This is a genomic window from Salinivibrio sp. IB643 (assembly GCF_001996105.1).
In the GTDB taxonomy this organism is placed as follows: Bacteria; Pseudomonadota; Gammaproteobacteria; order Enterobacterales; family Vibrionaceae; genus Salinivibrio; species Salinivibrio costicola.
Window position 1 is genome coordinate 1 of the sequence record NZ_MUFF01000013.1, and the last position, 57,671, is coordinate 57,671.

Sequence of the window (57,671 nt, forward strand, 5' to 3'; positions counted from 1 at the left end):
ACCCAAGAGGTTTTGGGTTGGACTCGAAATAAGCCAGTTGATTGTGGCGAGAACGAACAGCTTTCTAGATACGTGTTTTGACTGAAAAGTGAAGACACACCCAATTTTGCTTGGCGACCATAGCGCTTTGGACCCACCTGACTCCATGCCGAACTCAGTAGTGAAACGAAGCAGCGCCGATGGTAGTGTGGGGTCTCCCCATGTGAGAGTAGGACATCGCCAGGCTCTMATTACCTAATTAGAGCTTAATATTGAGCTTTAGTTAGCAAATATTTAAGCATCAAAGCAATGATATGTAAGACTTTGATGAGTGAAATACGAAGCCCTGACCTAACGGTCGGGGCTTTTTTGTATCTTTAATCTTTGATGAAAAACCAATAAAGCCCTGGCCTGACAGTCAGGGCTTTTTGTTGTAATGAGTCTTCAATGCAGGCTTTAGCGATGATAATAAAGCGGCTAAAGGTAACCCGTTGCTCTGATCTTACTCACGTGTTTTATATGCGTGATAGACCGCGAAGCGTCGAGTCTTGGCGATCGATTCACACTGTCCGAGACTGTCTTTAATTATCGGCGGATAGCGTAAGAAACTATTGGCCACCACAATGAGCTGGCCACCTTTGGAGAGGTGAGAGGGGACGTTACGTAACAAAGACTCGGTTGGTGAGTAGCGTGTATCCAGTCCATCATGGAAAGGGGGATTACTAATGATAGTATTAAATGTCGCCTCAACACCATCAAGCATATCTGAAGGTAAAACTTGCCCATCTAAGCCGTTGGCGGCAAGTGTGGCTTCGCTTGATGCAATGGCGAGGTAATTAACATCCACAAGCGTCACTTGGCAATCAGGATAAGTAGCAAGGATATAGCTACCTATCACGCCTGCGCCGCAACCTACGTCTAATACGTTTCCTTTGATCGACGGAAGATGACGAAGCAACAACTCGGTACCGTCATCTAAACTTTTTTGGCTAAATACGCCGGGTAACGCACGAATGGTCAGTGACGTCTCGCCGAGGGTTAATGGGTAGTCAGTAAACCACGCTTCCAACGAAAAAGAGCTCGCAGGGGTGTGGCAGGTGCCGTAATACATACTGCAGCGCCGCGCAGCATCGTATTTGCTAATAGACCCGTAGGGAGCGAAGCGTTTTTCAATGCTTTTGATGCCACTACGGTTTTCACCCACTACCATCCAATCAACCTCTTTCCCCAATGCGTGTGTCAACATTGCGAGTAAGTAATCAGCTTCTGCTTTTGCTTTAGGCCAATAAAATAAGACCAGATCGATGGGATGATCGATATCGAGCGTCGCGCCTGCATGAACAGTAATCGACGCTTTTTTCTGGCGTGTGGCGAAACCGTGATGCGTCGTAAAGACAGTGACGCTTGCGGCACGTTGCGATAATTGTTGGACAAAGTCATCTTCGAGCTCTCCTGCCAACAGCAGGTGTTTATTATCAAACAACGGAAGGTGACGCTGAGCAATTTCACTGGGGGCCGTGAGGGTCATGATTGTTCTCTTTGCATTATCGACGGTAATAAAGCGCACCGAAATAACCTGGCGCGTCGGGAGTAGAATTTTCCCACAAAGCACGCACCAGGCCAATCTTTAACGGGTTAGGCGTTGTCTTGGCGATCAAGGAAGTGTGCAAACTCGAGTTCATACATCCGGAATAACACCAATGTTAATGAGAAAATAATCGGACCGTAAATTAACCCCATTAAGCCAAAGAGGTGCAAACCGCCCAACAACGAGAAAAAGATAAGCAGGGTGTTCATGCCAGAGTTTCCCTGCATCAAAAAAGGGCGAAGCAGATTATCAATGGAGCCCACAACTACAACGCTCCATACTAAAAGCGCGAGCGCCCACTGCCAGTCACCGATTACTGCGAGATATAGCACTGTTGGTAACCAGATAAGTGCTGTCCCTATCACAGGAATAAAAGAGGCAAAGGCCATCATTGTGCCCCAAAAAAGGGCCGGTAAGCCTACCGCCCACATCGCTAGGCCGCCTGCAGCACCTTGTGCTAAAGCAGTGAGGAATGAACCGAGAACAGCCGATTTGGCGACTTTCTCCACTTCATCAAGCAGTTGGTCTTCTTGGCTACGTGACAAAGGGATAACATGACGCAGTGTTTGGATAATGTTGTCGTGATCGCGCAGTAAAAAGAACAGCACAAATAACATCAGCATAAAGGTGATAAAAAAGTTCGTGACATCGCCCAGTACCCCAGAGCTGAACTCAAGCATTTGACCGCTAAAAGAGGACATCCACGCGGCCAGTTTTTTAACCATCTCTTGAGGGTCGATGACATCAAACGGTAGCCACTGATTGACAAAGTGTAAGGCTGATTGTATCTGCGGGTTATTGATCAGTTGCCTGGCCCCGCCGTTATCGAGCCATTCATAGCTACGAGTGAAAAAGCTCACACCTTGATCGATGATCGCACCCGCCACGACAGTGAGTGGAATAAAGATGATAAAGGTGATCAGAATGCAAGATAAGACCGATGCAGTATTGGGTCGCTGACCAATCTTTTCTTCGATGCGTTTATGGACGGGGAAGAACAGCAACGACACGATAAAGGCGAGCACAATCGCACCAATATAGGGCTCGATCAAAAGGTAACAGACGTAAACGGCGATAATAAGGGCCGCAATTAAGGTCCAATGCTTGGGCTCGACGCGAAATGACGGAGTCACAGAGATATCCTTTTTAGCTGGTTGAATGATAGGGCTCGCCTTATGTACCGGCGCCTAATTTATAGGCACTTTAACACATCGTTTGTTGCATTAGTCAGCTAAAAAAATGGCCAGCAGATCATTGAGAAATAATTTACCTTTTGGCGTGATTTGCCAATGGGTGTTTGTTTCTGTGATTAAGCCTTGCTCAGAAGCTTCAGAGATAGGCGCGGCCAGATGTGACAGCGATAGTCCTGTGTGACTGACAAAATCAGCTTTGGGGCAGGGCTCGAGCAAGCGAAAACGGTTCATAAAAAACTCAAACGCAAGATCGGTATGTTTTACCCACTGGCTGTCGGTGAGGTAGGCTTTGTCTGGATCGAGGTAGCCACGTGGGTGTTTCACTTTGACGGTACGAAGTAAACGAGGTTGGTCATCCTCTAGCAAGGTCAGTTTGCCATGTGCGCCGCAGCCAATTCCTAAATAATCCCCAAAGCGCCAGTAGTTGAGGTTATGTGCACATTGGTGGCCTGGCAGGCTATAGGCGGAGGTCTCGTACTGAACATATCCCGCATCGGTCAGTCGTTGATGGCCTTGATCAAAAATGTCCCACAAGGTGTCTTCTTCTGGCAGGGCGGGCGGCTTAGAGTAAAACTGAGTATTAGGCTCGATAGTCAGTTGATACCAAGAAATATGCGGAGGCTTCAGTGCAATGGCTTGCTCCAAATCGCTGAGTGCTTCTTGTTCTGATTGATCGGGCAAACCATGCATTAGATCGAGATTAAAACTCGTCAGTCTCGCTTGGTGGGCAAGGTGAGCTGCCCGTTCTGCCTCACCAGGGCCATGAATACGGCCTAGCCGGGTAAGCTTATCGGCAGAAAAGCTTTGTACGCCAATAGATATACGAGTCACGCCCGCTTGGCGATAGCCAATAAATTTATCGGCCTCGACGGTGCCCGGATTGGCCTCCATGGTGACTTCCATATTGTTACTCGGGGTCAGTCGCGCATTGATCCCGGCGAGCAAACGCTCAATCTGGGTGGGCGACATCAGGCTGGGTGTGCCGCCACCGATAAAAATAGAGTGCAGTGGACGCGTGACTATTGAGGGATAAGCGGCCAGGTCGGTGTCGAGATCGTCGAGCAACGCATCGATATAATCGTCTTCTGGGATCGCGCCTTTTTGCGTGTGTGAGTTAAAGTCACAATACGGGCATTTTTGTACACACCACGGGATGTGTACATACAAACTTAATGGGATCATGGGTTATTGCGACGCTTTTAAGGCTTGAAATAGGGCGTTGAGGGCTTGACCGCGATGTGAGCGTTGTTTTTTCTCTGACGCAGGCATTTCGGCAGCGGTGCATTGCTGATCATGGGGCAAAAATACTGGATCGTAGCCAAAGCCGTTGTCACCTTGTGGGGCATGGGCAATTTGACCTTCCCAAACGCCATGACAGACCAATGGCGTCGGATCATTCGCGTGGCGCATGTACACCAATACGCAATGAAAACGTGCTTGGCGTGCATGGTTATCAGTATCATGCATTGCGTCGAGTAGCTTGGCGACATYATCGGCATCATTGGCGTCATCGCCAGCATAGCGAGCTGAATAGACGCCAGGTGCGCCTTTTAGCGCATCCACCTCAAGGCCTGAATCATCGGCGATGGCTGGAAGCCCGGTCAGTTTCGCCGCGTGGCGGGCTTTAATGATGGCATTTTCAATAAAAGTGGTCCCTGTTTCGTCAGCTTCTGTCACCGCAAAATTACTTTGCGGCAGAACCTCAAAACCAAATTCGCCGAGTAGCCCGGCCATTTCTTTTACTTTGCCTGTATTGCCGGTTGCCAGCACAACTTTATTCATGTCGGTTACCTATGTGTTTGTCACCCTGTTAAGGGGTATCGACGTAAAACGTGTAATTGTAGTCGAAGGAGGCACTGCGATTGCCCGCTGCGTTGAGATCAATCTGGAATTGATAGGTTTCCTCATCATCAGCGGCAAAAGTCGCAATGTAATAAATCGCGTCGCCTTCGCGGATCTCGGTAAAATCTAGCTCTCGACTGTTACCCACCAAGTTTTTGACTTGGCCTTGGACCTTGGCGGCAATCGCCGGTTTTCCAAGCTGCATGGTGTCGAGAACCGCGATATTAACCAACCCGCGATAGCCGCTGCGGGTAATATCATATTGCTTGGCGATGTCAGGGGTTAAAAACGTCGTTGATAAGGTGTTGTAGTGCACCTCTAATTCGCCGATTTCTTTAAACTGGCCCGCCCAAGCTGGGGTCATGACTATGCCGTAGAGGCTAATCATCAAAGCAATGAGGTTACGCATAATCTTTCCTTGTTGTGATCGCATGAGCACACCGAAACCAGTACGCACGAGCGCCTCAGCCCGATCCTTGTCAGGGTGAGGCGCATACCCCTTATAGGGCGTACCAAACTGGGCCGACCATATCGCCAATTAACATATTGATAAACTGCAGACCGATAAAGATCACCAAAATACTGAGATCCAGTCCACCGATAGGAGGGAGGATGCGACGCACTGGGGCGCAAACCGGCTCGGTTAATTGATGGAACACTTGCTCTACAGGGTTATTGCCTTGACTTACCCAGCTGAGAATGGCACGTAGGATCAGCACCCAAAACAGCAGTTTACCGGCTGCTTTAAGCAGCGCAATGGCAGAAAACAGGAACATTCCTGAACTCATTGCTAATGGATTGCCGGCGACTAAATCCAGTGCCACAAATTTAGCGACCATCAGCAGATAAGCAAAGAGGACGGTCGCGAGATCTAATCCACCGAGCGCGGGAACCATCCGGCGCAGTGGACCCACAACAGGCTGGGTCGCCTTCACCACAAATTGAGAGAACGGGTTATAAAAATCGGCCCGAGACCATTGTAGCCATATACGGAGTAACACCACCATGATGTAAAGATCAAACGCGGTGTTGATCAGAAAGGTCATTGCATTCATATCGTCGCCTTAGTGATTAAAATTCTTGTTCCATTTGCTCAGCACGGCTCACCGCCGCTTGCATGGCCTGTGCGACTATGTCGCTAATATTGTGCTGCTCGAATACTTGCAACGCTTCTGCGGTGGTTCCTCCTTTTGAAGTCACCTGCTCGCGTAGTTCTCCAAGCGTGGTGTCTGGGTTCGCGGCCACCATTTCTGCCGCTCCCAGTGCGGCTTGTTGTACCAACGTCCTTGCTTGCTGGTCAGTAAAACCTTGGCGAATGGCTTCTTGCTGCATGGCTTCCATAAAGCGGAAAAAATAGGCCGGCGCACTGCCTGCAGCCGCAATCACACCATTGATACTCGCCTCATTATCGACCCAGCAGACTTCACCCACCGCTTTCATCAGCGCGGAGGCATAGTCTTGATCACCCGTCGTCACACCCGGTGATGCGTACAGGCCGCTCATGCCTTTACCCACCAGCGAAGGCGTATTCGGCATCACGCGCACCAGATTAAGTGACGTACCAGCCATTTGATTAAGACGGGCAACATTGATGCCAGCCGCTATTGATATCACCATTTTCGACGACCAATCGACCGCTGGCAAGTCGCTTAATACTTTTGCCATTAATTGGGGTTTTACCGCTAAAACGATCACTTCCGCTTGTTGGCAAGCAAGAAGGTTGTTTGTGGTGGTTTGGATCCCGTATTGCGTTGTCAGCACATCGTTAGGATGCGCGCTGGGTGACGCGGCTGTAATGGCTGAGGCGGGATATCCTGCATCTACGAGTCCGGCAATGATGGATCGAGCCATGTTGCCAGCCCCAATAAAGGTGAGAGGGCGATGTTCCATGTATTCGGTTCCTGTTGTTCTCATCATTCTGTGTAGGTGTCGTTAGCGGTAATCACGTGCACCAAAAACGGCGGTGCCGATTCTTACCATGTTACTGCCACATGCAATGGCAGCTGCCATATCACCGCTCATACCCATCGATAAGGTATCAATAGTCGGCGTGTGTGCGTGGAGCGAATCAAACGCGGTCGCTAAAGGCTCAAACGCGGCACATTGGCGCTGATAATCTGTTTCCGGTTGAGGGATCGACATGAATCCTCGCACGGTGAGGTTGGGTAAAGCCCGCATTGATTCAATCAAATCCATGGCTTCATCCAGTGTTATGCCTGATTTAGACGCCTCACCGCTGGTATTCACTTGTACTAAAACGTTGAGTGGCGGCAAATGCGCGGGACGTTGCTCACTCAGACGTTTAGCAATTTTTAACCGATCGACTGAGTGGACCCAATCAAAGTGGCTGGCGATCAAGCGCGTTTTGTTCGACTGAATTGGACCAATAAAGTGCCACTCAATCTTTGTGTTTGGGGCATGTGTGGCAAAGTGCTCCACTTTTTCAACGCCTTCCTGCACGTAGTTTTCGCCAAATGCGGTTTGACCTGCGGCCACGGCCTCTGCGATCGCCTCGACGGGTTTTGTTTTACTCACCGCAAGCAACTGCACCGAATGATCGGGTCGGCCGCATTTTTGGGTGGCGAGGTCTATTTGTTCCCTGACCTGTTCAATATTCTGCTTAATATTACACATACCTGATTCTACGAGGAAAATGAATGGAAATTACTGAGCTATTGGCCTTTAGTGTAAAGCATCGTGCGTCAGATCTACATCTTTCTGCGGGCGTGCCGCCTATGGTGCGGGTAGATGGCGATGTGCGCAAGCTCAGTCTACCTGCGCTCAATCATCAAGCGGTCGAGCAATTGATTATCGCTGTGATGAATCCCGAACAACGGCAAACGTTTGTAACCGAATGGGAGGTGGATTTTTCGTTTGAGCTGGCCTCGGTTGGCCGGTTTCGGGTGAACGCTTTTCATCAGCAACATGGGTGCGCGGCGGTGTTTCGGGTTATCCCAGAGGCGCTGCCAACCTTAGAAGCGTTAAACGCGCCTTCTGTCTTAACAGAGCTCGCGTCGCTCACTCAGGGGCTGGTACTCGTGACTGGGCCGACGGGATCGGGCAAATCAACGACGTTGGCAGCGATGGTTGATCATATTAATCGTCATCAACAAAAGCATATTCTTACTATTGAAGATCCGATCGAGTTCATTCACTCGCCGCAACAAAGCTTAGTGAATCAGCGGGAAGTGAATCGTGATACGCAATCCTTCCAACAGGCGCTGCGTTCGGCCTTACGGGAGGATCCAGATGTGATTCTGGTCGGCGAGCTACGAGACTTAGAGACGATAAGCTTAGCATTGACGGCCGCAGAAACTGGCCATTTAGTCTTTGCCACGTTACATACCGCGAGTGCGGCGAAAAGCGTTGACCGGATTATCGATGTGTTTCCAGGGAGTGATAAGCCCTTGGTTCGCTCTATGTTGTCTGCCTCTTTGCAGGCGGTAGTATCGCAGCAGCTCGTCAAAAACACTCAGGGCCGACGGGTCGCTGCGTATGAAATTATGAAAGCCACCCCTGCGATTGCTAACCTTATCCGTGAAGACAAAGTGGCGCAGATGACCTCCATGATGCAAACAGGCGTCGCCCAGGGGATGCAAACTATGGAGCAGGCGATAACACGGCTGACCGACCAAGGGGTTATTCCGAGGCGTGAAACGGCTCAGCATATTGGCGCTCAAACCAGCTTTCAATAATCACAACGGCTGATTGGGCGTCAACAGCTCCTTTACCTAAGGCTTTGTAGCCGCCTTGTTCAAAAAGTGCTGCGCGGGCTTCGCGTGTTGATAGGCGCTCATCATGTAACGAGACCGGAAAACCAAAGCGCCCATGTAAGCGATTGGCAAATTTTTTCGCTCTGGGTGTAATGGTATCGAGAGGTTCACCTTGTAAATCTAATGGCAGCCCAACCACTAAATAATCAGGTTGCCATTCTTTTAATAGGGCATCAATGTCATCCCAGTTAGGAATACCATCGCGCGCTTTTAAAGCGCATAAAGGGCGAGCGGTGCCGGTTAACGACTGACCGATGGCAACGCCAATGCTTTTTACCCCGTAATCAAAACCCATCACGGTTTGTGCGTTCATGCGTGTCCTACTTGTGAAGAAAGGTTGGTGGCGTCAATGCCGAGTTGGTCGAGCGCTTTTTGCCAACGTTGGTGAACAGGGGTATCAAAAATTACGCTGGGATCGGCCTCCAGTGTGAGCCAACTATTTTCGGCTAACTCTTGTTCAAGCTGTCCGGCCTCCCAGCCTGCATAACCCAAGGCCACCAAAAATTGCTCTGGCTGTTGCTCGGTCCCGAGAATCGATAAGATATCTTTTGAGGTGGTCACGGCTAATTGATCCGATACGGGCACACTGGTGCTATACGAACAATTGGCCGGATGCAGCACAAATCCTCGATCTTCAGACACCGGCCCGCCAAATAAAACGGATTGGGTCAGACTTTCGGTTGTTTTGGAAAGCGGCACGTCGCGCTCTACCTCTATTTGGTCCAGCATTTTACCCACGGACAGGTTGATAGGGTGATTGATCATTAACCCCATGGCGCCGTCATGATTATGCTCACACACGTAGATAACACCCTGTTGAAAACGGCTATCGGCCATGCTCGGCATTGCGATTAAAAAATGATTTTTCAGATCCATATCGCCGTCTCCTGTTCGTACGCTTACGTTGAGTATGCGCAAAAAATGTGTATTTAGACAATCATAGAGGCGCAATGCGCCTCATTTTTTATTGGCAGCGTTGGGCGATCGCTTCCATCAAGATGTCGCCTACGGAAATATCGTACGCGGCGTCAATTTCACGGATACAGGTCGGACTGGTGACATTGATTTCTGTGAGCTTATCGCCAATCACATCGAGTCCAACGAAGATCAGCCCTTTTTCTTTCAATGTCGGTGCGATTGCACGTGCAATTGCCCAATCCGTCTCCGATAAAGGACGTGCTTCACCACGGCCACCGGCGGCGAGATTACCGCGCGTTTCACCTTCTGCTGGAATGCGGGCCAAACAGTAGGGCACCGGTTCGCCGTCAACAATTAAGATGCGCTTATCACCATTGCTGATGTCAGGGACGAAGGTTTGTGCCATGCAAAAACGTTGGCCATGCTCAGTAAGGGTCTCAATGATCACACCAATATTCGGATCACCTTGTTTGACCCGGAAAATAGAGGCGCCTCCCATGCCATCGAGTGGCTTCAAAATAACATCACCGTGCTGGGCTTGGAATGCACGAATCTCGTCGGCACGTCGTGTCACTAAGGTGGTGGGTGTGTGTTCAGGGAACCAAGCGGTATAGAGTTTCTCGTTACAGTCACGGAGGCTTTGCGGTTTGTTCACAATTAAAACACCGGCTTCTTCTGCGCGCTCTAGCATGTAGGTCGCATAGATATACTCGGTATCAAAGGGGGGATCTTTTCGCATCAAGATCGCATCAAACGCGCGCAGCGGTAGGGTTTGTGTTTGGTGTACTTGATACCAATTGTTAGGATCATCCATGACACTCACTGTTTGGGTGCGAGCACTCGGTTCACCCTGCAGCATCGACATATCATTCATCGAAATAGTATGTATTTCCCAGCCGCGTTGTTGTGCCGCCAACATCATGGCAAACGTGGAGTCTTTTTTTACACTGATGGCCTCAATGGGATCCATCACTACACCTATTTTCATCATGTCTCTCCTGTTTGCCGTTAACCCAGGTCGCCAAAACGGACTTGTAGCGCGGTAATGGCTGTCAGCGCTGCCGTTTCTGTGCGTAAGACCCGAGGGCCCAATAAAATTTCTTCAAAACCGCGATCACGTGTCATCGCTATTTCTTCTTCTGACAATCCGCCTTCTGGCCCAATCAGCAAACGTAGCTTAGAAGGGGCTTGAGGAAGTGTATTGAGGGAATACGGTGCACGAGGATGAAGGTTGAGTTTCAGTCCATCAAATGCCTGTTGGCACCAAGTGTCTAGGTTGATCACGGGATTCACGGTGGGGACGATATTGCGCCCACTTTGTTCGCACGCGCCAATGGCTATTTTTTGCCATTGTTGGCGTTTTTTCTCCAGTCGATCAGCATTGATCTTGACCCCACATCGCGCCGATAAAAGTGGCGTAATGGTATTTACCCCTAACTCAACCGATTTTTGTACGGTAAATTCCATTTTCTCACCACGAGAAATAACCTGTCCCAGTTCAAAATCTAGTGGCGATTCAACACCGACCTCTTCGCGGGCTGAGATGGTTGCGGTGACGTGTTTCTTACTGATTTGCGTCAAGGTCGCTGGAAATTGTGCCCCAGAACCATCAAAAAGCAGAATTGGTTGCTCTGCTTGCATTCTTAATACGCGGCCTAGGTGATTCGCCGCTTCATCGCTTAAGGTCACCGTGCCTTGAGACGGTAAAGGCGCCGGGTGATAAATTCGAGGAATTCGCATGGTGTTCGCTTTCCATTATCAATCAGCCTCCAGTGTAACATGGCTACCGGTGGCAATAGGTGATGTGTTAATCGGGAACGTGTCAATAATATGGGGACGGTGAACGGAAAAGCAAATAGCTAATGTTTTTCGCTGACCGGCGTTAGTATCTGTTGGCACTGTTTGCACCGATAGGTTGCCTGGCCGCGCAGAACTTTATGATGACGGCGTATCGTTAAGGCCACTGGCCCACAACGGCATTGGTACGAGAAGGTTTTCCCTTGCACCGCTGTGATATCAAGCTGGTGGGTCGTGTTTGCTGGAACATGAAACAAGTTAGTCATTAGATCGCGCCATTCCGGACCATGAGGTTTGACACGCCCATGCAGCGCGAACGTGACTAAATGGCAGACTTCATGCGGGATCACCTCATGAAAAAAAGCGTCGGCGTGTTGCTGGAGCAATACCGGATTAAACCGTAATCGCCATTCTGTCGGATGCGCGGTGCCTGCGGCGCGCCCTCGTAACGTAAAGCCTATTGTTGGATAAACCAGTTGGCGATCTAATTGCCGATTGGCATGATCAATACAGGCGTGGACCTGGTCGGTGACCGATTGTATCAAGGTGTTAGATAGAGAAGGCATAGGTGTCGACTCACACTGCGATCAAAAAAGGGAAGCGAATGCTTCCCTTTGTAAAAAGCGAATCAGGCCAGATTAACCAAGCTTGGCAAATTCACGCAATAGGTCTGCTTTGTCGGTTTTCTCCCATGGGAAAATTTCACGACCAAAATGGCCATACGCAGCAGTTTGCTTATAAATAGGTTGCAGTAAGTCGAGCATTTCTTGTAGGCCATACGGACGTAGATCGAAGTGCTCACGAACGGCTTTAATAATCACCTCTGGCGCCACTTTTTCAGTGCCAAAAGTTTCGACCATGATAGACGTTGGCTCGGCCACACCAATGGCGTACGACAATTGAATCTCACAGCGGTCAGCAAGGCCAGCTGCGACGATGTTTTTCGCTACATAACGTGCGGCGTAGGCGGCAGAACGATCCACTTTTGATGGATCTTTGCCTGAGAATGCCCCGCCACCGTGACGGGCTGCGCCACCGTAGGTATCCACGATAATTTTACGGCCGGTTAAACCACAGTCTCCCATTGGGCCACCAATCACAAAGCGACCCGTTGGATTAATAAAGAATTTGGTTTCTTTGGTGAGCCATTCTGCAGGTAGAACCGGTTTGATAATTTCTTCCATGACCGCTTCGCGGAGATCGTCGGTTGAAATGCTGTCGCAATGCTGTGTTGACAGCACCACGGCATCAATGCCCGCAATCTTGCCGTTGTCGTAGGCGAAAGTGACCTGGCTTTTTGCATCAGGACGTAGCCAATCTAAGATGCCATCTTTACGTACTTGCGCTTGGCGCTCAACCAAACGGTGTGAGTAAGTAATAGGGGCAGGCATCAGTACATTGGTTTCATTGGTGGCAAAACCAAACATAATCCCTTGATCGCCCGCACCTTGATCTTTGGGATCAGCGCGGTCAACGCCTTGGTTTATATCAGGCGATTGTTTGCCAATGGTGTTCAATACTGCACAAGAATTAGCATCAAAACCCATATCGGAATGAACGTAACCAATATCGCGTACCGTTTGGCGAGTGAGCTCTTCAATATCAACCCAGGCTGAGGTCGTCACTTCCCCGCCTACCATGACCATTCCGGTCTTCACATAGGTTTCGCAGGCAACGCGCGCTTTGGGATCTTGCTCAAGAATGGCATCCAAGACCGCATCAGAAATCTGATCGGCAATTTTATCAGGATGGCCTTCAGAGACGGACTCTGAGGTAAACAGGTGCTTAGCCATGTGACACTCTCATTGGTTATCAAGAATACCGACGATACGTAGCGAGTTGTCTCGCCGATCATCTCAGATGTTTTAACTTCTAGACGTCTATTTTATTCGCAAATACGATAAACGCAAGTCAGTTAATGCATCAGGGGGCCTCTCTAGGTATAGCAAAGGCGAGCATTTAGGAGAGTTACCAAGCCTTAAGTCATCACAAGGCGAGAGGAGACAAAGCGTATATAGCTCTTGGTTGAGATCACACAATACGTGCGTCTTTTACGTGCTTGAGATACACTGTGTACCATCGTCAAACAAGCACCGATGGACATGGCACTCAGAGTCGCAATTAATGGATTTGGCCGCATAGGGCGCAGCGTATTGCGTGCCCTGTACGAGAGCGGTAAGCACGATCGCATTCAAGTGGTGGCGATTAATGAACTCGCCGAGCCGGAAGCGATGGCGCATCTGCTCCAGTATGACTCGAGCCACGGTCGATTCGGCTGGCCTGTTTCTTACAATCAAGAACATTTGTTTGTCGCCACCGACAGCATTCGCCTTCTTCACTTACCGGAATTACAACTGTTACCTTGGCGTGATCTTGATGTCGATATTGTCTTAGACTGTACGGGCAAATTTGGTACCCGTGAAGACGGCGAAGCACACATTGCCGCTGGCGCTAAAAAAGTCTTGTTTTCACACCCTGCGAGCCAAGATGTCGACCGAACCGTGATATATGGCGTCAATCACGAGGCATTGACGACAGACGATCGTATTGTCTCCAATGGATCTTGTACCACAAACTGCATTGTGCCGGTGATTAAAGCGCTGGATGAGCACTTTGGTATTGAGTCTGGCACCATCACCACCATTCACTCTTCAATGAATGATCAGCAGGTGATCGATGCCTACCATTCCGATCTTCGTCGTACACGCACGGCTAGCCAGTCTATCATTCCTGTCGATACCAAATTGCATGTTGGGATCGGTAGGATTTTTCCGAAATTTTCTGACAAGTTCGAAGCGATTTCTGTGCGTGTGCCGACGATAAACGTGACAGCTATGGATTTAAGTGTCACTGTGCGTACTAAAGTGAAAGTTAATGACGTAAATCAAGCTCTGCAAACCGCATCTCGATGTACATTAGACGGTATACTGGATTATACCGAAGCGCCCTTGGTGTCGATAGACTTCAACCACGACTCACACAGTGCCATTGTCGATGGGTCGCAAACGCGGGTGAGTAATCATCAGCTGATAAAAACGTTGGTTTGGTGCGACAACGAGTGGGGCTTTGCCAACCGAATGTTGGATACCACCTTGGCGATGGCGCAATGAGTGCGCTAACGCAAGGGGGTCGCCCTGATTAAGTCAGTTTCAATTTGCAACCTTATAGAGAGGACCCTATGTCTGTAATTAAGATGACCGACTTAGATCTTGCCGGAAAGCGTGTCTTTATCCGTGCGGATCTGAACGTGCCGGTAAAAGACGGTAAAGTTACCTCTGACGCACGTATTTTGGCGTCATTGCCTACCATCAAACACTGCTTGGAAGCCGGTGCGAAAGTGATGGTGACCTCTCACTTGGGGCGTCCTGAAGAAGGACAACCTGAAGACCAATACTCACTGCAACCTGTCGTGAACTATCTTGACGACGCGCTAGACTGCAACGTTAGTCTGGCTAAAGATTACTTAGACGGTCTTGAACTGAACGCCGGTGAGCTCGTCGTGCTAGAAAACGTTCGCTTTAATAAAGGCGAGAAGAAGAACGACGAAGCACTGTCTAAAAAGTACGCCGCACTGTGCGATATTTTTGTGATGGACGCCTTTGGTACTGCGCACCGCGCGCAAGCATCAACCCATGGTGTGGGCACGCATGCACCGATCGCATGTGCCGGACCATTGCTGGCGAACGAACTCGACGCGCTTGGCAAAGCAATGGATAACCCTGCTCGCCCAATGGTGGCGATTGTGGGTGGATCAAAAGTGTCGACCAAACTGACCGTTTTGAAATCACTGTCTACCGTTGCAGACCAACTGGTTGTCGGTGGTGGTATTGCCAACACCTTTATTGCAGCGGACGGCCACAATGTGGGCAAATCGCTTTATGAAGCAGATTTGGTGGATACGGCGAAATCTTTGATGGAAGAGTGCCATATCCCTGTTGCGACGGACGTTGCGTGTGCCAAAGCGTTTGATGAAAATGCAGAGGCTGAAATCAAGCGTGTTGAAGACGTGCAAGACGATGACATGATCTTCGACTTAGGGCCAGAATCTACCCAAGCACTGGCTGACATCTTGAAAAATGCCAAAACCATTCTTTGGAATGGCCCAGTGGGTGTTTTCGAGTTTAAGAACTTCGAAGCAGGCACTGCAGGGATTTCAAAAGCAATCGCTGAGTCTGAAGGCTTCTCGGTTGCAGGCGGTGGTGATACCTTGGCTGCAATTGATAAATTTGGCATTAAAGCCGATGTGTCTTACATCTCAACCGGCGGCGGCGCCTTCCTTGAGTTTGTTGAAGGCAAACCACTTCCAGCGGTAGAAATGCTGGAAGCGCGTGCGAAAGACGCATAAATCCGACGATAAAACGGGAGTGATGTCTCCCGTTTTTGCTTTCGTTTGACTACAATAGGCCGAGTCGTAAACGATTGCACCGTATTGATAAAGGTGCCGATGCGCATCTTTACTCAGTTCAGCAAAGACAACCCGATTTAATAGGACAAGAGCCATGTCTAAAGTTTTTGATTTTGTAAAACCTGGCGTTATCTCTGGCGATGATGTTCAGAAAGTATTTGAAGTTGCTAAAGAGAACAAGTTCGCGTTGCCAGCGGTTAACGTGGTAAACACTGACTCTATCAACGCAGTGATGGAAGCTGCGGCGAAAGTAAAAGCACCAGTGGTTATCCAATTCTCTAACGGTGGCGCAGGCTTCTTCCCAGGCAAAGGCCTGAAGCTAGACGGTCAAGAAGCGCAAATTAAAGGCGCTGTTGCCGGTGCGAAATACGTTCACGCGATGGCTGAAGTGTATGGTGTGCCTGTGATTATGCATACCGACCACGCAGCGAAAAAACTGCTGCCGTGGATCGACGGTCTGCTTGATGCCGGTGAAGCTTTCTTTAAAGAACACGGCAAGCCACTGTTCTCTTCTCACATGATTGACCTTTCTGAAGAGTCACTGGAAGAGAACATGGAAATCTGTGCCGAATACCTAGCGCGCATGGACAAAATGGGCATGACGCTGGAAATCGAACTGGGTATTACCGGTGGTGAAGAAGACGGCGTAGATAACAGCGATGTTGATACCGCTGACCTTTACACCAAGCCAGAAGAAGTGGCGTACGCATACGAAAAACTGTCTGCTGTAAGCCCTCGCTTCACCATTGCTGCTTCATTCGGTAACGTTCACGGTGTTTATAAGCCAGGTAACGTGGTACTTAAGCCAGAAATCCTACGTGAATCACAAGCTTACTGCTCAGAGAAATTTGGTCTACCGACCAATGGCCTAAACTTCGTCTTCCATGGCGGTTCGGGCTCTTCAGAAGCGCAGATTCAAGAGTCTATTGGCTATGGCGTGATCAAAATGAACATCGATACCGATACCCAATGGGCAACATGGGATGGTATCCGTCAGTATTATCAAGACAACGAAGGTTATCTGCAAAGCCAAATCGGTAACCCGAAAGGTGATGACCAGCCAAACAAAAAATTCTACGATCCACGCGTATGGTTGCGTAAAGGTCAAGAATCAATGGTTGCACGTCTTGAGCAAGCCTTTAAAGATCTTAACGCGGTTGACGTACTGTAAGTTACAGTACTGATAGCACAGAAGACATGAGCCCGCCATATTTGGCGGGCTTTTTTTATATATGGTGATGCCGCGTTCACTGAACGAAAACGCGAAGATAGACAGCAGAGGGTACAAGCCTGTTACTATTAGGTTATGATTTATTCCAATCATAGAAGGAAAAGGGAATGAGTAAAGAGAACACGGTAGTAGAAGGGGCGAAGTGGGCACAAACATGGCTCACCAACAACCAAGACTTATTGATTCAATATGGGGTCAATATTGTCTCAGCATTATTGATTTTAGTGATCGGTAACATGGTGGTAAAAGGGCTCGCCAATTCCATGGCGGGAGTGATGCGCAAGCGTAATATGGACAATGCGGTGGTTGATTTCATCCATGGCTTGGTTCGATACTTGCTTTTTATCATCGTGCTGATTGCGGCACTCAGCCGTGTTGGCGTACAAACCGCTTCTGTGATTGCGATTCTTGGTGCTGCTGGTTTAGCCGTCGGTTTAGCCTTACAAGGATCGTTAGCTAACTTTGCCGCTGGCGTCTTGATTGTGATGTTTCGCCCTTTTAAATCAGGGGATTATGTCGAGCTGGCAGGTGTTGCAGGCTCTGTCGAGTCGATACAAATTTTCTCTACCGTGCTGACCACCCCTGACAACAAAATGGTGGTGGTGCCGAATGGTTCAGTGATCAGCAGCCCTATCACTAACTATTCTAAGCATGCGACACGTCGTATTGATTTAACCATTGGTGTGGCGTACAGCGCGGATTTGAAGAAAACCCAAGCGGTGTTAACCGATATTGTGACGCAGCATCCGCTTATTCTAAACGATCCTGAGCCTAATGTGGCGGTGATGACATTGGCCGACTCATCCGTGAACTTCGTCGTTCGACCTTGGGTGAAAACAGAAGATTACTGGAGTGTGTATTTTGAGCTCCTGCCGACCATCAAAGAAGCGCTGGATGCAAACGGTATTGAAATTCCTTTCCCGCAAATGAGTGTCCATTTCGAACGCGGTGAGAGCCAAGCGTAAGCAGTCTATTGATTTGAGCAGTCTATTGGTTTTCACTGGTATGGGTGCGGTAAGTGTGCCGCATCCATTCCCATGGCTTAACTGGCGAGCAAGCGTGCATAAAGACCGAGCGCCAGTTTACCGGCAACAAAGATCATCATACTGGCCATTAACAGGTCGAGTAATCGACGTATCGATGGCGTCGACAGCCAAGGCGATAAGCGGGCAGCCCCTGCGGATAAGCCATAAAACCATAAACATGACCCCATCAGCGCGCCGATCGTAAAGGCAATTCGCTCATCGAATGCAAACTGGCCGCCAATCGCCCCTAACACCACCACGGTATCAAGGTAAACATGCGGGTTGAGCAAGGTCACCGCAAGCGCACCAATGATCACTGCTCGGCGCCCACGGCTCATGCTCGGTACCGTTGAGTCGTCTTCCTGATGTTGCTGACGCGCACTTTGTATAAACTGCCACGCATACACACTGAGAAACGCGATGCCAGCGATAGTTATCGTATTCAGCAATAAAGGATAGCTCGCTAATAAAGCGCCTCCACCGAAGATACCTGTCGAGATCAAGACAATATCGCAGACAAAGCAAATGGATGCAGTGATCATATGGTGTTCACGGCTGATCCCTTGGTTAATCACATAGGCGTTTTGCGCGCCAATGGGGATAATCATGGTGAGACTTAATCCTAAGCCTTGAAGTGCGACTAAAAAACTGCTCACGGTTTATTCCTTTTATCTCGTGTCATTCCCCTCACTTTAAGCAGAGCGATCCGGAAAGGGAATCGAATTTTCTTCATCATGTAACGGATACGGGAGCAAGAAGAGAAATTGCCGATCACACACAGGTTTGTGCCGAGTAATAAATGGCGTTGATCGGGTTTTAACATAAACTTGACCTAAGCGAGGGAGTTTTTCGCTGATAAAAGAGTCTGACCTGTAACCTCATGATAATTTGAATCCATAAAAGGAGAGATGATGCGTAAGTTTAAAGCAATAATATGGTTCACCGGCGCGTTGGTTATGTCCCCGGCGGTGATGGCCAACATCGATTTTCCTCATTTAGAGATCACAGGTGTTGGGGAAATCACAGCAGCGCCTGATATGGCCAATATTGATGTTGGCGTGGTCACTGAGCGAAAAACCGCCAAAGCAGCAAAAAGTGCATCAGATAAAGCGGTTGCGGCTTTTATCGAACGATTGGCAAAACAAGGCGTGAAACGTGATCAGATAGAGAGCGCCCATATCCAGCTATCTCCACGTTATCAACATACCAAAGACAAAGCGCCTGAACTGATAGGTTATCGTGCCGAGCGCCAAGTGACGGTAACGTTAAACCAGCTAGACAAGTTGAATGCGGTATTAGATGGTGCGCTGGGCGAGGGGATCAATCGTATTCGACAGGTACAGCTAACCAGTAGCGAACAGTCGGCGCTCAAAGACAAAGCTCGCGAGGCTGCCGTTAACGACGCCAAAGTAAAAGCGACAGCACTGGCTGAGAGCCTAAATATGCATTTGGATGGCGTGTGGCAAGTCCGTTACCGCTCAAGTCATCCGCGCCCGGTGATGATGAACGCACAAATGCGGAGTGACAGTGCGGAAGTGGCAGCGACCTATCAGGATGCGACTATGCAGATACGCGATCAAGTCGATATTATTTTTCGTTTAGAAGACTAAGCATGTAATACGTAATGCGCACGGCATTACCGCTATACCCATAAAAAAGGGCGCCCTCTAAGGCGCCCTGTATTTTATCGCTTTAGGATGGATTACGTGGTTGGATTAATCGGCTTTCCATCTGCATCTGTTGCTTGGCTGTCCTGAGTACCATTACGACGCGCTAAGCGCTGCTCCCAGTAGTCAGCATTTTTGATCCCTAGTTTGACGGGATCAAAGGTGTAAGTATCAACCCCTTGGGCTTGCTGCTCTTCATAGTCTTTCAACGCCTTCATCGCCGGTTTGGACATGAAGAAGATGATGATGATACCGACAATGTTGAGCCAAGCCATTAAGCCAACGCCAGCGTCACCAAATGCCCAAGCGAGGTTAGCACTACGAACACAACCATAGAATACCGCGGACATCAGCACCAGTTTCAGTACAAACATCATACCAGGTACTTTAAACGTGCGACGTAGGTAAGCAATGTTGGTTTCCGCAATGTAGTAGTAGGCGAGAATGGTAGTAAAGGCGAAGAAGAAAAGTGCAAACGCGATAAAGGGTTTGCCCAGTCCAGGCATCGCCGCTTCAATGGCAAGCTGAGTAAACTCAGGGCTATTGGCTGCCACCGATGAGGCTAAGTTTTGCACGATAAAGGCGTCACCGGCACCGTGCACATTGTAAGCACCGGTAATGATGATCATAAATGCGGTGGCTGAACAGACCAGCAGCGTATCCACATACACGGAGAACGACTGAACCAAACCTTGCTGAGCTGGGTGCTCAACGTTCGCAGCAGCGGCGGCATGAGGGCCTGTTCCCTGACCGGCTTCGTTAGAGTAAACCCCACGTTTCACCCCCCAACCGATTGCTGCGCCGGCACCGGCCATTGGTGTGAAGGCATCGCCAACAATCATGGCAAACACGGTAGGTACTTCGCTGATGTTGAGCAAAATGATGACGAAGGCGATAATAATGTACGCCAGCGCCATAAATGGCACGACGATCTGGGTAAAGTGGGCGATACGCTTCACACCACCAAAAATAATGAAACCCAGCACGACAGAAATAAAGGCGCCGGTGATGATTTTAGACACCTCGAGTGCGCCAAACATGGCGGTATCAACCATAGCACCTGAGCCAAAGGCGGTTTCAACGGCATTACCAATGGCATTCGACTGTACGCCCGGCAGCATGACGCCACAAGCGAGGAGTGTCGCGAGTGCAAAAAGAATGGCATACCATTTTTGCCCCATCGCTTTTTCAATATAATACGCTGGCCCACCGCGGAACTCGCCGTTGTCTTCTTCTTTATAAATCTGCGCGAGGGTTGACTCGGTGAATGCCGTTGCCGCCCCAAAGAAGGCAACAACCCACATCCAAAAAACAGCGCCTGGACCGCCAAAACCGATCGCTGCTGCCACACCGGCAATATTACCGGTACCGACACGACCAGAAAGGGAAACGGCGAGCGCTTGGAATGAAGAGATCCCTTTTTCCGAACTTTTCCCAGAAAAGAGCAGTCGCCACATCTCGGAGAAATGACGGACTTGCACAAAACGTGTCAATATGGAGTAGAACAGTCCTGCACCTAGACAGGTATAGATCAACACTGGGCTCCATATGATGCTATTTAAGAAATCGACAAACGATTGCATAGTGAGTTCCCTCTACTGTGTTTGCATCATGTTTTATTGTAATCGCCGCTAGCATCTTAAACTGATTTGCAACTCAATTGTTAAAATTTTGTATCATTGTGTTTTGTGATGTGTGAAATTGATCGTTTAGTGTGCAGTGAAATGGACGTGACAGGCGAAAAAAAGGAGACCGAGTAGGGCCTCCTTGAGTAAATCCTTATATTTCAGCCAGTCAGTGTGACGGATGGATGTCTAAATCTATTTGCGTTTTTTGGGCTTTTTAGCTGTGGTTGTTTTTTTATCGCTTTGCTTCTTTTTTTTCTTTTTGTGCTCTGCTTTTTTATGTTTTGGCTTCAAACCATCAATGGTTCGCTCTTTGATATCTTCATCCATATAACGGGTGATCCGATCCATCATGGGCTGATCGTGGGCCTCAACCAGCGAAATAGCAGATCCTTTCTTACCCGCGCGTGCTGTGCGACCAATACGGTGTAAATACACATCGGCAGTCCGCGGAAGATCGTAGTTAATCACGTGGGTGATATCAGGCACATCAATGCCGCGAGCGGCCACATCGGTCGCGAGGAGAATACGCACTTTTCCCTCACTAAAACGGCTGATGGCATTATTGCGTTTGGCTTGTTGCATTTCACCTTGAATCCAGGCGCATTCGAGTTGTTGTGACTGCATATACTCGCGAAGTTCCGCCAAGCGTTCACGTGTTTTTATGAAGACAATCGCGCGCGCCGCTTGATCGTTCACAATGGCTTTGAGTAGCGCGCGTTTATGATTGAGGTCGTCACAACGGTAATACCACTGGGTGATTTTTTTGCGTTCACGGCGAGGAGGGGTGACATCAATTAGCTCTGGCTCGTCCAAAAGACCGTCAGTGAATCCGCTAACGCCGCGACCTTCAAGCGTTGCTGAAAATAGCATGGTCTGACGACGACGTTGGCACTCATCAGATAGGCGATTGACCGTATTGGCAAAGCCCATATCCAACATGCGATCTGCTTCATCGAGAATAAGGCACTCAACGGCGCGACAATCGAAACGCTCTGCCTCGATGTACTCCATTAAGCGACCTGGGGTCGCGACGACAATATCCTGGGTTTTTCCCAATTGCTCGGCGTGCTCTTGATACGAAATCCCGCCCGTAATGGTGAACACCTTTAGACTTGTGTTTTTGGCTAATGCACGCGCTTCATCAGCGACTTGTATTGCCAGTTCACGCGTGGGGGTCAGAATAAGCACGCGGCCTGGTCCTGGCTTTTGCCGTGGGAAATCTAACAAGTGCTGCAGCATTGGCAGCAAAAAAGCCGTGGTTTTTCCCGTTCCGGTTGGTGCCGACGCGAGGATGTCGCGCCCATCCATACCATGGGGGATGACCTCCGATTGGATAAGCGTTGGGCGCTGATAGCCCATATCGTCGAGTGCACTGAGCAGTTCAGGATCCAGCTCTAGTTCGGCAAAGCTTCGCACAGGGTAATTCTCCAAGGATAGTTAAGCGCGGCATTATAGACGCAAATGGTGTAAATAGGCAGCGCGTCATCACCAATACGGGTTGTCCTACACTGCGATGTTTTGCTTACGGCAATTTGAGATAAAACGCGCGCGTCAAGGCGGCAAACGTTTGGGTGTAGTTGCCATGTTGATCACGCACGGTGATCGTATCAGATCTTAGCGTTCCCGTCGTGGGACTTAAAGTGAACAATAATCGTGATGGCGGTTTATTCGAGCTTGGCTTCACGCGGACATAGCGGCGTAAGTAGAGACCACATTCAGCGGCCTGTTCGATCAACGCCTCGGCTTCTTTGAGGGGTAAAATCAGATCAGCACATCCTGTTGGCGTTAAAAGACGAGCCAAGCAGTGAACTAAATCTTCATGGCTAAGCGTTTGCGTGTGTCTGGCGATCGCACGTTGCTTGTTTTTTGATGAAATACCACTGGTAAAATACGGCGGATTACACACAATGTGAGGCCATAGATGCGGGCTGCGATAGGTGTTGATATCGGTCTGTTGTACCTGAATTTGATCCACAAACCGTGACCTTGCCACATTGTCGTATGCACAGTGAAACGCTGACACGTCATAGTCGACGGCTGTCATTGCCAGGTTAGGAAAACGTTGTGCCAACATAAGGGCTAATAATCCGGTGCCAGTCCCTATATCTAAACTGTGTTGTGCCTGATTCGGTTCGGCCCACGCCCCTAACAGCACCCCGTCGGTACTGACTTTCATGCCACAGTTACTGTGTTCAATCGTGAACTGTTTAAATCGAAATTGACTCACAAGATGCTCAGTGTCTCTCTAGTTTGGTCAGCAAGCCGATAGCATTTTTTGCTCTAATGTGATCAGAATGTTGCAAGATATCGTTATTGAAAAATGCCAGAGATAATTATTTAGCCAGTTTATTGAGCTGATTGTTATTGCTAAAGCAGAAGATCACAAGGTTTTTTGCCAATGCCTTTACTGTGACAGGGAACTTGTTCATTATTCTGCATTCCGCCTATCGTCTGAAACAAAATATTATAAATCAGCGTTTCAGATGGGCGAAAGATTATTCATTTGCAAACACCCTCTAAAGCTGTAGGTATTCATCGTGACTAAACGTTTAAAATTAGTAGATATTTTAGCGTTAGGTTTTATGACCTTTGCCTTTTTCTTAGGCGCGGGAAATATAATCTTTCCACCACAAGCTGGCATGTTAGCTGGCGACCATTACATCGCCGCCATGATCGGATTTTTGATCACTGCCGTCGGTCTTCCGCTGATTGGTATTATCGCCGTTGCCATCGCAGGAGGGGGCTGGAAAGGGCTCACTCGTGATTTGCCAACCGGTGTCGCGACCCTGATGGCCGTGTTGATTTTTATAATCATTGGCCCGGCTTTTGCGGCTCCTCGTGCCGGATTGGTCGCTTACGAGATTGGTTTTAAGCCTTTTTTGTCATCGCCTGGACAGCTTGAGCTGGGTGCGTTTTCTGTTGTCTTTTTCGCCACCGCGATGTTTTTCTCTCTTTCGCAAGGAAAACTGATCGACACGATCGGTAAATTCTTGACGCCTTTATTATTTGCGGCATTAGCGATCTTGGCGATCGCGGTGATTGTTAATCCACAAGGTGAGGTGGCCGCCGCGCAAGGAAGTTACGTTGAGAATGCGCTGACGACCGGTTTTCTTGAAGGGTATAACACCATGGATACCTTCGCCGCCTTGATGTTTGGTATGTTGATTGTCGATGTTATCCGCAAAAAAGGTATTGAAGACAACAAAGCGACCTGCATGTATCTGATTTACGCCGGCATTATTGCTGCCGCAGGCTTAGCGTTTGTCTATGTTTCCTTGTTTTATTTAGGTTCAACCGCGAGTGTGGTGGCACAGGGGACACAAAACGGTGGCGAAATCATGGCCGCCTATGTGGATGCGCTGTTTGGTCCGGTTGGACAAATGATCCTTGCCGCCATCATCGGTTTGGCGTGTTTGACCACGGTAATTGGCTTGGTCAGCGCATGTGCAGACTATTTTAGCTCACTGACTTCATGGACATACCGCCGCTGGGTGGTAGTGATAGCAACCGTCTGTGCCGTGGTTGCCAATGTTGGCCTAAAGCAGTTAATCGCCATTTCCGTTCCGGTGTTGTTCGCTTTATACCCCGTCGCGATTGCCCTGATTGGCTTGACCTTTATTCGTCGCTGGTTGCCGAATCCAGCACTGGGTTATCGTTTAGTGATGGGCGTTGCCTTGGTATTTAGCTTACTCGATGCGGTAAAAGTAATGGGAGTCGATATGAGCACCTTCAACTTCTTGCCATTGTTTGATGTCGGTATGGCGTGGTTACTGCCGACGCTAGTCGCCATGGTGGTGGCCAAGTTTGTTGGCGCCCGAGACTCGGCCTTAGCCGAAGCGTAATCGCCTTGCATTAAGATAAAAACCGCGCCAAGTAGCGCGGTTTTTTTATTATGGTAGTGGTAACTCTATCACCGCCTAGGCGATTCAAGCGCTCACGCTTAGCAAGTGTTCAGCGTAGGATTGATTGCGCGCAGTGCGCGCTACAGCATTGCCTGATATTCTACCAGCACTTGCTCGCACCAGGTTTGAATGCGCGCATCACTGAGATCGTATTCGCTGTCTTCATCGAGGGCTAAGCCGACAAACTGTTTGCCATCCTCCGTCACCGCCTTGGATGCATCAAAGCGGTAGCCTGCGGTTGGCCAGTAGCCAATAAACTGCGCGCCACAACCTTGTAACTGCTGATGAAGCATGCCCATGGCATCGAGATACCATTCCGCGTAGCCTTCCTGATCCCCTAAACCGAACAGGGCGATGACTTTATCGTTTAGCTGCAAGCTATCTATATCTTGCCAAACGGCTTCCCAGTCTTCTTGGAGCTCACCGAAATCCCAGGTGGAAATACCTAGCAGTAGTAAGTCATAGTCTGCCATCTTGGCGAGCGGCGTTTCTTTTACATTGTGGAGCTCGACCAGATCGTCACCGATAAAATCACGGATTTTTTCCGCGGCCATTTCGGTGTAGCAGGTGGTAGAGCCATAAAAAAGACCGATTTTCATAGCGCGACTCTGTTGTTTATCATGCGGGCAGTTTACCTGTTGAACGGCAATTTGATCCAGCAAGGGCTAGCGACATTTTGTATAATGTTGGTCGTCCCTACCCCGGCAAACCACGTATTTTCCGATTTATAACCAAGCAGGCTGAACGTGAATAAAAACATTGAATTAATCGAACAGTTCCTGGACGCCATGTGGATGGAACGCGGGTTATCCGAGAATACCTTAAATTCCTATCGTGCCGACTTACTCAAGCTTTGTCACTGGCTCGACCGTCGTGCATTGGTGGCAGTGAGTAAGCAAGATTTACAAGATTATCAGTATTGGTTACACGAACAAGGCTACCAGTCCAGCTCTCGCAGCCGAATGGTTTCGGCATTACGTCGGCTTTTTCAATATGTATACCGTCAGAAGTTGCGTCCCGACGATCCGAGTGCGACGCTGATAAGTCCCAAACAACCTAAACGATTGCCAAAAGATCTAACTGAAGCGCAGATCGACGATTTATTAGAGGCACCGAACACGCGCGATCCGTTAGAGTTGCGAGATAAAGCGATGCTAGAGCTACTCTATGCCACCGGGCTACGTGTAACCGAATTAATTGAACTCACCACTGAAACCGTGAGCCTCCGCCAAGGTGTCGTGCGTGTCTCAGGGAAAGGCGATAAAGAGCGGTTAGTACCGATGGGTGAATCGGCGGTGGATTGGCTCGAACAGTATTTAGCTTACAGTCGTCCCGTCTTATTGGGCCAAACCAGCACCGATGTGTTTTTTCCGAGCAAACGCGCGCGGCAAATGACACGACAAACTTTTTGGCATCGAATTAAATATTATGCTCAACTGGCCGGTATTGAGACCGATGATTTATCTCCACACGTCCTTCGACATGCTTTCGCGACCCACCTGCTTAATCATGGTGCGGATTTGCGGGTGGTACAGATGTTGTTGGGGCACAGTGATCTTTCAACGACGCAAATTTATACCCATGTGGCGACGGAGCGTTTGAAACAGCTTCATCAAGCGCATCATCCTCGAGGTTAATCCGCAAATTGGTAATCACTTCATGATAGAAATAAAAAGACGGACGCCGTCAGTCACGCCAGCATTCAGCGATGCCATTCCTCCGCTCTTACAGCGTTTATATGCGCACCGTGGGCTACAAACAGATAGCGAGCTAAATCGCAGCGCAGCGGGGCTCTATCAATATCAAGCGCTCAAAGGGATCGATGCCGCCGTACACTTGCTTGCCGAGGCTTTGGCGGCACATCGGTCTATTTTAATCGTTGGAGATTTTGATGCTGATGGCGCGACTTCATCGGCGCTATCAGTGAAAGCACTGCGTATGATGGGCGCGACACGCGTAGATTATTTGGTGCCCAATCGCTTTGATGATGGTTATGGCTTGAGCCCAGAGGTGGTTGATCAAGCCGCTGAGCGAGGCGCAGAGCTGATTATGACCGTCGATAACGGCGTATCTTCATTAGCAGGTGTTGCCCATGCCAAAGCCCTCGGTATGCACGTATTGGTAACCGATCATCATTTGCCCGGCGAGCAACTGCCGAATGCGGATGCGATGGTTAACCCGAATTTAGATGACTGCCACTTTCCCTCTAAAGCGTTAGCAGGGGTCGGGGTCGCGTTTTATTTAATGCTTGCCTTACGTGCGCACTTGCGTGACCAAGGTTGGTTTACGCAACAAGGTTTGGCTATCCCTAATCTGGCTGAGCTACTCGATTTAGTCGCACTCGGCACGGTGGCGGATGTGGTGGCGCTTGATAGCAACAACCGCATTCTTGTTCATCAAGGGTTACAGCGGATCCGAGCAGGTCGTTGTCGGCCAGGGATTCAAGCCTTGATCGAGGTCGCCAATCGCAATATGGCAACACTGGTCGCCAGTGATTTTGGTTTTGCGCTAGGGCCCAGAATCAATGCGGCAGGRCGGTTAGATGACATGGCCTTCGGGGTAGAGCTATTACTGTGCGACAACATCCATGCGGCCAGACGGATGGCGTCCGAGCTGGATGCGTTAAATCAAACGCGTAAAGATATCGAACAAGGTATGAAGCAAGAAGCCGTGGCTTGGTGCGAGCGCTTGATTGCCGAACACTCTGAGCAAGATTTACCGGTGGGACTGGCCTTATTTCAGCGCGATTGGCACCAGGGTGTCATTGGCATTCTCGCGTCGCGCTTAAAAGATCAATTTCATCGTCCGGTGATCGCCTTTGCCGACGGTGGCGAGGGGCTGATCAAAGGATCGGCACGCTCGATTCCCGGCTTACACATGCGTGATACGCTAGATAGGATAGATACGCTCAATCCCGGGTTAATTAAAAAGTTTGGCGGCCATGCGATGGCCGCGGGACTGACTATCGACGAAGCACAGTTTGATACGTTCGCCAAGCAGTTTGATGCGCAGGTGCGCGAGCAGGTCAGTGAGGATGATCTAAAAGGGGTACTATTTAGCGACGGTGCGCTGCAAAGCCATGAGCTGGGGATAGAGACTGCCGAGATCATTCAATCTGGCGGACCTTGGGGACAAGGGTTTCCAGAGCCGCAGTTCGATGGCAACTTTCATGTATTACAGCAAAAGCTGGTGGGAGGAAAACACTTAAAATTGATGGTTGAGCCTGAAGGTGGTGGCACCATGATAGATGCGATCGCATTTAACGTGGATGTGCGTCGCTGGCCGGATCCCAGTGTTAAAACGCTTCACCTCGTTTATCGACTGGATATCAATGAGTTTCGTGGTAATCGCAGTGCTCAGCTGATTGTTTCTTACCTTGAACCGGCTTAATTGTGCGGCTTTTTCCATCACGCCCTGTTTATTAGCGCGACAATTCGCTAAAATTCGGCGGTTAAATTTCCGCAAATAATGAAGATGCTTGACCATGTTTGAGATTAATCCAATCAAAAATCGCCTCGCGGATATCGCTGAACGCACCGATGTCCTTCGGGGGTATCTTTGACTACGATGCTAAAAAAGAGCGTCTAGAAGAAGTTAATGCCGAATTAGAACAACCCGACGTATGGAATGAACCACAACGTGCCCAAGCGCTGGGTAAAGAGCGTGCTTCACTGGAGGCAGTGGTTGAAACCATCGATCACTTGACCCAAGGGGGCGAAGAGGTCAACGAGCTGTTGATGCTGGCGGTCGAAGAAGACGATCAAGAAACCTTTGATGAAGTTGAGCCTGAGTTGGCTGACCTTGAAGCAAAGCTCACTAAGCTTGAATTCCGTCGTATGTTCTCTGGCGAGCATGATGCATCCGATAGCTATATTGACTTGCAAGCAGGGTCTGGCGGCACAGAAGCGCAAGATTGGACCAACATGATGCTCCGCATGTACCTCCGTTGGGCGGATGCGAAAGGCTTTAAAACCGAAGTTATCGAAGTATCTGAAGGCGATGTCGCTGGGCTTAAATCGGCGACTGTGCGTATATCGGGCGAATACGCCTACGGATGGTTACGTACGGAGACAGGCGTACATCGCTTAGTGCGTAAGTCGCCGTTTGATTCTGGCGGGCGCCGTCATACCTCATTTGCGTCTGCGTTTGTGTACCCTGAAATTGATGACGACATTGATATCGAGATCAATCCTTCTGATTTACGCATTGATGTTTACCGCGCATCGGGGGCCGGTGGTCAGCACGTTAACACCACAGAATCAGCGGTCCGTATTACCCATGTGCCGACCAATACCGTGGTGCAGTGTCAGAACGATCGCTCGCAACACAAAAACAAAGATCAAGCGATGAAACAGCTAAGAGCCAAGCTGTTTGAACTTGAGCTACAAAAGCAAAATGCGGAAAAACAAGCCAACGAAGATGCAAAGTCGGATATTGGTTGGGGCAGTCAAATTCGCTCCTATGTCTTGGATGATTCGCGCATCAAAGACTTGCGTACCGGTGTTGAAAACCGTAATACCCAGGCCGTTCTTGATGGCGATTTAGATAAATTTATTGAAGCCAGCCTCAAATCTGGCCTGTAATCACGATTTAATGTAAAGGGTTTTTTATGACTGACCAGTTACCAGACGAAAATAAGCTGATTGCCGAGCGTCGCGCCAAACTGAATCACATTCGTGAAAACTGTAAGGCAAACGGCCATCCTAACGACTTTCGTCGTGAGCATCTTGCCGCCGACCTGCAGGCTGAATTTGGCGATAAAGACAAAGCCGAGCTTGAAACACTTGATCACAAAGTTACGATCGCAGGCCGTATTATGGCCAAGCGCGGGCCATTTATGGTGGTACAAGATGTCTCGGGCCGTGTGCAAGCCTATGCCTCGAAAGACGTACAAAAAGCGCTGAAAGCCGAGTATCAAGGCTTAGATATTGGTGACATTATTGGCGTGCATGGTGCGTTGCATAAGTCGGGCAAAGGCGATCTGTATGTCAACATGGAGCGTTACCAGCTACTGACCAAAGCATTGCGTCCGTTGCCAGAAAAATTCCATGGCTTGGCTGATCAAGAGCTGCGTTATCGTCAACGTTATGTCGACTTGATTGTCAACGAAGAGTCACGTCACGCATTCCAAGTGCGTTCAAGTGTGGTGACTGCCATTCGTAACTACATGGTAGAAAAACACTTTATGGAAGTGGAAACACCGATGATGCACGTTATCCCAGGTGGGGCAACAGCACGTCCATTTACCACTCATCATAATGCGTTAGATATCGACATGTATCTACGTGTCGCGCCTGAGCTATACCTCAAGCGTCTCGTTGTCGGTGGTTTCGAGCGTGTGTTTGAAGTGAACCGGAATTTCCGTAACGAAGGTTTATCGCCACGCCATAACCCAGAATTCACCATGATGGAATTCTATATGGCGTACGCGGACTATAACGATCTGATGGATCTCACCGAAGATATGTTATCGCGTGTGGCGCTGGAAGTGATGGGGCAATCTGTAATGCCTTATGGCGAACATGAGATTAATTTTGCTGGGCCTTACCCACGCATTACCATGCTTGATGCCATTAAGCAGTACAACCCTGATCATGCTGAGATTCAAGCGCTGAACGATGAGAATGTGCAAGAGCGAGATCATCTAGCCGCCATTGCCAAATCACTGAATATCAGTGTCGAATCGTTTTGGACGGCTGGCCAGTTACTTGAAGAAATCTTCGGTGAAACGGCGGAGCCACAATTAATTCAGCCGACCTTCATTACCGAATACCCAGCGGATATCTCACCATTGGCTCGTCGCAATGATGACAACCCATTCGTGACTGACCGTTTTGAATTCTTCGTGGGTGGGCGTGAAGTGGCCAATGGCTTCTCGGAGTTGAATGATGCCGAAGATCAAGATGCGCGCTTCAAAGCCCAAGTTGATGCCAAAGATGCAGGTGATGATGAGGCCATGTATTACGATGCCGATTACATTAATGCGCTTGAACATGGCTTGCCGCCAACGGCAGGGCAGGGGATTGGCATTGATCGTCTGGTGATGCTCTTTACCAATACACATACCATTCGCGATGTGATTTTGTTCCCAGCGATGCGCCCTCAACAAGGTAGCTAAAACTGGAAAGACCACCATGGAAGCGGCTCATAGAGCCGCTTTTTTTGTGCCTTATACCCGATATTTAGGCCAAAAACTCAACATTTTATCGGGTTTATTCGTATATTTGACTAAAATAATGCTTATGGTGTTCAGCTGATGTCTCTTTATTGAGACAGATTTAAAATCGACCATCTTTATAATAAGGCTTTGTTTGGCAAGTAGTATGACAGACTGGATGTAAGGCAGGTGTTATGGGATTTGATGCAGGGAGTGGCAAAACCTTAAGCTCACTCGTGGTGGTCGGTGGCGCTTATGAGCCTTGGCTGGCAACCCTTGAGCAAGCTGGCTGGCATTGTCATCGCTGCTATGATTTGCGTGCTGCGCAGTCATTGTTACAAGATATCGGCCCTTGTATTGGTATTGTCGATCTCAGCCGTAACGATTTTAGCCTCAATGGTGTCGCTTCGCTAGTTAACCGTAACAAGCAGGTGCGTTGGCTAGCCTTGGTGAGAGAAAATCAGCTTACTAATGAAGCGATCTGCCAGTTTATTGTCAGTTTCTGTATTGACTACTTCACTTCGCCTGTTCCTAATTCGCAACTGATGAGTACCATTGGTCACCAACTCGGTATGCTGCGTCTTGAGCGCCATGTCTGGCCACAACTCGGTGACCACAGTGATATGGGACTAGAGGGAACGAGCCCGGCGATGAAAAAGTTGCGTGATCAAGTACGTCGTGTCGCGCCAACTGATGTGTCTGTGTTAATCGCCGGCGAGAGCGGTACTGGTAAAGAGCTAGTGGCACAAGCGATTCATCATGCCTCTACTCGTGCGAAAGCGCCGTTTGAGTCGGTGAAATGCTCGGCGTTAGCCGATGCGTCGATGCAGCATGCGTTGCTGGGCGATGAAAAGATACCAGGGAAAATCCGCCAGTGTCATAAAAGCACCTTGTTTTTTGATGAAATTGGCGACTTACCCCTGCACTTACAAGGGCACTTACTGCATTTGCTGCAAGAAGGCACCTTGGATATCACCCATGACCAATATAATCGTGATCTCGATGTGCGCGTGATTGCCTCCACCCATATGGATTTAGAAAAGCGTGTCGCCGAAGGATTATTTCGCGAAGACTTGTATTATCGATTGAATGTGCTGCGCATTAATATGCCAGCGCTCAAAGATCGCCAGTCCGATGTGCCTGAGTTAGCAGAGTATTTTTTGCTTAAGTTTGCACGCCAATATAATACGCAAGCACAAACCTTTTCTGATGAAGCCAAGCGCATACTGAGCAGTTACTCGTGGCCGGGCAATGTGCGCGAGCTTATCAACCAGGTGAAGCGTGCGGTATTGCTGGCCGATCATCTGGTGATTGATGCGGAGCACTTAGATTTGCCTCATCAGGGAGATTATAAACAAAGCTTACGTAAAATCCGTGAAGAGTCGGAACGCGATGCGTTAATTGCTGTGCTAGAGGAAAATAAGGGACAAGTATCGGCCGCGGCTAAAGAGCTCGGTGTTTCACGTGCGACCATGTATCGGCTTTTAAATAAACACAATTTGATCCCCGCGCCACGCACGTTTCGTCAATAAACCTTTTGACGTATTTCTATGAAGGTTGATGTACTCAGCCTTGTTTTGAGTGGGGAGCTGGGATCGGATACAAATAGTCATACAGCCAGTTATAAACAAACGCATAAATCAGATAAAAAATGACGAGCCCAATATCCATGCTCAGAGCTTGCCAAAAGCTCATCGACAGCCACCACATGATAAAGGGGATAGTGGCGACCAGAAGCCCAGCCTCAAAAAGCACAGCATGCAACAGACGCAAGGGGAGGGTTTTGATCACCGAGCCCCGCCGCGCTAACATCGCTTTATCAAAGCCAATGTTGTAGACATAATTCCAGAAGGTGGCGAGAACTGAAAAAATCGCCCCCATCACGCCAAGGTGACCGATCCCAGCCCCAAGTATCCAATTGAGCCCCAAGACCACCAAGATCAAGCCCGTTAGTTCAAAACCGATAGCATGGCGCCATCTATCTGCTTTTGTTCGCATCAGATTTCCGGTTGCGGTTGGATAATACGGCCAGATTACATGGAATGGACGGCAACCCCAAGGGGTTGCCGTTTGCGATCTAAGGGCAGGGGTTAGGGTAGCGGTTAGCGATCTCATCAATACCGGCAAGCACATCATCACTCAGTGTCAGATCCAAGCTGTCGAGATTGCTCTCTAGCTGTTTGAGTGTGGTGGCGCCAATAATGTTAGAGGCGACAAAGGGACGCGTATTCACAAACGCCAGCGCCATTTGCGCCGGATCAAGACCATGACGCTGAGCCAGATCGACGTATTCTTGTGTGGCCTTTTGCCCTGATTCAGTAAAATAACGGGCGAAGCGTTGATGCAGTGTACAGCGTGCGCCTTTTGGACGTGCACCTTGCAAATATTTACCGCTCAGTGCGCCAAAGGCAAGCGGTGAGTAAGCCAATAACTCCACCCCTTCTTGGTGGCTGATCTCAGAGAGCCCCACCTCAAACGTCCGGTTAAGCAGGTTATACGGATTCTGAATAGAGACAATACGTGTGAGGCTGTGCTTCTCTGCCAGATGCAAATAGCGCATCACGCCCCAAGGGGTTTCATTAGAAACGCCGATATAACGGATTTTTCCCGCTTGTACTAGCTCGTTCAGTGCATCCAAGGTATCCAAAATCGTCACCCCAGAATGCTCGTCTTGATAAGGATAATTGAGCTTACCAAAACAGTTATTATGCCGTTGCGGCCAATGGACTTGATACAAATCGATATAGTCGGTTTTCAGTCGCGTCAGACTATCTTCAACGGCTTGATGCACATGACGTCGGTTGAGCGACATGTTGTCACGGATGTAAGGAACATTGCGCGGCCCAGCCACTTTAGTGGCGAGGATCACACGATCGCGCTTTCCCGACTTTTCCAGCCAGTTACCGATATATTGCTCGGTTAAACCTTGTGTAGGTTGGCTTGGGGGGACGGGGTACATCTCTGCGGTGTCGATAAAATTAACACCGCGCTCAAAAGCAAGATCGAGCTGAGCATGCGCGTCGGCTTCACTATTTTGCTCACCAAATGTCATTGTGCCAAGACACACTTTACTCACGTCTAGCGAGGAATGGGGCAAACGGTGGTATTGCATCCTGTCTCCTTGTCTGCAATCGACCTATGGCAGTCCATAGTAGAGAATTTTGCCTTTAATCGAAAGCGATTTAACCGCACCGCTCGGCTTGACAGGTGTGCAAACTTTAACCATTACTTGTATGGGTGACGCCATGAATTGCCGGGCGATGGGGTGTATTGGGTCAGGTAGCAACAGGCGCCAAAGAAAGCGACAAGAGGAAAGTCAAATGAACTATGCACAACTCAAGGCGTGGATGCGCGCGGATCCCCAGTCATGTCCGCAATGCTACATCATGGCTCATGCGGGAGGCGCCAAGTATTCGGTAGAAGTCGAAATCAAGAAGCAGCTCGAGCCGTTACGTTCCGCTCAAACCGGCGAAGTGATGCAGTTTGATCATGTGGGACAAGTGGGGGATAAGCTCAAGGCGCTTGGCATTGAACAGGGCGTGTTACGCTTAATGGATCCCTATGATGAGTTCGCGACCGGTGGGGAGCCTGGGTGTCGCGAAGACATGCCGATTCGATTTTAAGGCGCTATTATTGCGGATCGAGGAAGTAACGGCTCAGGATCTGGTGGGTAAATTGTGTCCGTAAATAAAACCCACGTGGTAGCGTTCGGATTGGCTCGCCATGAGATCCAAAGGCGTCGGTGAGTACGCTGCCATTAGCAGCCTTGGGCCGCAATTGTAGGTATTGGCCTTGACGTGCCGTGATTTCAGTCACGCGTCCCAATGCCACCCAATCCATTAATTCTTCCCAGTCGGCGCGTAAGCATGCGTCTTCTTCTGAGCTAGGAGACCACAGCAGGGGGGTCCCTATCCGTCGCTTCGCCACGGGAATATCACGCTCGCCTTCCACGGGGACCCATAACACGCGTGATAGTTTTTGTCTTACATGGCTGGTTTCCCAACGTACCCCCGCAATCCCAGTGAGTGGCGCGACACAGACAAAGGTTGTTTCTAGAGGCTTACCGTTTTGGTTGACGGGAATGGTTTTTAGCTCAATCCCTAAATGCGCGAAGTCTTGTTCAGGCTTACTCCCCGCATTGGCACCTAAACAGGTCTCGAGTAACATACCGATCCAGCCTTTTTCCCGAGAGAGTGTTTCCGGACAGCTTATCCTTAGTGACTGGCTCACTTCACCCAGCGTCAGACCTGCAAGCTCTAGTGCTCGGTCCATCAGTATCTGTTCAGACTCAGGAGGATGTATCACAGTGGCTCGATCCTGTTTATGGGCATAACGGTCGTACATTATCGAGGACTGTCATCAGTGCTGCAACTGGATCCTTGGGGAGAGAATGTCATGACTGTCCTTTAGTTATCCACATGGCCATCATTTTATGCGCGTAAAATGAGGCGCATGATCATATATACAGTAATAAAAATCAGATTAAAATGGACAAAAGAGCTGAACTGTCGATTTTTTGAGCTGTTGATGTGGATAATGCACTAGCTGGTGGATCTTTGAGCGATCTGTGCGTATTTAATGATCGTCAGATCTTGCCAAGGATCCCATCTTAGCAGTTTACGTTTAAATTTTTGAATTTAATGATTTATTTTATTTTTATGACAATATTTATTTCCGTTAGATGATCGATGCCTGATGCTTTAATGCACTTTTTCTAGGCTTCTTCACAAATCTATCCACAGAAAGCGTGAATAAATGTGCGCAAACTCTCATTGCTATGTTTATAACTTCCTGTTAGAGGGTGAGTTATCCTCAGATGGCGACGAGAGCGCAAAAAAGAAGGTCAATCCACAATGTTTGTTTACCCTCAGCCGCTTTTTGTGAAAAAATCAGGTTCAGTAGAGATTTATCATTGAGGTTGTCCAGTGATTGATGGCGATGGCTATCGTCCCAATGTGGGGATAGTAATTTGTAACGGCCACGGTCAAGTACTCTGGGCTCGTCGATATGGTCAGCATTCATGGCAGTTTCCACAAGGTGGTATTGATGAAGGAGAAAGTCCTGAGCAAGCCATGTATCGTGAATTGTATGAAGAAGTTGGACTGACCAAAAAAGATGTGCGCATCTTGGGGACTAGTCGACATTGGTTACGTTATAAATTACCGAAACGCTTGGTGCGGTGGGATTCTAAACCCGTATGTATTGGGCAAAAGCAAAAATGGTTTTTGCTTAAGCTTGAGTGTGATGAGTCACACGTGAACGTTTTGCGTGGCGGGACACCTGAATTTGATGGCTGGCGTTGGGTCAGTTATTGGTACCCTGTGCGTCAAGTCGTGGCATTTAAGCGTGAAGTCTATCGGCGTGCAATGAAAGAGTTTGCGCCGCTTGCGATGCCTTTTAAAGAACGCAAACCTCGACGTAAAAATAAGCGAGGGTAAAGGAGAAACTCGGTGCTCACGCAGTTAAGGAATATTGTGCAAAGCGTTGCAATGTCAGCCGATCTCGATCAGGCGCTGCATACGTTGGTGCAACAAACCTGCTTGGCAATGCGTACCGAGTGCTGCTCTGTCTATCTCGCCAACTTTGAGCAACAAAGCTTTGATCTGATGGCAACGCAGGGGCTCGATCCGTCGGCGCAAGTGTCGATGTCGTTTGGTGACGGGTTGGTTGGCGTGGTCGGTCAACGGGCTGAGCCTTTAAACCTCGCTTATGCACGACGACATCCTGCTTTTAGACCTTTTCCAGCGACAGGAGAAGACGCGTTTCAATCTTTTTTGGGTACGCCCATTATTTATCGCAAAAAGGTGCTGGGCGTATTAGTCGTTCAGCAACACCAACCGCGTCAATTTGATCAAAGTGAAGAGTCGTTTCTTGTCACCTTAGCCGCGCAGTTGGCGGTGGTATTTGCCCATGCGGATGCGCAAGGGGGGTGGCAAGGTACCCGATCGCCTATTTTACTTGAAGGGATGCCGGCGTCACCGGGGATCGGTATTGCTCAAGCTTGGTGCGACGAGTCGCAACCAAGGCTAGAAGACGTTGCTCCGGCAAGCAGTCTCGATGTGTCGCGAGAGCTCGACCGCTTAGACACCGCGATTGATGAGGCCAGTACCGAGTTCCGGCGTTTGCGTAAGCGCTTTGATAAGGAGCTACAAAAAGACGCATTAGCGATTTTTGATCTGTTTGTACATCTGCTCAATGATCCCATGTTGCGAGAAGACATAACGGTCAGGATCCAGCAAGGTGATGAAGCGACGTGGGCCGTGCGACAAACTGTGGAGGCCTTTTCCACGCGCTTTTCCCTGATGGACGATCCTTATCTCAAAGCGCGCGCAGACGATATAAAAGAACTGGGTCAGCGATTACTCTATTTTTTGATGGCCCCGGCTGGCAGTGCTCCAGCAATTTCATCACCGGTTGTGTTACTGGCTCACGAGCTGACAGCCGGTATGCTGGCTTCGATTCCTCGTACCTTACTGGCAGGCGTTGTCGCCGAACAGGGAGCGGCTAATTCTCATGCTGCCATTCTCGCGCGGGCATTGGGGATCCCTGCGATCATGGGGGTCAGCTTTTCTCCCTCACGCTTGCACCACAAAACCGTTATCCTCGATGGACACAAAGGGGTATTAATGATCGAGCCTGCCGAGGCCTTGATCAACGAATACCTGCAATTAGTGCAAGAAGAAGCCAGCTTACAATCGACCTTTGAGACAGCACTGGCCAGCCCGGGACAAACCCAAGACGGCACCCGGGTTGAGGTCCATTTAAATGCCGGTCTTAGTGCCGATAGTCAAATTGCGATTAATCAAGGGGTGGATGGTGTAGGACTTTTTCGCACTGAAGTCCCTTTTTTAATGTTACGCCGGTTCCCCTCTGAAGACGAACAAGTGAAACAGTATCGCGCCATTCTTGCCAGTTACCCTGATAAGCCTGTGGTGATGCGTACGTTGGATATCGGTGGGGATAAGCCGCTTCCTTACCTAAGTGTGGAAGAAGATAATCCTTTTCTGGGGTGGCGCGGTATTCGCTTCAGCTTGGATCATCCGGATATCTTTTTGATCCAAGTCCGTGCCATGTTACGCGCGAGCATAGGTTTAAATAACCTTAAGTTACTACTGCCAATGATCTCTGGCCGCAATGAGTTATTGGAAGCGAAAACCTTGGTCAGCCGCGCGTATCAAGAGGTCAGCCAAGAGGCCGAGAGCACGGGTGAGAGCGTTAATCTCCCTATGCTCGGGATCATGGTCGAAGTCCCCTCTATTTTGTATCAGTTGGATAATATCGCGCGTGATATCGATTTTTTATCGGTAGGGACCAATGACTTGACCCAATATTTACTCGCCGTTGATCGTAATAATGCGCGGGTCGCGGATATTTTTGATGCCCTGCATCCTTCAGTACTCCATGCCTTATCATCCATTGCAACCATGGGTGCGCGCCATCAATTACCGGTAAGTGTCTGCGGTGAGTTGGCCGGCGATCCTGTGGGTGCAGCATTATTAGTGGGATTGGGTTACCAGCAACTGAGTATGAACACTCGGAATGTCGCCAAAATCAAATATCTGTTAAGTCGATTACCGCATGAGGCGCTAGTGGTGCAGGCGAATACTATGCTGACATTAGACGACCCTGATGCGATTCGGGCATCGACCGAAGCCTTTCTGGCTGAACATGGGCTTGATGCGCTAGTCAAAATCGGACAAATGCGATGATCACTGGCCTAACACTGTTGTTGTTTGTGGTCTGCATGCTAGTCGGTGCGTGCGTAGGTACCTTATCAGGGCTGCTTGGCATTGGCGGTGGACTGGTGGTGGTACCCGCTTTAACGTTTCTATTGCCGGTTTTTGGCATTTCACCGACGGTGGTGATGCCCATTGCTCTGGCGACGTCGTTAGCAACGATCGTTTTGACCTCAAGTGCGTCGGCATGGCGGCATTTTCGCTTAGGTAATGTGCATGTCGAGGCGGTCAAAGCGCTTGTTCCTGGCATGCTGTTAGGCGGTAGTCTTGGGGCCGGATTTGCTGACTTGCTGCCTCCTGATTGGCTACCCCGTTTATTTGGTGTGATTGTGCTTGCGATGGCACTGCAAATGTTACTTAATCGCCGCGTCTATCAAGCGCGCCCATTGCCGCATTGGTGGCGGCTTTCTGCGACTGGAACCTTGATTGGGACGCTTTCTAGCTTGGCAGGCATTGGTGGCGGATCCTTTACTGTTCCATATTTACACTGGCGTGGGGTCAGCATGCATCAAGCAATAGGTAGTGCCTCAGCGGGGGGAGCGGTATTAGCGTTCGGTGGCATGATTAGCTTTGTGTGGTTGGGCTGGCGACAGACGGAACCCTTACCGCCACTCAGTGTCGGATACTTGTATTTACCCGCGTTGCTCGGGGTGGTTTCCACGTCTGTGTGGATGACACGGGTAGGCGCGCAGCTTGCGGTGAAGTTACCTACTGAGCAAATAAAACGTATTTTTGCCGTCTTTCTTGTTATTGTCGGCGCTAGCATGTTATTGAAATAAAGGATCAAATTCATGGCTGAAGGTTATTTCACCTTTCCGTCAATCGACCCGATATTAATCGAGTTAGGCCCCATTGCGGTACGCTGGTACGGGTTGATGTATTTGTTAGGGTTTGTGTTTGCTCTTTGGCTGGCAAACCATCGTGCGACAAAACCCAACAGTGGTTGGAACAAAGAAGAAGTCAGCGATCTGCTGTTTGCCGGCTTTCTTGGCGTGGTATTGGGTGGACGCATTGGCTATGTGCTTTTTTACCAATTGGATGCTTTTATCGCCGACCCCTTGTTTTTGTTCAAAGTATGGACAGGAGGCATGTCGTTCCATGGTGGTCTGTTGGGTGTGATCACCGCCATGGCATGGTATGCACGTAAAACGCAGCGCCACTTTTTTACCGTGGCTGACTTTATTGCGCCGTTAGTACCATTCGGCCTTGGCGCTGGCCGGTTGGGCAACTTTATGAACGGTGAGCTATGGGGGCGCGTCACGGATGTGCCTTGGGCAATGGTCTTTCCAACCGGGGGCCCGTGGCCACGCCATCCCTCGCAGCTTTATGAGTTTGCATTAGAAGGCGTCGCGTTATTTGTGATCCTCAATATGTACATTAAAAAGCCACGCCCAATGGGGGCGGTCTCGGGGCTTTTCTTGGCCGGTTACGGCACATTCCGCTTTACCGTGGAGTATTTCCGCGAGCCAGATGCACATCTTGGACTGTTTGGTGATCTGTTAAGCATGGGGCAGCTACTCTCGTTGCCAATGATTGTGGCAGGCGCATTGATGATTCTATGGGCTTACAAGCGCAGGCCTGCACCATGATTAATGTCGCGTAATCAGATATACTGTTTATCACACCAAGGCACCCTATGCGGTGCCTTTTGTTTGTTCGGTCAATGATAGGAAACACTATGAAGCAGTATCAGGCGTTGATGCAGGATATTCTCGATAATGGGACAGATAGGGGAGATCGCACTGGTGTCGGAACGCGATCGATATTTGGACGCCAACTACGGTTCGACCTTGCTGAAGGCTTTCCACTGTTAACGACCAAAAAACTCTATACCCGAGCGATTATCCACGAGCTTTTGTGGTTTCTTAACGGCGAGACTAACATCCAGTACTTACAAGACAACAAGGTACGTATTTGGGATGAATGGGCCACAGAGCAAGGTGATCTCGGTCCCGTTTATGGTGCTCAGTGGCGCTCTTGGGTGTGTCCAGATGGCTCAACCGTGGATCAGATTGCGCAATTGATCGAGCAAATTAAAACTAAACCCAACTCGCGTCGCCATATTATTACTGCGTGGAACCCTGCCGATTTACCGGATGAATCCATCAGCCCGTCAGAGAACGCGGAGCAAGGCAAAATGGCCTTGGCCCCTTGCCATTGTTTGTTTCAGTTCTACGTGACGGATGGCAAGCTATCATGCCAGCTTTATCAGCGTAGTGCAGACTACTTCTTGGGTGTGCCGTTTAATATTGCCAGCTATGCGCTGTTCACCTATATGGTGGCGCAACAGTGCGACCTAGCGGTCGGTGATTTTGTCCATACCTTCGGTGATGTTCACCTTTATCATAACCATCTGACCGATGATATTGTCCATGAACAGCTAAAGCGTGAACCGCGTGCGTTGCCGACATTGTCCATTAAACGCAAGCCTGCCTCTATCTTTGAATATAAAATCGATGACTTTGAGATTGCAGGCTACGATCCGCATCCGACCATTAAAGCGCCGATTGCGGTTTAACACATAGCTGTTTAACGCATTGCTGTTTGATAGGCAGTAACGTTAACGAGACGACTTGGTGTCATCTTGAGCCAATTTTCAATAAAAAAACGCAGCCATCTGGCTGCGTTTTTTTGTGTGCGACCTATATCTCAGGCTTATTGGGATAAGAAGACGAWGCTGCCTGGGATCACAACAAAGACCATGCTGATATAAACGAGGACGGCCATTTTTGATTTGGCGGCCATTTTGCCCAATAAGTCTGCACCTTTGAGCGGTAATTCGCGTAAAAACGGCACCCCAAAGATAAGCGCGGTGGCTAGGATATTAAAGCTAAGGTGTACTAATGCAATTTGCAGCGCAAAGACGGCGAACTCGCCTGTGACGGCTGTGGCGGCAAGTAACGCGGTAATGCAGGTACCAATATTTGCGCCCAACGTAAATGGATAAATATCACGTACCTTTAACACGCCTGAGCCAACCAATGGCACTATCAAGCTGGTGGTCGTTGATGAAGATTGCACCAACACAGTGACGATTGAGCCTGAGAAAATACCGTGCAATGGACCGCGACCGATAGCATTTTTAAGCATGTCTTTTGCCCGACCCACCATCAGTTTTTTCATCACGCGACCCATCACGGTGATGGCAATGACAATGGTGACAATGCCCATGGCAATCATCAAGAAGCCACCAATGTTGCCCGGAAAGATAGCATCCAAGGGCGATTGCACGGCATTAACGACGGGTTTGGTCAATGGCTTAATAAAGTTTAACCCCTTGATACTCACATCGTTCGCTTGTGCCAGTGGCGACACCAACCATCCAGAAATTTTATTCAGTATTCCAAATGCCATTTCGAGTGGGAGAAAAATAGCCACGGCAAAGAGATTAAAGAAATCATGAACAGTGGCACAACTAAAGGCACGACTAAACTCTACTTTACAGCGGGCATGGCCTAAACTGACGATAGTATTAGTCACTGAGGTACCCACGTTGGCTCCCATTACCATGGGAATCGCCGCTTCAACTGGCAAACCACCCGCGACCATGCCGACGATGATTGACGTCACGGTACTTGAAGACTGAATCAGTGCAGTGGCAACAATACCAATCATTAAACCAGCTACGGGATGAGACGCAAACGCAAAGAGCGTCTTCGCTTCGTCGCCTACGGCCCATTTGAAACCGCTTCCTACCATGGCAACGGCCACGAGCAGGAGGTAAAGCATGACGGCAAGTTTGGTCCAACGGAACCAATTTGAGGAGCTCTGAGTTGCCTCTACTGCTGTAGCATGGGGAGTCATAAGATATCTCCGTGACAGTTAGATGTCAGTTTAGTGTCAAAGCAAAATCTGGGGCGATAGTAAAAAGGGAATATTTCAGAAATATGACATAAATACTGCAGTGAGTTGAAAATACGATCTTGGCACGGATATGCCGCAGCAAAAGTGCTGTTATACCCCTGATTCCTAAAGTTATTTGTCCCTAAATACACGGATGGAAAAAACAGAGATAAAAATGTAACAACAAGGTTGAAATCGACATTATGACAGAGAGAAAGCGTTAAGCTATCAATCGGTAAACAGGATATAAAAGCGTTAGACTACGAATAAATCAATGGTAAGTTAGTTTTAATATCGGTTTTCCCGATGTTTACTATCAGAACAAACGATTTTTCTAAAAGTGGTCTGACTGTCTAGACTACTGAAATCCACTTTTATTGTATGGAGTGCTTTAAATGACTGATGTCATTCGTCAGTTTCTGAAAATGGAATCCGCAGGAGGTATTGTGCTGATTGTAGCGGCGGTATTAGCGATGTTCGTAGCGAACTCGGATTTACAGCCTTTATATGACAGCACGCTTCATACCTATGTAGCAGGCTTATCCGTTGGTCATTGGATCAACGATGGCCTGATGGTGATTTTTTTCCTGTTGATTGGTTTGGAAGTCAAACGTGAGTTGGTTCAAGGTGCGCTAAACTCAAAAGACAAAGCCACATTCCCTGCGGTTGCAGCGATCGGAGGTATGCTTGCCCCCGCACTGATTTACTTGGCGTTCAACTGGGGCGACCCACTGGCCGTGTCTGGTTGGGCTATCCCGGCTGCTACGGATATCGCGTTTGCGCTCGGTGTGTTGGCGTTGTTGGGTAATCGTGTCCCGCTTGCGTTAAAAGTATTCTTACTGGCATTGGCGATCATTGATGATCTTGGGGTGATTGTGATCATTGCCCTGTTTTACAGTAGCGATTTATCGCTGGTTGCCCTTGCGTCAGCCTTTATAGCCACTGTGGTACTGGTGGCGATGAATATGCGCAAAGTGACCAGTATTCCTGCGTACGTCGTGGTTGGACTGATTTTATGGTTCAGCGTGTTGCAATCGGGCGTTCATGCGACGCTTGCCGGTGTGGTGCTTGGTTTTGCCATCCCGCTTAAAGGTAAAACGGATGATGCTCCCTCGCCATTGAAAAAAATGGAACATGCGCTGCATCCATACGTATCGTATCTGATTCTGCCTATTTTTGCGTTCGCGAATGCTGGGGTATCGCTTGACGGTGTATCACTGGCTAACTTGACGCAAATGTTGCCGCTGGGTATTGCCTTGGGCTTGCTTCTGGGTAAACCACTTGGGATCTTTACCTTTAGTTGGGCCGCAGTGAAATTAGGTATTGCCAAACTGCCAGCACGCGTGAATTTCACCCATATCTTTGCCGTGTCAGTGCTCTGTGGTATTGGTTTCACCATGTCTATCTTCATCTCATCACTGGCCTTTGTTGGTGTGAATGGCGAGTTCGTCACACTCTCTCGTCTTGGTATCTTGATAGGATCGACGTTAGCGGCCGTGATTGGCTACGTAGTGTTGCACTTTGCACTGCCACCAGCCAGCGCGCTTACAGATGAACAAGGAGACGAGTATGAAGAAGGTAATACTGGCGTTGATTACTAGCCTGGTTACCGTTTCTGGCTCTGCCATGGCGGTAAACCAAAATATGTATTGCAACGGAAAGCAAGACCAAAGCGATGTTTGCCAAGCTTATCGCGCAGGTGTCGCGGCTGGAAAGGCGATGGTGACATCGAACGTCGATAAGGTTGATAGAGAAGAACAGGATAAATCCTCAAGCTTCTCAGAGCGTGCTTTAGAGCATCGAGCGGGTGAGCGGGTAAGAAAGCCGCTTGATAAAGACGATGTGAAAAACTAAAACGCGTATGCCACTTGAAGGCGCCAGAGAGGCAGCGTAAGCTGCTTCGTCTGGCGTTTTTTTATCTATCAGCATGGCTCACCTAAATTACAACCACCTATACTACTTCTGGATGGTCTGCAAGCAAGGCTCAATCACCCAAGGGGCGGATAAGCTTTGTTTAACACCACAAACCGTTACTGGGCAAATTAGGGCTCTGGAACATCGCTTAAATGGCAAGCTCACTAAACGCAATGGGCGCTACGTGGAGCCCACTGAGCTCGGCCAGCTGGTTTTTAAATATGCTGATCGTATGTTTGGTCTGAGCTACGAAATGCTAGATATTGTCAATTACAGCCAGCAAGAGAATATCTTATTCGATGTAGGGGTTGCCGATGCATTATCGAAGCGGCTGATTAGCCAAATTCTCTTGCATGCGATACCTCACGATAACGCTATCCACCTGCGCTGTTTTGAATCCACGCATGAAATGCTGCTTGAGCAACTCGCAGAGCATAAATTAGATATGATCCTTTCAGACTGCCCGATAGATTCGACCCAACAGGCCGGCTTGTTTAGCGTCAAGTTAGGTGAAAGTAGCATGAGCTTATATTCCTCAAATCCTGCAGAAGACCTCGATGTGCCGTTACCTATACGTTTAGCAACACAGAAAGTCTTAATTCCTAGCAAATCAACCGCAATGGGACGTAAGTTAACGCAGTGGTTTGATCAACAAGGCATCGTCCCTAATATTCTGGGAGAATTTGACGATTCCGCCTTAATGAAAGCGTTTGGGATTAGCCATCAAGCGTTATTTATTGCGCCTACGACCTATGCTGAGGAAGTCACCCGTTTGGGCCAAGCGATACAAATTGCTGAGCTAAGTGTGGTAAAAGAGGAATATTTCGTCATCTTTGCGGAACGTATGATTCAGCACCCAGCGGTAAAAAGGATTTGTGAGGCAGATTACAGCCACTTGTTTGTTTAGTTACAAGCTAGCATAAAGATCGTGCTAGACTCGTGCCATTGAGTATTAACTGATGATGGAAGTTGAATGGATTTAGCCCGCATGCAGCAGAATGGGCCTAAGGCAGTCAGCCTGCTAAAAGCCATGGCCAATGAAAAACGCCTTTTTATTCTGTGTTATTTACTACAAGGTGAATTGTCGGTGGGGCAGTTAGTGGAGCGGGTTCCTCTGAGCCAGTCAGCCTTATCGCAGCATCTTGCTTGGTTACGAAAAGATGGTCTGGTGACAACGCGCAAAGAGGCGCAGACGGTATATTATTCGCTAAAAAGTGATGAAGTCGTTGCCGTCATTCAGCTTTTACATGATCTCTACTGCAGCGAAACCGTGAGTTAGCACCTGGGTAAGCAACAAGTGATAAGCAAAAAAAACCGGCCAAGGCCGGTTTTTTTTATCTCTATGCAAAGAGCAATCTTACAGCGCTTTAATTTGTGCTGAGAATGCTGCTTTGTAACGAGCTGCTTTATTCTTGTGGATCAGGCCTTTAGTGGCTGAACGATCAAGAATAGGCTGAACTTGTGCAAAAGCAGCAGTTGCCGCTTCTTTGTCGCCTGCAGCAATTGCTGAAGCAGTTTTCTTCATATAGGTGCGCATCATAGAGCGACGGCTTGCGTTGTGCTGGCGACGCTTTTCAGACTGGATCGCACGCTTCTTAGCAGATTTGATATTCGCCAAGGGTCTAACTCCCAAATCTTTTTGTTCGGTGACATTTCAAGGCGGAGGACTATGCCTCTTTTTGCCTCTATTGTCAATTCATTTGTGCAAAGATCCGCCGCTCCAAGGTAGTATTGGCGCTGCGGGGTTATCACAGTTAATATGGCGGCTGATTCTATCAGCATTTCAGCCCCGACGTCACCTATATTTCGATTTGTTCTCCCTTTCGGCGTATCGCCAGGGGCGAAAAAGTAGAAGCAACGCGCGCATCGGGCACGTGTTTTCAAGAGGTAACCGTGAGTAAGCGACTTTTACGCTCTGGGCTCATCGTGAGCACCATGACATTAGTGTCCCGTGTTTTAGGATTGGTGCGCGATGTTGTCATTGCCAACTTAATGGGCGCGGGTGCGGCCGCCGATGTCTTTTTCTTTGCCAATAAAATCCCTAATTTTTTGCGTCGTCTATTTGCCGAAGGGGCATTTTCACAAGCGTTTGTGCCGGTATTAACCGAATACCAGGCGCTTGATAAAGATGATACCACCCGAGCCCACTCACGTGAGTTGGTGGCCAATGTGGTCGGCACGCTTGGCGGGTTGGTCACTGTTGTGACATTGCTCGGTGTGATCGGTTCGCCCGTTTTAGCCGCGTTGTTTGGTACCGGTTGGTTTGTCGATTGGCTAGACGGCGGGCCTGATGGTGCAAAATTTGAGTTGGCCAGCTTGATGTTGAAAATCACTTTCCCCTATTTGTGGTTTATTACCTTTGTTGCGTTATCGGGGGCTATCCTTAATACGCTGAATAAATTTGCAGTTTCCAGCTTTACGCCGGTGTTTTTAAACGTTGCGATTATTGCTGCGGCGATCGGTCTATCCCCGCATTTGGCACAACCTGAAATAGGCCTTGCGATCGGTGTGTTTGCAGGCGGTGTGATTCAACTTTTGTTCCAACTGCCTTTTTTAGCGCAAGAGGGGATGCTCGTGCGGCCTAAATGGGGATGGCATCATCCCGGCGTTGTCAAAATTCGACAGTTAATGATCCCAGCATTGTTTGGGGTATCCGTCAGTCAGATTAATCTGTTATTCGATACCTTTATTGCTAGCTTCTTAATGACGGGTTCTATCAGTTGGCTGTATTACTCCGATCGTTTATTAGAGTTTCCACTGGGGTTATTTGGCATTGCGATTGCGACGGTGATCTTGCCCGCGTTATCCAAAAAACATGTCGATAAATCGGCGGATCAGTTTGCTGCGACTATGGATTGGGGCGTACGTATGGTTCTGCTACTCGGGATCCCCGCCATGGCCGGATTGATTGTGCTCGCCAAGCCCATGTTGATGGTACTGTTTATGCGGGGTGAATTTGGTGTACCTGACGTGGAGGCGGCCAGTCTTTCTCTGGTGGCTTATGCCTGTGGTTTAGTCAATTTTATGGTGATCAAAGTCCTGGCGCCTGGTTATTATGCTCGCCAAGATACTAAAACACCGGTCAAATATGGTGTCATCGCAATGGTCAGCAATATGGTCTTTAACGCGATCTTTGCCTATTTCTTCAGCTACGTGGGGCTAGCAATGGCCACGGCCTTATCGGCGCTGATTAATGCAGGCCTGTTGTATCAAGGGCTACACCGGCGTCATATTTATCGCCTTTCTCAAGACACAGTGACGTTTATTGTTAAGTTACTGGTGGCTGTTTGTGCCATGGTTATTGGGCTTTATGTTTTAATGCCAAGTTTGTCACAATGGGTGGCTATGCCATTATTCTCTCGCAGCATTAGCTTGGCTGGCTGTATTCTTGGCGGGGGGAGCCTCTATCTGATCACGGCAGTGATGTTGGGTGTGAGATTAGGCGATATCCGCCACCGAGGATGATGGTAAGCGCGGAATATCAATCCAGGGCTGATTGCCAGCGCTGACTAGTATATAATCCGCCAGTTTTTATAGTTCAAATAGTCAGCAGGCGATGGAATTAATTCGAGGCATTCACAATATCCGGGCCAAACACCGAGGCTGTGTACTCACCATCGGTAACTTTGATGGTGTCCACCTTGGGCACCAAGCGGTCTTGCGCCAAGTGGTCGAGAAGGCCAGGGCTCTCGATTTGCCTGCGACTGTCATGCTATTTGAGCCTCAACCGCTCGAATTGTTTCAAGGCGATCAGGCCCCCGCACGTTTATCCCGGCTGCGCGACAAATATACTCAACTGGCTAAGTTAGGCGTGGATAGGCTTTTGTGTGTCAGCTTTACACCAGCATTTGCCGCCATGAGCCCGGATGCCTTTGTTGATCGCTTGTTGGTCAATCAATTGGGTGTTAAGTTTCTGGTAGTGGGTGACGACTTTCGCTTTGGCCTCAAGCGTGCCGGTGACTTCTCTCGATTAGAGCAAGCCGGGAAAGCGCATCACTTTGCGGTGGTGAGTACCGAAAGCTTTTGTGTCAGCGACCGACGGGTGAGCAGCACCGCTATCCGAGATGCGCTTCTCGCGGGCCAGTTAGAGGCGGCAGCCGATATGTTGGGGCGACCCTACAGTATTTGCGGGCGGGTCGCGCATGGGCGAAAGCTTGGACGTACGATCGGCTTTCCTACCGCAAATGTGCTGCTTAAGCGGCGAGTCTCGCCTGTATCGGGTGTGTATGCGGTAACCGTGTCCGGTGCGCGTGCAGGGCAATCTTTGCCGGGCGTTGCCAACGTGGGTAATCGACCGACGGTCAATGGCACCCATCAGCAGTTAGAAGTGCATCTATTCGATCAAACGCTCGATTTATACGGCAAACAATTAGAAGTTAGCCTACTGCACAAATTGCGTGATGAAACCAAATTCGCGTCAGTAGACGCACTAAAAATGCAAATTCAACGAGATGCATCGGCAGCGCGTGCGTGGCTGGCTGATGGCAATAATGTCTAGAGTAACCTCCATACGGAATCAATAATCAATGAGTGACTACAAAGATACCTTAAACCTGCCGGAAACTGCGTTTCCGATGCGAGGTAATCTTGCTAAGCGCGAGCCTGATATGCTCAAGCGTTGGTATGATGAAGATCTTTACGGTGCAATCCGTCAAGCGAAGCACGGCAAAAAAACATTTATTTTGCACGACGGCCCTCCGTACGCGAACGGCAATATTCATATTGGTCACTCTGTTAATAAAATTCTCAAAGACATTATTATTAAATCGAAAACGCTGGCGGACTATGACGCACCGTATGTCCCTGGCTGGGACTGCCATGGTCTACCTATCGAATTGATGGTAGAGAAAAAAGTGGGCAAGCCGGGTCAGAAAATCTCCACCGCCGAGTTCCGTGAAAAATGTCGTGAATACGCGGCCAAGCAAGTGGAAGGTCAAAAAGCCGACTTCAAACGTCTTGGCGTGTTAGGTGAGTGGGATAAACCCTATCTCACCATGGATTTTAAAACTGAGGCCAGCATCATCCGTGCCTTGGGTAAGATTGCGGATAATGGCCACTTGCACAAAGGGTTTAAACCGGTTCACTGGTGTACGGATTGTGGTTCAGCCCTTGCCGAAGCCGAAGTCGAGTATCAAGACAAGACGTCCCCATCGATTGACGTCATGTTCCGTGCGGTCGATGAGCAGGCGCTCGTGAACACCTTTACCCTTGCTGGTGAGCATCAAGGCGAAGGGCCTGTTTCGGCGGTGATCTGGACGACGACGCCTTGGACTCTGCCGGCTAACCGCGCCGTTGCTGTGTCCGCGGATCTGGAATATGTGCTGGTGCAAGTCGAAGGCGAGCAGCCACAGCGCTTAATTCTGGCGGCAGAGTTGGCCAAAGACGTCATGGATCGTGCTGGTATCGAGCACTATCACAACCTTGGTTTTTGTAAAGGTGAAGCGTTAGAGCTGCAACGTGTTCAACACCCATTTTATGATTTTGACGTGCCGGTGATCCTTGGCGATCACGTGACAACTGAGTCGGGTACGGGGGTTGTCCACACTGCGCCTGGACACGGCCAAGAAGACTTCGTGGTGGGGAAAAAATACGACCTAGAAGTGGCCAATCCTGTGGGGAGCAATGGTGTGTATTTACCTGATACACCACTGTTTGCCGGTCAGCATGTGTTTAAAGCCAATGATAATGTCATTGAGACGCTTAAAACGCATGGCGCGCTGCTGCATCATCATGCCTATGAACACAGCTATCCGCACTGCTGGCGCCACAAAACGCCGATTATTTTCCGAGCGACGCCACAGTGGTTTATCGGCATGGATAAAGCCGGTCTGCGAGATAAAGCCTTACAAGAGATCAAAAACGTTGAATGGATCCCTGACTGGGGGCAAAGCCGCATTGAATCCATGGTTGAAGGCCGTCCAGACTGGTGTATTTCTCGTCAGCGTACCTGGGGCGTACCCATTGCCTTGTTCGTTCACAAAGAAACGTCAGAGCTTCACCCCGATACGATTAACCTGATTGAGCAGGTTGCACAGCGGGTAGAGCAATCGGGCATTCAAGCGTGGTGGGATTTGGATCTTAACGAGCTGCTTGGCGATGAAGCAGACCAGTACGAGAAAGTGCTGGATACGCTCGATGTATGGTTTGATTCAGGCGCGACGCACTATGCGGTGGTTAACCAGCGTGACGAGTTCAACGGCCAAGAAGCTGACATGTACCTCGAAGGGTCGGATCAGCACCGTGGTTGGTTCCAATCATCGTTAATGACCTCGGTCGCCATCAAAGAAAAGGCCCCGTATCGAAAAGTGCTGACTCATGGTTTCACCGTTGACGGCAAAGGCCGCAAGATGTCGAAATCTTTGGGGAACACCATCGCGCCGCAAGACGTGATGAACAAGCTGGGTGCCGATATTTTGCGTTTATGGGTGGCATCAACCGATTACACGGGTGAGATCACCGTTTCGGATGAGATCCTAAAACGCAGCGCCGATGCGTATCGTCGTATCCGCAACACCTCGCGTTTCTTGCTGGCGAACCTACATGGCTTTGATCCTAAAACCGACTTGGTTGCCCCAGACGATTTGGTCGCGGTTGATCGTTGGGCGGTGGGACGTGCGTTGGCGGCACAGCAAGAAATTACAGAAGCATTTGAAGCCTGTAATTTCCACCAAGTCACGCAACGCTTGATGCAGTTCTGCTCGATTGAGATGGGCTCTTTTTATCTCGATATTATTAAGGATCGCCAATACACCGCGAAAGCCGGCAGCCATGCGCACCGAAGCTGCCAAACGGCACTGTTCCACATTGTCGAAGCCTTGGTCCGTTGGATGGCTCCTATTATGTCGTTCACGGCGGATGAAATTTGGAATGAAATGCCGGGTGAGCGTAGCAAGTTTGTCTTTACCGATGTCTGGTATGACGGCCTATTTGATCTTGAAGACAGTGCAGCCCTTAACCAGGCGTTCTGGGCGAAATTGTTAAACGTACGCGATGCGGTCAATAAAACGCTTGAACAGGCCCGTAACGAAAAAGTCATTGGTGGCTCACTAGAAGCCGAAGTGACCTTGTATGCGCCCGCCGATTTTGCCGAAAAACTGCGCTTAATGGGCGATGAACTTCGCTTTGTGCTGTTAACGTCAAAAGCAACAGTGGTCGCCGGTGAAGCCCCAATATCTGCGACGAAAACGGATGTTGAAGGCCTTGCTGTTGAGGTGACGGCTTCAAGTGCGGCGAAGTGCGAACGCTGCTGGCATCACGTCGCCGACGTGGGCACCATTGCTGGCCATGAAGAGATCTGTGGCCGTTGTGTGACCAACATTGCAGGAGAAGGCGAAACTCGCCAATTTGCGTGATGCAGACTCTTTCCCTCTCGCAATCAGGATGGCGCTGGCTTTGGCTGGCGCCTCTGGTGTTTGCGCTCGATATTGGTAGTAAGTGGCTGGTGATGCAAACCATGGAATACGGGTTTGCTAACCGCATTGAACTGTTGCCTTTTTTTAATCTTACCTACGTGCATAACCATGGCGCAGCCTTTAGTTTTTTGAGCGATGCTGGAGGCTGGCAGCGTTGGCTATTTAGCGTGATTGCACTAGGAGTCAGTGGATTACTGGCGTATTGGATGCGGACCACCCCAGCAAGCCAACGGCTGATCAATATTGCCTATGCGATGATCATCGGCGGCGCATTGGGTAATTTATTTGATCGGCTTGTTCATGGTTATGTCATCGACTTTTTAGATTTTTACATTGGCACGTCGCATTGGCCGGCGTTTAACTTGGCGGATTCCGCGATTTGTTTGGGGGCGGCGTTGGTGATTCTGGAAAGTTTTCGTCAGGACGCGTCATCGACCAAGCAGGGATAATGCGTATCTATCTGCACACTCCGACTTTCAAAAAGGATGAATCATGAAAGCGATCAGCGCCGCTAGCGAAGTGATTATGCATTTTACCATCAAGCTTGAAGATGGCTCGGTGGCCGATACCACCCATAATGCGGGGAAGCCTGCGAAATTGGTGATGGGAGACGGCAGTCTGACCGAAAACTTTGAAAACTGCTTATTGGGCTTAAAAGAAGGCGCCTCGAGCAGCTTTACCTTAGCGCCTGAAGATGCCTTTGGGCAGCCAAACCCTGATAATATTCATCATATGGATCGCCGCCATTTCGGAGGAGAAACACCCGCCGAAGAAGGTGCGATCATTGCGTTTAGTGGTCCTCAAGGGCAAGAAATTCCGGGGATTATTACTGCGGTCTCTGGCGACTCAGTCACCGTTGACTTTAATCATCCTTTGGCGGGTAAAACCGTCATTTTTGACGTTGAAATTATAAGTGTGCAATAAGGCGTAGTCATGAAGATCCTACTTGCGAACCCCCGTGGCTTTTGTGCGGGCGTCGATCGTGCAATCAGTATTGTTGAACGAGCGTTAGAAATCTATCAACCGCCGATTTATGTGCGTCATGAAGTGGTGCACAACCGCTTCGTCGTGGAAGGGTTGAAGCAGCGTGGGGCGATTTTTGTTGAGCAGATCAGCGAAGTGCCTGACGACAGTATTGTGATCTTCTCTGCACACGGTGTATCACAAGCGGTGCGGAACGAGGCGAAATCGCGTCAATTGACCGTGTTTGATGCCACCTGTCCATTGGTGACCAAGGTTCATATGGAAGTGGCGCGCGCAAGCCGCAAAAACATGGAAGTGGTGCTGATAGGCCATGCGGGCCACCCAGAAGTGGAAGGCACCATGGGTCAATACGCCAGCGAAACGGGTGGCATGTATTTGGTCGAAAACCCAGACGATGTCTATACCCTCAAGGTCAACGATCCAGATAACCTACATTATGTCAGTCAAACTACACTATCTGTGGATGAAACGGCAGATGTGATTGATACCTTGCGGCAGGTATTTCCCAATATCCAAGGCCCGCGCAAAGATGATATTTGTTATGCCACACAGAACCGCCAAGATGCAGTACGCGATCTTGCGCAAAGCTGTGATGTGATGATTGTCGTTGGATCGAAAAATAGCTCAAATTCAAATCGCCTCCGTGAGCTTTCTGAAAAGCTAGGTACGCCTGGGTATTTGGTCGATACAGCACAAGACATTGCCCCTGCTTGGTTAGACGGCATGCATACCGTTGGGATCACGGCAGGAGCATCGGCGCCTGAAGAGCTGGTGGATCATATTATCGAGCGCATCAAGCAGCTTGGTGCCACAGAGGTTGAAAATCTCTCTGGACGAGAAGAAAACATGTTCTTTGAAGTGCCGAAGGAATTACAAATTCGTGAGGTCACTTAACCGTGATGATCCAGACCAAAATGGGAAGCGAAAGCTTCCCTTTTTTTCGCCAATATACAAGTGCCAGGGAACGCGCTAGAGTGGTTAGTTATGATCAAGGAGCCAATTTGCTGGCAAAGTGACAAAGGGGAAAATCATGGTACGTATTGCCATTGCAGGCGCGGCTGGACGAATGGGCCGCAACCTTATTCAAGCCGTTGCACAATACTCGGGCGCAACATTGGGGGCGGCTAGTGAGCGCCCTGAATCTAGCCTAGTAGGCACAGATGCGGGTGAGTTGGCAGGGATTGGTCGTTTAGGGGTTAACGTGGTGGACGACCTTGCTAATGTCAGTGATGACTTCGACGTGATTATCGACTTTACCGCACCATCGGCCACGATGGCGCATTTGGCGTTATGCCAACAACAAGGTAAACAATTAGTCATTGGCACCACCGGGTTTGACGAGGCGCAAAAACAAGTCATTCATGAGGCCGCTGAGTCAACTGCCTTAGTCATGGCGCCCAACTACAGTGTGGGGGTGAACCTAGTGTTTAAGTTGCTCGAGCAAGCCGCTAAAGTGATGGGGGAGGAATGCGATATTGAAATTGTTGAAGCCCACCACCGCCATAAAGTGGATGCCCCTTCAGGCACAGCGCTAGGTATGGGCGAAGCGATTGCGGGGGCAATGGGTAACAACCTCAGCGATGTGGCTGTCTATGCGCGAGAAGGGAATACGGGCGAGCGCAGCAAAGACGAGATTGGTTTTGCCACCCTTCGTGCCGGTGACATTGTTGGCGAACATACTGCGATGTTTGTCGATATCGGTGAGCGTGTTGAGATCACGCATAAGGCCTCAAACCGTAATACCTTTGCCAAAGGCGCGGTCCGTGCGGCGGTTTGGCTCAATCAGCATCCGTCGGGTTTTTATACCATGCAAGATGTCCTCGATTTAAAATAACTATTCATCGCGCTTCGGCGCGATGTTTTTTGGTTATACGTAAAACGCCCTCTCTGTTTGTGTTACTCCTCCAGCTTTATCTATTTTTTACTGAGCTCATGCCGCCATTTTTTCACGAGACTCTATTTATCAGGTCTTAAAATCACAGGTAAACGTTTGCTAATGAGCTTTTATTTTTTTAGACAGATATTGTGTCTTACGTAATGATGCTGTCAGTAATTTGGGTGTTTTTTGTACCGTAAAGTGGATTTAAGCTGTGTTTTATGGCGGTTTAGATGAAGAAAGCTATTGAGTGGTAAATAAAGAAAACAAAAAACGCGGGTTTGATTGACAGCTTCTCCATGCATCCCTAGAATGCGCGCAATTTGTCAAAATTCAGCTTGACGCGGGTTTTGATCTTAGATGGAATACGTAAATGCAACGTTAGTCGTTAAAAGTGCATTTTTATATAAACTGGAGGTTGTCTTGAGCAAGTTTGCGCTCCTAGTCCTAGAAGATGGGACAGTGTTCCACGGTACCCCGATCGGCGCGGATGGCTCCGCGGTGGGAGAAGTGGTTTTCAATACCTCGATGACGGGGTATCAAGAAATTGTCACCGACCCCTCTTATTCCCGTCAAATAGTCACTCTTACTTATCCCCACATTGGCAACACCGGCACCAATACCGAAGACGAAGAATCCTCCCAAGTTCACGCTCAAGGCCTCGTGATTCGTGATCTCCCTCTCTTAGCTAGCAACTTCCGCAATCAACAATCCCTTTCTGATTACCTCAAGCAACACAACATTGTTGGCATTGCCGATATTGATACGCGCAAGCTCACCCGTTTGTTGCGTGAAAAAGGGGCGCAAAATGGTTGCATTGTCGCTGGCGACAGCGTGGATGAAGCATTGGCTTTGGTTAACGCGCAAGATTTTCCTGGCCTCAAGGGCATGGATCTCGCCAAAGAAGTGACCACTCAGGAAAGCTACAGCTGGACACAAGGCTCTTGGCAACTTCATCAAGGCTTACCCGATGCGTTACCTGATAGTGAATTGCCTTATCACGTAGTGGCGTATGACTTTGGTGCTAAACGTAACATTTTGCGTATGCTGGTTGACCGTGGCTGTCGTTTGACGGTGGTGCCTGCCACCACGCCCGCAGACGAGGTGCTGGCGATGAATCCGGATGGAGTTTTTCTATCCAACGGTCCTGGCGATCCAGCCCCGTGTGACTACGCGATTGCGGCGACGCAAACCTTCTTAGCGAAAGGCGTGCCTTTATTTGGTATTTGCTTGGGCCACCAAATTTTAGCACTGGCGAGCGGTGCTAAGACGTTGAAAATGAAATTTGGCCATCATGGTGCCAATCACCCGGTGAAAGATTTAGACCGAGACGTGGTGATGATCACCAGCCAAAACCATGGCTTTGCGGCCGATAAAGATAGCTTGCCAGACACATTGCGGGTGACCCATGTGTCTTTGTTCGATGGCAGCTTACAAGGCATTCATCATATTGAAAAACCCGCATTTAGCTTCCAAGGCCACCCAGAGGCAAGTCCAGGACCGCATGATGCGGCGCCTCTTTTTGACCACTTTATCGACCTTATCAAACAACATCGCGCCTAATCGGAGTCGTTGAGCATGCCAAAACGCACAGACATAAAAAGCATTCTAATCCTGGGCGCAGGCCCGATTGTCATCGGCCAAGCCTGTGAATTTGACTACTCAGGGGCACAAGCGTGTAAAGCGCTACGCGAAGAGGGGTACCGGGTTATTCTCGTGAACTCGAACCCAGCGACCATCATGACTGATCCCGAAATGGCCGATGCGACCTATATCGAGCCGATTCAGTGGCAGGTAGTGAAACATATTATTGAGAAAGAGCGCCCCGATGCGGTGTTACCGACCATGGGCGGTCAAACGGGATTAAACTGTGCACTTGATCTCGAGCGTCACGGCGTACTGGCGGAATTTGGCGTAGAGATGATTGGTGCAACAGCCGACGCCATTGATAAAGCGGAAGACCGACACCGTTTTGATGAAGCGATGCGCAGTATTAACCTTGAGTGTCCGCGTGCGGGCATTGCCCACAGTATGGATGAGGCTCACAAGGTACTCGATGAAGTGGGTTTCCCTTGTATTATCCGCCCTTCATTTACCATGGGCGGCACTGGTGGCGGTATTGCCTACAACCAAGAAGAATTTAAAGACATTTGCGAGCGAGGTCTGGATTTGTCGCCAACCAACGAGCTGTTGATTGATGAATCCTTGATTGGTTGGAAAGAGTACGAAATGGAAGTGGTGCGGGATAAAAACGATAACTGCATCATTGTCTGCTCGATTGAAAACGTCGATGCGATGGGTGTCCACACTGGTGATTCGATCACCGTCGCGCCCGCTCAAACATTGACCGATAAAGAATACCAATTGATGCGCAATGCCTCTGTGGCTGTGCTGCGTGAAATCGGTGTCGAAACCGGTGGGTCAAACGTTCAGTTTGGGATCAACCCTAATAATGGGCGCATGGTGATCATTGAAATGAACCCGCGTGTCTCGCGTTCATCAGCCTTAGCATCAAAAGCAACCGGTTTCCCGATTGCCAAAGTAGCGGCCAAATTAGCGGTTGGCTTTACCCTTGATGAGCTGATGAATGATATTACCGGCGGCGCCACACCGGCTTCATTTGAGCCGACCATTGATTACGTGGTCACGAAAATCCCACGTTTTAACTTTGAAAAATTTGCTGGCGCCAATGATCGACTGACGACCCAGATGAAATCCGTGGGCGAGGTGATGGCCATTGGCCGTAACCAGCAAGAATCGTTACAGAAAGCATTACGCGGTCTAGAAACCGGCGCATCTGG

The 57,671-nt window shown here is 49.2% G+C and carries 55 protein-coding genes and 1 rRNA gene (1 of these 56 running past the window's edge); 32 read left to right on the forward strand and 24 right to left on the reverse strand.

Annotation, left to right across the window (positions count from 1 at the left end; genetic code table 11):
- Window positions 1-109: 109 nt before the first annotated feature.
- Window positions 110-225, forward strand: a 5S ribosomal RNA gene (gene rrf / locus BZG77_RS07615).
- 256 nt (window positions 226-481) lie between these two features.
- Here the strand turns inward: rrf and rsmC are convergent.
- The 8 genes from rsmC to BZG77_RS14710 form a co-directional block, all read right to left on the reverse strand.
- Entirely contained in the window at window positions 482-1,507 is a 1,026-nt protein-coding gene (gene rsmC / locus BZG77_RS07620) for a 16S rRNA (guanine(1207)-N(2))-methyltransferase RsmC (protein ID WP_077646797.1), read from the reverse strand.
- 107 nt (window positions 1,508-1,614) lie between these two features.
- A complete protein-coding gene (locus tag BZG77_RS07625; RefSeq protein WP_077646798.1) occupies window positions 1,615-2,700 on the reverse strand; it encodes an AI-2E family transporter in 1,086 nt (361 codons plus the stop codon).
- Window positions 2,701-2,790: 90 nt separating this feature from the next.
- Window positions 2,791-3,942, reverse strand: a complete 1,152-nt coding sequence (gene hemW, locus BZG77_RS07630) for a radical SAM family heme chaperone HemW (protein WP_077646799.1) — start codon at window positions 3,940-3,942, stop codon at window positions 2,791-2,793.
- A gap of 3 nt (window positions 3,943-3,945) precedes the next feature.
- On the reverse strand, window positions 3,946-4,542 hold the full coding sequence (gene rdgB, locus BZG77_RS07635) for an RdgB/HAM1 family non-canonical purine NTP pyrophosphatase (RefSeq protein ID WP_077646800.1): 597 nt from the start codon (window positions 4,540-4,542) through the stop codon (window positions 3,946-3,948).
- Between the two features lie 28 nt (window positions 4,543-4,570).
- Entirely contained in the window at window positions 4,571-5,011 is a 441-nt protein-coding gene (locus tag BZG77_RS07640) for a DUF4426 domain-containing protein (protein WP_108743960.1), read from the reverse strand.
- A 91-nt stretch (window positions 5,012-5,102) separates the two neighbouring features.
- Window positions 5,103-5,657, reverse strand: coding sequence for a YggT family protein (locus BZG77_RS07645; protein WP_077461754.1), 555 nt, complete (start codon window positions 5,655-5,657; stop codon window positions 5,103-5,105).
- A 16-nt stretch (window positions 5,658-5,673) separates the two neighbouring features.
- Entirely contained in the window at window positions 5,674-6,492 is an 819-nt protein-coding gene (gene proC, locus BZG77_RS14705; RefSeq protein WP_108743961.1) for a pyrroline-5-carboxylate reductase, read from the reverse strand.
- Window positions 6,493-6,534: 42 nt separating this feature from the next.
- A complete protein-coding gene (locus tag BZG77_RS14710; RefSeq protein ID WP_108743962.1) occupies window positions 6,535-7,236 on the reverse strand; it encodes a YggS family pyridoxal phosphate-dependent enzyme in 702 nt (233 codons plus the stop codon).
- 23 nt (window positions 7,237-7,259) lie between these two features.
- Here BZG77_RS14710 and BZG77_RS07655 point away from each other — a divergent pair, with 23 nt between their 5' ends.
- Entirely contained in the window at window positions 7,260-8,297 is a 1,038-nt protein-coding gene (locus tag BZG77_RS07655; protein WP_077646801.1) for a type IV pilus twitching motility protein PilT, read from the forward strand.
- Here the strand turns inward: BZG77_RS07655 and ruvX are convergent.
- The 6 genes from ruvX to metK form a co-directional block, all read right to left on the reverse strand.
- Window positions 8,242-8,688: a Holliday junction resolvase RuvX gene (gene ruvX / locus BZG77_RS07660; RefSeq protein WP_021024536.1), complete on the reverse strand. Its 447-nt coding sequence runs from the start codon at window positions 8,686-8,688 to the stop codon at window positions 8,242-8,244. The genes BZG77_RS07655 and ruvX overlap by 56 nt on opposite strands.
- The gene (locus BZG77_RS07665) at window positions 8,685-9,251 is read right to left on the reverse strand and encodes a YqgE/AlgH family protein (RefSeq protein ID WP_077646802.1); all 567 of its coding nucleotides are present in this window, start codon (window positions 9,249-9,251) and stop codon (window positions 8,685-8,687) included. The genes ruvX and BZG77_RS07665 overlap by 4 nt, the downstream gene beginning before the upstream one ends.
- A gap of 88 nt (window positions 9,252-9,339) precedes the next feature.
- Window positions 9,340-10,284: a glutathione synthase gene (gene gshB, locus BZG77_RS07670; protein ID WP_077646803.1), complete on the reverse strand. Its 945-nt coding sequence runs from the start codon at window positions 10,282-10,284 to the stop codon at window positions 9,340-9,342.
- Window positions 10,285-10,301: 17 nt separating this feature from the next.
- Complete coding sequence (gene rsmE, locus BZG77_RS07675) at window positions 10,302-11,033, reverse strand: 16S rRNA (uracil(1498)-N(3))-methyltransferase (RefSeq protein ID WP_021024533.1); 732 nt, start codon at window positions 11,031-11,033, stop codon at window positions 10,302-10,304.
- A 119-nt stretch (window positions 11,034-11,152) separates the two neighbouring features.
- Window positions 11,153-11,656, reverse strand: a complete 504-nt coding sequence (locus BZG77_RS07680; protein ID WP_077646804.1) for a SprT family zinc-dependent metalloprotease — start codon at window positions 11,654-11,656, stop codon at window positions 11,153-11,155.
- Between the two features lie 72 nt (window positions 11,657-11,728).
- Window positions 11,729-12,883, reverse strand: coding sequence for a methionine adenosyltransferase (gene metK / locus BZG77_RS07685; RefSeq protein ID WP_077646805.1), 1,155 nt, complete (start codon window positions 12,881-12,883; stop codon window positions 11,729-11,731).
- A gap of 309 nt (window positions 12,884-13,192) precedes the next feature.
- Here metK and epd point away from each other — a divergent pair, with 309 nt between their 5' ends.
- The 4 genes from epd (at window position 13,193) to mscS (ending at window position 17,691) form a co-directional block, all read left to right on the forward strand.
- The gene (gene epd, locus BZG77_RS07690; protein ID WP_025744720.1) at window positions 13,193-14,200 is read left to right on the forward strand and encodes an erythrose-4-phosphate dehydrogenase; all 1,008 of its coding nucleotides are present in this window, start codon (window positions 13,193-13,195) and stop codon (window positions 14,198-14,200) included.
- A 68-nt stretch (window positions 14,201-14,268) separates the two neighbouring features.
- Window positions 14,269-15,435: a phosphoglycerate kinase gene (locus BZG77_RS07695; RefSeq protein ID WP_077461745.1), complete on the forward strand. Its 1,167-nt coding sequence runs from the start codon at window positions 14,269-14,271 to the stop codon at window positions 15,433-15,435.
- A gap of 154 nt (window positions 15,436-15,589) precedes the next feature.
- The gene (gene fbaA / locus BZG77_RS07700) at window positions 15,590-16,666 is read left to right on the forward strand and encodes a class II fructose-bisphosphate aldolase (protein WP_021024526.1); all 1,077 of its coding nucleotides are present in this window, start codon (window positions 15,590-15,592) and stop codon (window positions 16,664-16,666) included.
- Window positions 16,667-16,833: 167 nt separating this feature from the next.
- Entirely contained in the window at window positions 16,834-17,691 is an 858-nt protein-coding gene (gene mscS / locus BZG77_RS07705) for a small-conductance mechanosensitive channel MscS (RefSeq protein ID WP_077646806.1), read from the forward strand.
- A 77-nt stretch (window positions 17,692-17,768) separates the two neighbouring features.
- Here mscS and BZG77_RS07710 read toward each other — a convergent pair whose 3' ends face one another.
- Window positions 17,769-18,359, reverse strand: a complete 591-nt coding sequence (locus BZG77_RS07710) for a LysE/ArgO family amino acid transporter (protein ID WP_077646836.1) — start codon at window positions 18,357-18,359, stop codon at window positions 17,769-17,771.
- 303 nt (window positions 18,360-18,662) lie between these two features.
- Between BZG77_RS07710 and BZG77_RS07715 the strand changes: the two genes are divergently transcribed.
- Window positions 18,663-19,361 (forward strand): oxidative stress defense protein, encoded by a 699-nt coding sequence (locus BZG77_RS07715; protein ID WP_077646807.1) that lies wholly within the window; start codon window positions 18,663-18,665, stop codon window positions 19,359-19,361.
- Window positions 19,362-19,453: 92 nt separating this feature from the next.
- On the opposite strand, the gene BZG77_RS07720 is transcribed toward BZG77_RS07715, so the two are convergent.
- From BZG77_RS07720 to BZG77_RS07730, 3 genes are all read right to left on the reverse strand, one after another.
- The gene (locus BZG77_RS07720) at window positions 19,454-21,001 is read right to left on the reverse strand and encodes an alanine/glycine:cation symporter family protein (protein ID WP_077646808.1); all 1,548 of its coding nucleotides are present in this window, start codon (window positions 20,999-21,001) and stop codon (window positions 19,454-19,456) included.
- A 237-nt stretch (window positions 21,002-21,238) separates the two neighbouring features.
- The gene (gene srmB / locus BZG77_RS07725; RefSeq protein ID WP_077646809.1) at window positions 21,239-22,462 is read right to left on the reverse strand and encodes an ATP-dependent RNA helicase SrmB; all 1,224 of its coding nucleotides are present in this window, start codon (window positions 22,460-22,462) and stop codon (window positions 21,239-21,241) included.
- A gap of 106 nt (window positions 22,463-22,568) precedes the next feature.
- Window positions 22,569-23,273, reverse strand: coding sequence for a tRNA1(Val) (adenine(37)-N6)-methyltransferase (locus tag BZG77_RS07730; protein ID WP_241844126.1), 705 nt, complete (start codon window positions 23,271-23,273; stop codon window positions 22,569-22,571).
- A gap of 310 nt (window positions 23,274-23,583) precedes the next feature.
- Here BZG77_RS07730 and brnQ point away from each other — a divergent pair, with 310 nt between their 5' ends.
- The gene (gene brnQ, locus BZG77_RS07735) at window positions 23,584-24,888 is read left to right on the forward strand and encodes a branched-chain amino acid transport system II carrier protein (RefSeq protein ID WP_077646810.1); all 1,305 of its coding nucleotides are present in this window, start codon (window positions 23,584-23,586) and stop codon (window positions 24,886-24,888) included.
- A gap of 140 nt (window positions 24,889-25,028) precedes the next feature.
- Here the strand turns inward: brnQ and fldB are convergent, their stop codons facing one another.
- Window positions 25,029-25,547, reverse strand: coding sequence for a flavodoxin FldB (gene fldB / locus BZG77_RS07740; protein WP_077646811.1), 519 nt, complete (start codon window positions 25,545-25,547; stop codon window positions 25,029-25,031).
- Window positions 25,548-25,694: 147 nt separating this feature from the next.
- Between fldB and xerD the strand changes: the two genes are divergently transcribed.
- From xerD to BZG77_RS07765, 5 genes are all read left to right on the forward strand, one after another.
- Complete coding sequence (gene xerD / locus BZG77_RS07745; protein ID WP_077646812.1) at window positions 25,695-26,585, forward strand: site-specific tyrosine recombinase XerD; 891 nt, start codon at window positions 25,695-25,697, stop codon at window positions 26,583-26,585.
- A gap of 22 nt (window positions 26,586-26,607) precedes the next feature.
- Window positions 26,608-28,338, forward strand: a complete 1,731-nt coding sequence (gene recJ, locus BZG77_RS07750; RefSeq protein ID WP_077646813.1) for a single-stranded-DNA-specific exonuclease RecJ — start codon at window positions 26,608-26,610, stop codon at window positions 28,336-28,338.
- Window positions 28,339-28,432: 94 nt separating this feature from the next.
- A protein-coding gene (gene prfB / locus BZG77_RS07755) for a peptide chain release factor 2 (protein WP_108742909.1) occupies window positions 28,433-29,531 on the forward strand; the annotation gives its coding sequence in 2 pieces (ribosomal slippage) (window positions 28,433-28,507 and window positions 28,509-29,531; 1,098 coding nt in all).
- 26 nt (window positions 29,532-29,557) lie between these two features.
- Window positions 29,558-31,066, forward strand: coding sequence for a lysine--tRNA ligase (gene lysS / locus BZG77_RS07760; RefSeq protein ID WP_077646814.1), 1,509 nt, complete (start codon window positions 29,558-29,560; stop codon window positions 31,064-31,066).
- Between the two features lie 233 nt (window positions 31,067-31,299).
- Window positions 31,300-32,637, forward strand: coding sequence for a sigma-54-dependent transcriptional regulator (locus BZG77_RS07765; RefSeq protein ID WP_077646815.1), 1,338 nt, complete (start codon window positions 31,300-31,302; stop codon window positions 32,635-32,637).
- A gap of 34 nt (window positions 32,638-32,671) precedes the next feature.
- Here BZG77_RS07765 and BZG77_RS07770 read toward each other — a convergent pair whose 3' ends face one another.
- Together BZG77_RS07770 and BZG77_RS07775 are read right to left on the reverse strand one after the other, a co-directional pair.
- Window positions 32,672-33,103: a PACE efflux transporter gene (locus BZG77_RS07770; protein WP_077646816.1), complete on the reverse strand. Its 432-nt coding sequence runs from the start codon at window positions 33,101-33,103 to the stop codon at window positions 32,672-32,674.
- A gap of 79 nt (window positions 33,104-33,182) precedes the next feature.
- Window positions 33,183-34,217, reverse strand: a complete 1,035-nt coding sequence (locus tag BZG77_RS07775) for an NADP(H)-dependent aldo-keto reductase (protein ID WP_077646817.1) — start codon at window positions 34,215-34,217, stop codon at window positions 33,183-33,185.
- A gap of 208 nt (window positions 34,218-34,425) precedes the next feature.
- Here BZG77_RS07775 and BZG77_RS07780 point away from each other — a divergent pair, with 208 nt between their 5' ends.
- Window positions 34,426-34,728: a hypothetical protein gene (locus BZG77_RS07780; protein WP_077646818.1), complete on the forward strand. Its 303-nt coding sequence runs from the start codon at window positions 34,426-34,428 to the stop codon at window positions 34,726-34,728.
- Between the two features lie 7 nt (window positions 34,729-34,735).
- On the opposite strand, the gene mutH is transcribed toward BZG77_RS07780, so the two are convergent.
- Window positions 34,736-35,449 (reverse strand): DNA mismatch repair endonuclease MutH, encoded by a 714-nt coding sequence (gene mutH / locus BZG77_RS07785; RefSeq protein ID WP_198532401.1) that lies wholly within the window; start codon window positions 35,447-35,449, stop codon window positions 34,736-34,738.
- 581 nt (window positions 35,450-36,030) lie between these two features.
- On the opposite strand from mutH, the gene rppH reads away from it, so the two are divergent.
- The 5 genes from rppH to BZG77_RS07810 all read left to right on the forward strand — a co-directional run bounded on the left by rppH (window position 36,031) and on the right by BZG77_RS07810 (window position 41,359).
- Window positions 36,031-36,543 (forward strand): RNA pyrophosphohydrolase, encoded by a 513-nt coding sequence (rppH, locus tag BZG77_RS07790; protein ID WP_021023314.1) that lies wholly within the window; start codon window positions 36,031-36,033, stop codon window positions 36,541-36,543.
- Window positions 36,544-36,555: 12 nt separating this feature from the next.
- Window positions 36,556-38,814 (forward strand): phosphoenolpyruvate--protein phosphotransferase, encoded by a 2,259-nt coding sequence (ptsP, locus tag BZG77_RS07795; RefSeq protein ID WP_077646819.1) that lies wholly within the window; start codon window positions 36,556-36,558, stop codon window positions 38,812-38,814.
- Window positions 38,814-39,620 carry a sulfite exporter TauE/SafE family protein gene (locus tag BZG77_RS07800; RefSeq protein WP_108743964.1) on the forward strand — a complete coding sequence of 269 codons (807 nt, stop codon included), beginning with the start codon at window positions 38,814-38,816 and terminating at the stop codon, window positions 39,618-39,620. Before ptsP ends, BZG77_RS07800 begins: the two co-directional genes overlap by 1 nt.
- A gap of 12 nt (window positions 39,621-39,632) precedes the next feature.
- Window positions 39,633-40,430 (forward strand): prolipoprotein diacylglyceryl transferase, encoded by a 798-nt coding sequence (gene lgt, locus BZG77_RS07805; RefSeq protein WP_077646821.1) that lies wholly within the window; start codon window positions 39,633-39,635, stop codon window positions 40,428-40,430.
- An 89-nt stretch (window positions 40,431-40,519) separates the two neighbouring features.
- Window positions 40,520-41,359, forward strand: coding sequence for a thymidylate synthase (locus tag BZG77_RS07810; RefSeq protein ID WP_077646822.1), 840 nt, complete (start codon window positions 40,520-40,522; stop codon window positions 41,357-41,359).
- Between the two features lie 137 nt (window positions 41,360-41,496).
- Here BZG77_RS07810 and BZG77_RS07815 read toward each other — a convergent pair whose 3' ends face one another.
- The gene (locus tag BZG77_RS07815; RefSeq protein ID WP_077646823.1) at window positions 41,497-42,645 is read right to left on the reverse strand and encodes a Na/Pi symporter; all 1,149 of its coding nucleotides are present in this window, start codon (window positions 42,643-42,645) and stop codon (window positions 41,497-41,499) included.
- A gap of 434 nt (window positions 42,646-43,079) precedes the next feature.
- Here BZG77_RS07815 and nhaA point away from each other — a divergent pair, with 434 nt between their 5' ends.
- From nhaA to BZG77_RS07835, 4 genes are all read left to right on the forward strand, one after another.
- Window positions 43,080-44,285: a Na+/H+ antiporter NhaA gene (gene nhaA, locus BZG77_RS07820; RefSeq protein ID WP_077646824.1), complete on the forward strand. Its 1,206-nt coding sequence runs from the start codon at window positions 43,080-43,082 to the stop codon at window positions 44,283-44,285.
- Window positions 44,254-44,538, forward strand: coding sequence for a hypothetical protein (locus BZG77_RS07825; protein ID WP_077646825.1), 285 nt, complete (start codon window positions 44,254-44,256; stop codon window positions 44,536-44,538). Before nhaA ends, BZG77_RS07825 begins: the two co-directional genes overlap by 32 nt.
- Window positions 44,539-44,611: 73 nt before the next feature.
- The gene (gene nhaR / locus BZG77_RS07830; RefSeq protein ID WP_077646826.1) at window positions 44,612-45,505 is read left to right on the forward strand and encodes a transcriptional activator NhaR; all 894 of its coding nucleotides are present in this window, start codon (window positions 44,612-44,614) and stop codon (window positions 45,503-45,505) included.
- A 66-nt stretch (window positions 45,506-45,571) separates the two neighbouring features.
- Entirely contained in the window at window positions 45,572-45,877 is a 306-nt protein-coding gene (locus tag BZG77_RS07835) for an ArsR/SmtB family transcription factor (RefSeq protein WP_021023305.1), read from the forward strand.
- Between the two features lie 78 nt (window positions 45,878-45,955).
- Here BZG77_RS07835 and rpsT read toward each other — a convergent pair whose 3' ends face one another.
- On the reverse strand, window positions 45,956-46,216 hold the full coding sequence (gene rpsT / locus BZG77_RS07840) for a 30S ribosomal protein S20 (protein WP_077646827.1): 261 nt from the start codon (window positions 46,214-46,216) through the stop codon (window positions 45,956-45,958).
- 275 nt (window positions 46,217-46,491) lie between these two features.
- On the opposite strand from rpsT, the gene murJ reads away from it, so the two are divergent.
- From murJ to carB, 9 genes are all read left to right on the forward strand, one after another.
- Window positions 46,492-48,063 (forward strand): murein biosynthesis integral membrane protein MurJ, encoded by a 1,572-nt coding sequence (murJ, locus tag BZG77_RS07845; protein ID WP_077646828.1) that lies wholly within the window; start codon window positions 46,492-46,494, stop codon window positions 48,061-48,063.
- Window positions 48,064-48,154: 91 nt separating this feature from the next.
- Window positions 48,155-49,096 carry a bifunctional riboflavin kinase/FAD synthetase gene (ribF, locus tag BZG77_RS07850; protein ID WP_077576776.1) on the forward strand — a complete coding sequence of 314 codons (942 nt, stop codon included), beginning with the start codon at window positions 48,155-48,157 and terminating at the stop codon, window positions 49,094-49,096.
- A 28-nt stretch (window positions 49,097-49,124) separates the two neighbouring features.
- Window positions 49,125-51,950, forward strand: coding sequence for an isoleucine--tRNA ligase (ileS, locus tag BZG77_RS07855; protein ID WP_077646829.1), 2,826 nt, complete (start codon window positions 49,125-49,127; stop codon window positions 51,948-51,950).
- Window positions 51,950-52,459 carry a signal peptidase II gene (gene lspA / locus BZG77_RS07860; RefSeq protein ID WP_021023300.1) on the forward strand — a complete coding sequence of 170 codons (510 nt, stop codon included), beginning with the start codon at window positions 51,950-51,952 and terminating at the stop codon, window positions 52,457-52,459. Before ileS ends, lspA begins: the two co-directional genes overlap by 1 nt.
- A 43-nt stretch (window positions 52,460-52,502) precedes the next feature.
- Window positions 52,503-52,934 carry an FKBP-type peptidyl-prolyl cis-trans isomerase gene (gene fkpB / locus BZG77_RS07865; RefSeq protein WP_021023299.1) on the forward strand — a complete coding sequence of 144 codons (432 nt, stop codon included), beginning with the start codon at window positions 52,503-52,505 and terminating at the stop codon, window positions 52,932-52,934.
- Window positions 52,935-52,943: 9 nt separating this feature from the next.
- The gene (gene ispH / locus BZG77_RS07870) at window positions 52,944-53,888 is read left to right on the forward strand and encodes a 4-hydroxy-3-methylbut-2-enyl diphosphate reductase (protein WP_077646830.1); all 945 of its coding nucleotides are present in this window, start codon (window positions 52,944-52,946) and stop codon (window positions 53,886-53,888) included.
- A 136-nt stretch (window positions 53,889-54,024) separates the two neighbouring features.
- Window positions 54,025-54,828, forward strand: coding sequence for a 4-hydroxy-tetrahydrodipicolinate reductase (dapB, locus tag BZG77_RS07875; protein ID WP_077646831.1), 804 nt, complete (start codon window positions 54,025-54,027; stop codon window positions 54,826-54,828).
- A 465-nt stretch (window positions 54,829-55,293) separates the two neighbouring features.
- Entirely contained in the window at window positions 55,294-56,433 is a 1,140-nt protein-coding gene (gene carA, locus BZG77_RS07880; protein WP_077646839.1) for a glutamine-hydrolyzing carbamoyl-phosphate synthase small subunit, read from the forward strand.
- A gap of 15 nt (window positions 56,434-56,448) precedes the next feature.
- Window positions 56,449-57,671 carry the 5' end (the start) of a carbamoyl-phosphate synthase large subunit gene (gene carB / locus BZG77_RS07885; protein WP_077646832.1) on the forward strand. The gene runs 2,005 nt beyond the window's last position, so 1,223 of the gene's 3,228 nt are visible here — the first part of the coding sequence; the start codon lies at window positions 56,449-56,451; the stop codon falls past the right edge of the window.

Bases quoted from the DNA above. Each gene is read 5' to 3' on its own strand.
- BZG77_RS07710 (WP_077646836.1), bottom strand. From the start codon at position 18,359: ATGATTATCCCCATTGGCGCGCAAAACGCCTATGTGATTAACCAAGGG.
- BZG77_RS07825 (WP_077646825.1), top strand. From the start codon at position 44,254: ATGAAGAAGGTAATACTGGCGTTGATTACTAGCCTGGTTACCGTTTCT.
- ispH (WP_077646830.1), top strand. From the start codon at position 52,944: ATGAAGATCCTACTTGCGAACCCCCGTGGCTTTTGTGCGGGCGTCGAT.
- BZG77_RS07680 (WP_077646804.1), bottom strand. From the start codon at position 11,656: ATGCCTTCTCTATCTAACACCTTGATACAATCGGTCACCGACCAGGTC.
- gshB (WP_077646803.1), bottom strand. From the start codon at position 10,284: ATGATGAAAATAGGTGTAGTGATGGATCCCATTGAGGCCATCAGTGTA.
- BZG77_RS07695 (WP_077461745.1), top strand. From the start codon at position 14,269: ATGTCTGTAATTAAGATGACCGACTTAGATCTTGCCGGAAAGCGTGTC.
- hemW (WP_077646799.1), bottom strand. From the start codon at position 3,942: ATGATCCCATTAAGTTTGTATGTACACATCCCGTGGTGTGTACAAAAA.
- lysS (WP_077646814.1), top strand. From the start codon at position 29,558: ATGACTGACCAGTTACCAGACGAAAATAAGCTGATTGCCGAGCGTCGC.
- nhaA (WP_077646824.1), top strand. From the start codon at position 43,080: ATGACTGATGTCATTCGTCAGTTTCTGAAAATGGAATCCGCAGGAGGT.
- BZG77_RS07655 (WP_077646801.1), top strand. From the start codon at position 7,260: ATGGAAATTACTGAGCTATTGGCCTTTAGTGTAAAGCATCGTGCGTCA.
- BZG77_RS07720 (WP_077646808.1), bottom strand. From the start codon at position 21,001: ATGCAATCGTTTGTCGATTTCTTAAATAGCATCATATGGAGCCCAGTG.
- nhaR (WP_077646826.1), top strand. From the start codon at position 44,612: ATGGCTCACCTAAATTACAACCACCTATACTACTTCTGGATGGTCTGC.
- epd (WP_025744720.1), top strand. From the start codon at position 13,193: ATGGCACTCAGAGTCGCAATTAATGGATTTGGCCGCATAGGGCGCAGC.
- BZG77_RS07770 (WP_077646816.1), bottom strand. From the start codon at position 33,103: ATGCGAACAAAAGCAGATAGATGGCGCCATGCTATCGGTTTTGAACTA.
- BZG77_RS14710 (WP_108743962.1), bottom strand. From the start codon at position 7,236: ATGTGTAATATTAAGCAGAATATTGAACAGGTCAGGGAACAAATAGAC.
- BZG77_RS07715 (WP_077646807.1), top strand. From the start codon at position 18,663: ATGCGTAAGTTTAAAGCAATAATATGGTTCACCGGCGCGTTGGTTATG.
- BZG77_RS07775 (WP_077646817.1), bottom strand. From the start codon at position 34,217: ATGCAATACCACCGTTTGCCCCATTCCTCGCTAGACGTGAGTAAAGTG.
- BZG77_RS07645 (WP_077461754.1), bottom strand. From the start codon at position 5,657: ATGAATGCAATGACCTTTCTGATCAACACCGCGTTTGATCTTTACATC.
- ribF (WP_077576776.1), top strand. From the start codon at position 48,155: ATGGAATTAATTCGAGGCATTCACAATATCCGGGCCAAACACCGAGGC.
- BZG77_RS07665 (WP_077646802.1), bottom strand. From the start codon at position 9,251: ATGGATCTGAAAAATCATTTTTTAATCGCAATGCCGAGCATGGCCGAT.
- rsmC (WP_077646797.1), bottom strand. From the start codon at position 1,507: ATGACCCTCACGGCCCCCAGTGAAATTGCTCAGCGTCACCTTCCGTTG.
- metK (WP_077646805.1), bottom strand. From the start codon at position 12,883: ATGGCTAAGCACCTGTTTACCTCAGAGTCCGTCTCTGAAGGCCATCCT.
- rsmE (WP_021024533.1), bottom strand. From the start codon at position 11,033: ATGCGAATTCCTCGAATTTATCACCCGGCGCCTTTACCGTCTCAAGGC.
- fbaA (WP_021024526.1), top strand. From the start codon at position 15,590: ATGTCTAAAGTTTTTGATTTTGTAAAACCTGGCGTTATCTCTGGCGAT.
- BZG77_RS07810 (WP_077646822.1), top strand. From the start codon at position 40,520: ATGAAGCAGTATCAGGCGTTGATGCAGGATATTCTCGATAATGGGACA.
- lspA (WP_021023300.1), top strand. From the start codon at position 51,950: ATGCAGACTCTTTCCCTCTCGCAATCAGGATGGCGCTGGCTTTGGCTG.
- BZG77_RS07765 (WP_077646815.1), top strand. From the start codon at position 31,300: ATGGGATTTGATGCAGGGAGTGGCAAAACCTTAAGCTCACTCGTGGTG.
- proC (WP_108743961.1), bottom strand. From the start codon at position 6,492: ATGGAACATCGCCCTCTCACCTTTATTGGGGCTGGCAACATGGCTCGA.
- mscS (WP_077646806.1), top strand. From the start codon at position 16,834: ATGAGTAAAGAGAACACGGTAGTAGAAGGGGCGAAGTGGGCACAAACA.
- BZG77_RS07640 (WP_108743960.1), bottom strand. From the start codon at position 5,011: ATGCGTAACCTCATTGCTTTGATGATTAGCCTCTACGGCATAGTCATG.
- BZG77_RS07835 (WP_021023305.1), top strand. From the start codon at position 45,572: ATGGATTTAGCCCGCATGCAGCAGAATGGGCCTAAGGCAGTCAGCCTG.
- lgt (WP_077646821.1), top strand. From the start codon at position 39,633: ATGGCTGAAGGTTATTTCACCTTTCCGTCAATCGACCCGATATTAATC.
- fkpB (WP_021023299.1), top strand. From the start codon at position 52,503: ATGAAAGCGATCAGCGCCGCTAGCGAAGTGATTATGCATTTTACCATC.
- dapB (WP_077646831.1), top strand. From the start codon at position 54,025: ATGGTACGTATTGCCATTGCAGGCGCGGCTGGACGAATGGGCCGCAAC.
- ileS (WP_077646829.1), top strand. From the start codon at position 49,125: ATGAGTGACTACAAAGATACCTTAAACCTGCCGGAAACTGCGTTTCCG.
- BZG77_RS07780 (WP_077646818.1), top strand. From the start codon at position 34,426: ATGAACTATGCACAACTCAAGGCGTGGATGCGCGCGGATCCCCAGTCA.
- mutH (WP_198532401.1), bottom strand. From the start codon at position 35,449: ATGTACGACCGTTATGCCCATAAACAGGATCGAGCCACTGTGATACAT.
- fldB (WP_077646811.1), bottom strand. From the start codon at position 25,547: ATGAAAATCGGTCTTTTTTATGGCTCTACCACCTGCTACACCGAAATG.
- ruvX (WP_021024536.1), bottom strand. From the start codon at position 8,688: ATGAACGCACAAACCGTGATGGGTTTTGATTACGGGGTAAAAAGCATT.